The organism is Micromonospora sp. LOL_021 (genome assembly GCF_048060215.1).
Classification (GTDB): domain Bacteria; phylum Actinomycetota; class Actinomycetes; order Mycobacteriales; family Micromonosporaceae; genus Micromonospora_E.
In genome coordinates this window covers 1-51,580 of record NZ_JBHMIN010000047.1, presented here as the reverse complement: position 1 = coordinate 51,580, position 51,580 = coordinate 1, and the positions used below count along the sequence as shown (strand labels likewise).

Below are 51,580 nucleotides of genomic sequence, written 5' to 3'. Positions count from 1 at the left end.
GTCAGATCGTGGTCATCGACTGCGAGGGCGACCCGGACGACATCGACAAGTCCAAGCTCGTGTTCCAGGGCGCCGACCGGCCGGTCGCCGTACCGGACGCGGTTCCCGCCGACCTCGGCGGTGCCACGGCGGCCGGCTCGGACGAGTAAGACCGGCAGTCGACTGTCAGTGCGGCGCCGACGGCGAAAGCCGTCGGCGCCGCACTGCGTCTGCGGCGTCAGCCGTCAGGCCGGAAGCCGTCAGGCCGCAAAGCCGTCAGTGCCCGGTCGGGCCGCGTCAGCCCGGAGGCCGTCAGCCCTGACCGGCCAGCGTGTACCCGGTCGGCGGCGCGCCGTCGCGGGCCACCGGCTCCACCAGGCCGTCCTCAATCAGACTGGCCAGTGCTCGACGGCGCTGCAGATCGTCGCCCCACACCACGTCCAGCCGCTGCTGCGGCACCGGCCCGGTCGCCTCTCGCAGTACCGCCAGCAGCAGGCCACGGACCTGCCGGTCGGTGCCGGCGTACCGCTGCGGTCGTCGGCTCGGCCCGGTCGGTGCCGGCCGGCCGGCTGCCCGCCACAGGCATCGGTCGGCCACCGGACACACCCCGCAGCGCGGTGACCGGGCCACACAGACCACCGCTCCCAGCTCCATGAACGCGGCGCTGGCCCGAGCCGCCCGGGCCGGCTCGGCCGGCAGCAACGCGGCGGTGGCAACCAGATCGGCCGGGCGGGTCGCCGGCCCGGCGTCGGCCGCACCGTCGACCGCCCGCGCCACGAACCGCCGGACGTTGGTGTCCACCACCGGATGCCGCTGGCCGTAGGCGAACGCGGCGACCGCCCGGGCGGTGTAGGTGCCGACTCCCGGCAGCGCCAGCAATTCGTCCAGACCGGTCGGCACCGTGCCGTCGTACCGTTCGGTCAGCACCGTGGCGCACTCGTGCAGCCGCAACGCACGACGCGGGTAGCCGAGCCGGTTCCACATCCGGATCGCTTCGGCCGGTGTGTCGGCGGCCAGCGCCGTCGGGTCCGGCCACCGGTCCAGCCAGGCGCACCACGCCGGCAGTACCCGGACCACCGGGGTCTGCTGCAGCATCACCTCGCTCACCAGGATCGCCCAGGCACCGACCCCCGGCTCCCGCCAGGGCAGATCACGGGCGTTGTGGTCGAACCATTCGATCGCCGTGTCGGCGAAACTCACGTCACGCATGGCGCCGCCGATCCTGCCATGCCACGGCTGCCGGCCCCGCCCCAGGCGGGTCCCCATGCGATCCCCGCACCGGACACGGGTGCCGGGCCGCCCGGTCGGGCCGGCACCCGGTCGGGCAGACTGCTGGCATGAACGAACTCGCGATCACCGTGATCGGGCGCGACCGGCCCGGCATCGTCGCGGACGTCGCGGAGGTGCTGGCCGGTCTCGGTGCCAACCTGACCGACTCGACGATGACCCGGCTGCGCGGCCACTTCGCGATGACCCTGGTCTGCGCCGGTCCGGCCGAGGCCGCGGTGCAACAGGCACTGCGGCCGCTCACCGCCGACGGCCAGCTGTTGGCCACCGTACGGCCGGTTCCGGCGGACGGTCAGCAGCCGGTGGGCGGCGAACCCTACCTACTCAGTGTGCACGGCGCCGACCGGCTCGGCATCGTCGCGGCGGTGACCCGGGTGGTCGCCGAGGCGGGCGGCAACGTCACCGACCTGACCACCCGGCTGACCGGCCCGCTCTACGTGCTGATCGCCGAGGTCGTACTGCCCGCCGGTACGGCGGCCGAGGTCGGCCGGCGGCTGTCCGAGACGGCCCGGTCACTCGACGTCGAGGTGACCCTCCGGTCGGTCGATTCGGACGTGCTGTGAGCACGGTCAGCCGTCCCCTGGCCGACTGGACCGAGACGACGCTCGGCGTACCGGGGCGGGTGGTTCCGGTGGTCGCCGCGCCCGACCAGGTGCTCAGCCGGGCCGGTGAGCCGGTGGATCCGTGCGCTGCCGGGACGGTCCAGGTCGCCGCCGACCTGGTCGCCACGATGCGGGTCTCGCCCGGCTGTGTCGGCCTGGCCGCGCCGCAGATCGGGATCAGCGCGCAGGTCTTCGCGGTCGACGTGACCGGGCACCCGAAGACGGTCACCGGGCACGGCACGTTCGTGCTGTGCAATGCCCGGCTGATCGAGGCCACCCGGTGGCGGCCGGGCCGGGAGGGCTGCATGTCGGTGCCGGATCTCACCGGTGACGTGAAACGGGCCACCCGGGTCGTGGTGGAGGCGCAACTGCCGGGCTCCGGAGAGCCGGTACGCCTGGTCACCGACGGGTTCGAGGCGCGGGCCGCCCAGCACGAGATCGACCACTGTGCCGGTCTGCTGTTTCTGGACCGGGTGGCCGGGGCACACGCCGTCTTCCCGCGTAAGACATATCTCTGACCGGGTGCTCCCGACCTCGGCGCGTCGCGGCCGATCGGTCCGGTCTTGCCGATACGGTGTGCCATCATGCGACTGACGGTTGGCCCGCTGCCACCCGCCATCTACTGGCGGCGGCGTGCCGTCGTGCTCGGGGCACTGCTGCTCCTGCTGTTCATCGTGGCCTACTCCTGCATCGGCTCGGACCAGACCGGGCGGTCGCAGGCCGATCCCACCCCGACCCCGTCCGGTGAGGTGCTCACCCCGACCACCTCCTCCCCGCAGCCGCAGGACGGTGTCGGCACCGACGATGGCGACGACCCCGACACCATCGGCGACGCGGGCGACGCCGGTGGTGGCAGCACCGGCGGCGGTACGGGCGACGACGGCACGACCGGCGGCGGGCAGCCCGGTGCCGGCGACCAGAGCGCCCCCGGCGGCCCGGTCGGTCCGGCCGCCGGCACCTGTACCGACGACGAGATCCTGCTCACCGCGGCAGCCTCGCAGGCCACCGCCCAGAAGGGTGTCACCCTGGCCCTGCAGTTGCGGGTGCAGAACGTCTCCAGCCGTACCTGCGACCGGGATGTAGGCGCCGACCCGCAGGAGCTGTACCTCAAGCGGGGCGCGGAGCTGATCTGGTCGTCGGATACCTGCGGAGCCGCCCGGGGCACCGACGTGCGCACCTTCGGGCCCGGCACCGCCCGCGACTATCAGGTGGCCTGGAACGGTCGGGCGGCGAGCGAATGCGCCAACAACGTCGCGGCCGGTGACCATCCGGCGGCCGGCGAGTACCAGCTATTCGCCCGACTCGGCTCGAAGGTCAGCGAGCCGTTCGTCATCACCATCACCGGCTGACGACCCGGGGTACGTCCCTTGCTTGAGCTATCCCGGTTGCGGCACGACTGCCCCGTAGCGCATCAGACGTAGCGCTCCAGGATCGACGCTTCGGCCAGCCGGGACAGGCCTTCCCGTACGCTACGCGCCCGGGCGTCGCCGACACCGTCGACGGCCTGCAGGTCCTCCACCGTCGCCCCGAGCAGCCGTTGCAGACTGCCGAAGTGGTTGACCAGCCGGTCCACCACCGACACCGGCAGCCGGGGCACCTTCGCCAGCAGCCGGAAACCGCGCGGGCTGACCGCCGCGTCGAGCGCCTCGGTGGAGGCGGCGTACCCGATCGCCTTGGCCACCGCGACCAGGTCGATCAGCTCGGTGGCGGTCAGCAGGTCCAACTCGACCAGGGCCTCGTCCAGGGTCCGCGCCTTGCGTACGGTGGGCAGGTAGTCGCGGATCACCAGGGTCCGGTCGGCGTCCACGCCGGCCATCAGCTCGTCGAGCTGCAGCGCCAGTAGGCGGCCGTCGGTGCCCAGCTCGACGACGTACCCGGCGATCTCGTCGGCGATCCGGCGGACCATCTCCAGCCGCTGCACCACCGCGACCGCGTCGCGGACGGTGACCAGGTCCTCGATCTCCAGGGCGGAGAGCGTGCCGGACACCTCGTCCAGCCGCAGCTTGTACCGCTCCAGGGTGGCCAACGCCTGGTTGGCCCGGGACAGGATGGCGGCCGAGTCGTCCAGCACGTGCCGCTGACCGTTGACGTAGAGGCTGATGATCCGCATCGACTGGCTGACCGAGATCACCGGGTAGCCGGTCTGTCGGGCGACCCGTTCGGCGGTGCGGTGCCGGGTGCCGGACTCCTCGGTCGGAATGGACGGATCCGGCATCAGATGCACGGCGGCCCGGACGATCCGGGTGCCGTCGCTGGACAGCACCACCGCGCCGTCCATCTTGCACAGCTCGCGGACCCGGGTAGAGGAGAACTCGACATCGAGCGGGAAGCCCCCGGTGCACAGCGACTCGACCTGCTTGTCGTAGCCGAGCACGATCAGCGCCCCGGTCCGGCCGCGCAGAATGCGTTCCAGCCCGTCGCGCAGCGCGGTGCCGGGCGCCATCAGCGCCAGGTTGGCCCGCAGCGGATCCCCGGTGGCCGCCGGGCTGGTCAGCGCCGAGGTGCCGGCGCTGATGGTGCGTGCCGGGGTGCCGACGGTGCCGGTGCGTGCCGGCGTACCGACGGCACCGACCCGGCCGGCCGCGCCAGCACCGGCGCCGGCAGTCTTGTTCGCATCGCGGTCGATCGCCACGGGCAACAGTCTACGGACCGCCGTGCGGTGGGTGCTCTCGCGGTTACTGCCACACCGGTTCAGCCGGCCGAGGCGCGCGCGGCGGCCTGCAGCGCCGCCCGTACGTCGTTGACCTCGGTGACCTGCATGTTCGGCGGCAGCGGGTCGGTGCCGGAACTCGCCGCACCGGGTGGTACCAGTGCGTAGCGGAAGCCGAGCCGGGCGGCTTCGGCGAGCCGCCGGGCGACCGCGCCGACCCGGCGTACCTCACCGGTGAGCCCGACCTCGCCGATCGCCACCAGCTGCGGGGAGACCGCCAGGTTGAGCCCGCCGGAGGCGACCGCCAGCGCCACCGCGAGGTCGGCGGCCGGCTCCACCACTCGGATGCCGCCGACCGTCGCCGCGAACACCTCCCGGTCGTGCAGGGTGAGCCGTTCGGTACGCCGTTGCAGCACCGCCAGCACCATCGCCAGCCGGGCACCGTCGAGCCCGGACACGGTGCGCCGGGGCGAGCCGGCGACGGTCGCCCCGATCAGCGCCTGGACCTCGGTGACCAGGGCCCGCCGGCCCTCCATCGCCACTGTGGCGCAGGTGCCGGGCACCGGTTCGGTGTAGCGGGTGAGGAACAGCCCGGACGGGTCGGGCAGGCTGCTGATGCCGCCTTCGTGCATCTCGAAGCAGCCGACCTCGTCGGCCGCGCCGAACCGGTTCTTCATGCCGCGTACCATCCGCAGCGACGAGTGCTTGTCGCCCTCGAAGTGCAGCACCACGTCGACCAGGTGCTCCAGCACCCGGGGGCCGGCGACCTGGCCGTCCTTGGTGACGTGGCCGACCAGCACGGTGGCGATGTTGCGTTCCTTGGCCGCCGCGACCAGCGCGGCGGTGACCGCTCGGACCTGGGTGACGCCGCCGGGGATACCGTCCGAGCCGGGCATCGAGATGGTCTGCACCGAGTCGAGCACCAGTAGACCCGGCCGGACCGCGTCGAGGTGGCCGAGGACCACCCCGAGGTCGCTCTCCGCCGCCAGGTAGAGCCGTTCGTGCAGCGCGCCGATTCGCTCGGCGCGCAGCCGGACCTGGCTGGTCGACTCCTCGCCGCTGACCACCAGCGACGGACTGCCGGCGGTGGCCGCCCACTGCTGGGCGACGTCGAGCAGCAGGGTCGACTTGCCGACACCGGGCTCGCCGGCCAGCAGCACCACCGCGCCGGGCACCAGGCCGCCGCCGAGCACCCGGTCGAGTTCGCCGACGCCGGTCGGCCGGGCCTTGGCGGGCGCGGCGCTGATGGTGGCGATCGGCCGGGCCGGTTCGGTCGGCATCCGGGTGCTGACCACCCGGCCGGAGACCACCGGACCGGTGACCACCGATTCGATCACCGATCCCCATTCGCCGCATTCCGGGCACCGGCCCACCCATTTGGGCGGCTGGTGCCCGCACGCGTCGCACTCGTACGCGGGCCGGGGTTCCCGGGTGGCCGCCCGGCTGCGCGGCGCGGCACCGCCGCGCCCCGCCCCGGTGCCGCCGGCGCCCCGGGGAATCGACCGCGAGCTCAGTGCTCTGCCTCGTCGTGCTCGGCCGGCTCGCGGGGAGCCGGGGTGAGCGGCATGTCGACCGGGGCGGCCACCACCAGCGGCGCGCCGCCGGTGCTGAACTCGAAGGCCAGGTTGACCGAGTACCCGGCGGCGAGCCGGTCGGCCAGCCCGGTGACCCGCAGCGGTTCGGTGTCGTCGGTGCTGAACAGCGCCCACCCGTTGGCCGGCAGCTGGACGATCGCGTCCCGGCCCGGGTCCGGCTGCGGGACCTCGTCGGTGCCCGGCTCCGGCGACGGGGGCGGCCCGGTCTGCTCGGAACCGCCGATCACCACCGTCTCGGCCCCGACCACCGTCGCCCAGTCCTCGTCGGTGACCGGGGCGGCGCTGACCCGTACGGTGACCGGGTCGTTGGTGTTGTTGAACAGCCCGACCTCGACCGGTGCGCTGCCGCCGGCCGGGTAGCCCTCGACCCCGGGGTACGGCACCGAGAGGTCGCGCACCGACACCGCGCCGTCCGGCGACTCGAGGTTGACTCCGTTGATCGCCGTCGCCTTGGTCGCGGTTTCCGCGAGCTGGCCGGTGCCGCAGCCGCTGAGCAGCAGGCCGCTGGCCACGGCAGCGCCGGCGAACAGCACCGCGACTCGGCGGTGTCCCCTGGTCGAGGGCGTCACGTCGGTCCTCCTTGTCACGGCGCGGCGACGAGCCCCGCGCAGGCCGGCTCCAGGGTAGTTGGCGGTGATCCGCGCCCCGCCACGGACCCGATAATCCGTGACCGGCGGCGCTCACCGGACCGGGCCGGCCCGGCGGCGCTCACCCGACGGGGCCGCTGGCCACCAACAGCACCACGTCGATCACCGCGACCACCAGCACCGCCCGGAAGACGCCGTCCGACCGGCCGGCCCGCCGGGCGGCCCGGCGGGCCGCGTACCAGCCGGTCGGCAGAATGACCGCGGTGCCGGCGACCGCGACGAGGCCGGCCCACGACGGCGGCCCGGGCGGGCCGACGACCAGCGTCACGGTGGCGGCGAAGAGCAACCCGGCCGCCGCGACCCCCGAACCGGTGGCCCCGAGCCGGTGCGGCAGACCGCGCACGCCGGTGCGGGCGTCGTCGGCCAGATCCGGCAGTACGTTGGCGAAGTGCGCGCCGGCGCCGAGCAGTCCGGCGGCGGTGACCAGCCAGGCCGGTGGCGCGGGCGCGCCCGGCAGGGCGAGCACGATGAACGCGGGCAGCGCTCCGAAGGAGAACGCGTACGGCAGCACCGACACGGCGGTGGACTTCAACGGCCAGTTGTAGGCCAGCGCGCTGAGCAGCGCGGCGGTGATGCACAACGTCGCCGCCAGCCCGGTCGGCGCGGCCAGCAACGGGGTGACCAGCGCGGCGGCCAGCCCGGCGACGCCCACCGTACGCCGGCTGACCACGCCGGTCGCGACCGGCTTGTCGGCCCGTCCGGCGTGCCGGTCGCGACCGGCGTCCAGCCAGTCGTTGGTCCAGCCGACGGCGAGCTGAGTGGCCGCGACGGTGGCGGCGACCAGCACGATCCCGGCCGGACGGTGACCGACGCCCCAGGCCAGCAGCGCGGTCACCGTGGTGACCGCGACCGCCGGTTCGGGGTGGCTGGCCTTGATCAATGCGGACACGCGGCGCGACATATCCGCCAAGTGTGGCCGTTACCGGCTGGTCATGCCACGCTCAGTCAATGCCGGATCTGCCGCCGAACGACCCCCGCCAGTACGACGTGCTGGCCGACGAGTGGTGGCGGCCGGCCGGCGCGTTCGAGATGCTGCACTGGATCGCCGAGGCACGGGCCCGGCTGGTCCCGCCGGCGGCCCGACCGGGGGCGGTGCTGGTCGACATCGGCTGCGGGGCCGGCCTGCTCGCCCCCCATCTGCACGGCAAGGGCTACCGGCACGTCGGGGTCGACCTGGTCGGGTCGGCGCTGCGGCAGGCGGCCCGGCACGGCGTCGATCCGGTCCGCGGTGACGCGACCCGGCTGCCGTTGGCCGACCGGGTGGCCGACGTGGTTTCCGCCGGGGAGCTGCTGGAGCACGTGCCGGACCTGTCGGCGGCGGTCGCCGAGGCGTGCCGGGTGCTACGGCCGGGCGGGCTGCTGGTGCTGGACACCCTGAACGCCACGTTGGCCTGCCGGCTGATCGCGGTCGAGCTGGGCGAACGCCTGCCGGTCGCGCCGCGCGGCATTCACGACCCCGCGCTGTTCGTCCGTCCGCAGCGGCTGGTCGCCGAGTGTGCCCGGCACGGCGTACGGCTGGCGGTGCGTGGCCTCCGGCCGAGCGTTTTCAGCCTGATCGATTGGCTGGTGCGCGCGCCGTTGCGCCGATCGGCTTCCGACCGGGCACTCTGGAAACCCCGGCGGCGGATGGTGCCGACCTGGTCCACCTCGGTGCTCTACCAAGGCAGGGGGGTCAAGGTGGGCTGAGCGGACGAGCAGGTGGGTAGGTCGACGGCGGAAGGGGCAGCGATGGTTGCGGATGCACTGGCGGCGGCGCGGCGGGTGGTGCCACGGTTGGCGGCGCGGGCGGGTGAACACGACCGGTCCGGCACCTTCCCAGTGGCGGACTTCGCCGATTTGCGGCAGGAACAGCTGTTCGGGTTGATGGTCCCGCAGCGGCTGGGCGGGCGGGGCGCCGGCTTCGCCGACTACGCCGAGGTGGCGTACGAGCTGGCCCGGGGCAACGGCGCCACCGCACTGGTGTTCAACATGCACGCCTCGGTGACCGGCGCGCTGGGCGCGGTCGACGACAACCTCGCCGAGGCGATGGGGCTGCCGGACGAGGCGTTGGCGGCCCGGGACCAACTGCTTGCCGACGCGGCGGCCGGCGCCTGGTACGCGGTGGCGATGAGCGAACGGGGTGCCGGCTCCCGGCTCTCCCAGTTGTCCACCGTCTACCACCCGGTGGACGGTGGATACCAGATCAAGGGGGCCAAGGCGTTCTGTTCCGGGGCCGGTCACGCCTCCGGGTACCTGGTCGCCGCCCGGCACGCCGACGACCAGTCGGTGGTGTCGCAGTTCCTGGTCCCGGCGGACACACCCGGCCTGCGGGTGGAGCAGAGCTGGGATTCGCTCGGGATGCGGGCCACCTGCTCGCACGACCTGCATCTGGACGTGACCGTTGACCAGCGGAGCCTGCTCGGTGGGGTGGAAGGGCTGGCCCTGGTGGTGGCCCAGTTGATGCCGCACTGGATGGTGGCCAGCTACGCGGCGGTCTACGCCGGGGTGGCGCGGGCGGCGGTGGACGCCGCGGTGGAGCATCTCACCGAGCGGGGGTTGACCCACCTGCCGGCGGTCCGGGCCCGGGTCGGCCGAGCGGACGCGGCCGCCGCCGCTGCGCTGCTGACGGTGCGGGAGGCGGCCCGCCGGGTGGACGCCGACCCGGGCGACCCGGCGACCAACCAGTGGGTGTGGCGGGCGAAACTGGTCGCCGGCAACACGGCGGCCGAGGTGGCGTCGTCGATGCTGGAAGCGGCCGGGACATCGGCGACCCGCCGGGGGCATCCGCTGGAACGGCTGTACCGGGACGCCCGCTGCGGTGCGCTGCATCCGCCGACGTCGGACGTCTGCGCCGACTGGCTCGGCGTGGCGACGATCGGCGGGGACCCGGACCGCGACGGATCGGCACCCCGGTGGTGAGCCGGTCGCCGGAGCCGCTGGCGGGCCGGTCGTCGGCTGCGGTGGTCGGGCTCGGGCTGGCGTTGCCGCCGTCGGCCAGCCAGGACGAGCTGTGGCGGGACTTCTTCGCGGCGCGGTACGACGGCGGCACCCGGGCGCTCGCGGAGCGGATCTTCGCCAATTCCGGGGTACGGACCCGGCAGGCGGCGGTGAGCCCGTTGCTGGAGGACGTCGCGGACTGGCCGACCGAGCGCCGGATGCGCCGCTACCAGATCGAGGCGTTGCCGCTGGGCAAGGAGGCGGTGAACCGGGCGTTGACCCAGGCCGGGCTGACCGCCGGGGAAATCGGGCTGTTCGTGGTCTGCTCGTGCACCGGGTACGCCACGCCCGGCCTGGACATCATCCTGGCCCGGGACGTCGGCATGGCCGCCGACACCCAGCGGCTGTTCGTCGGGCACATGGGCTGCTACGCGGCGCTGCCCGGGCTGGGCGCGGCGGCCGACTTCGTCACCGCCCGGGGCCGGCCGGCACTGCTGCTCTGCGCCGAGCTGACCAGCCTGCACATCCAGCCGCCGGCCCGCCGGGTGGACACCCAGCAGATCGTGGCGCACGCGTTGTTCTCCGACGCGGCGGCGGCGGTGGTGCTGACACCGAACGACGGGGTCGGCGGCCCACCGCCCGGCGGCTACGCCGTACGGGAGGTCGTGTCGGCCACCGACGCCTCCACCGCCGACCACATGACCTGGGAGGTGACCGACCTGGGCTTCCGGATGGGTCTGTCGCCCCGGGTGCCGCAGGTGCTGTCGGTGCACGTGCGGGCGCTGGTCGGTGATCTGCTGGCCCGGCACGGACTGACCGTGTCGCAGGTGGACGGTTGGGCGGTGCATCCGGGTGGGCCGCGCATTCTCAACGTGGTGCAGCGGGAGCTGGGGTTGTCCGACGGGGCGATGTCGGCGTCCCGGGCGACATTGGCGGCGTACGGCAACTGCTCGTCGCCGACCGTACTGCTGATCCTGGACCGACTGCGGCGGGCGGGGCCGCCGCCGCGTCAGGTGGTGATGCTGGCGTTCGGTCCGGGCCTGACGCTCTACGCCGCGCTACTCAGCCGCTGACCTGCCGCGCCCGGTGGCGGGCGGGCTCAGGGACCGACCAGCAGGGCCAGGTCGGCGCGGTACGTCTCGACCGAGTCGGCCTGCGGCACCAACCGGATGACCTCGCCGGTCTCGGTGACCAGCAGGGCGGTGGCGGTACCGGCGGTTGCCGGAACGTCGACGAAGTTGCGGATCCCGGCGGCCGGGTCGGCCAGCAGATGGGTGCCGAGGCTGTCGGCGAGCACCGGTGGCAGGGCGCCGGGGCTGGTGGCGCCGCTGGTGACCACGACGACCGAGACCCCGGCCGGGGCGGCGGCGGCCGCTGCGGTGACCTGGTTGGCGCAGTCACAGCCCTCGACGAGCAGGATCGCCGCCGGCAGCAACGACCGGACCGGGACCGAGGCGCCGGAGTCGTCGATCAGGTCGAGCGCGGGCAGCGGCCGGTCGGGCAGGGCGGCGGGGGCCGACGGCGCCGGGCTGGCGGTGGGCTGGGGGCGGTCGGACCAGGCGACGGTGAACATGCTGATCATCGCGGCGAGGACGGCCACCAGCATGATGATCAACGGCAGCCGGAGGGCGGCGATCTCGTGCGGCCGGTGCCCGCTGCCGCCGACCCGGCCGGTGTCGCCGGGGTGGATGCCGAACCGCCGGTGCCAGCGGTCCCGCCGGCGGGTGCGGTGCAGCTCCCGGCGGACCTGCGCCGCTTCTTCGGCGAGCGCCCCGGGATCGTCGGGGATGACGATCGGGCCCCACTCGGGCGGGATCTCGGGCAGGTCGTCGGGCGCCCCGGCGCCGTCCGACCACCCATCACCGTTGTTGCCTGTCCTGCCCACAGCACCCCCAGCCGCTCGCCCACCGGGTCGATCGGGGTCTAGGTATCAGGGTCCCGCAACGAACCTGGTTCCGCCAGTGCCGGGGCGTGGGAAGCGGCCGGACGATATGCTGGAAGTGCCGAAACGCGTCCCATCTGGCACGTCCAACCAGTTAGCTGACTGCTGATCTGGTTGTTACTTAGCGTGTTCAAAACCAACTGGCGGTTGCGTGTCAAGCTCGAGAAAGACCTCTCACAGCCCCTCTGACCTGCGCTTACGGCTCAGACTGTGACGGGACATCGGTGCCTGAGCGTGTTACCCTAGACACAGCGAAAGGGGCTTCGAACCTATGGTTTTCAGTGTCGGCGAGACCGTTGTTTACCCCCACCACGGGGCCGCACTCATCGAGGCAATCGAGACTCGTGTCATCAAGGGCGAGGAGAAGCAGTACCTCGTCCTCAGGGTTGCGCAGGGTGACCTGACGGTGCGAGTTCCCGCCGAGAACGCCGAGATCGTCGGCGTGCGTGAAGTGGTTGGCGAAGAAGGCCTCGGCAAGGTCTTCGATGTCCTCCGCGCCCCGCACACCGAGGAGCCGACCAACTGGTCGCGGCGATACAAGGCCAACCTCGAAAAGCTGGCATCCGGAAACCCACTCAAGGTCGCCGAGGTCGTTCGTGACCTGTGGCGTCGGGAGCGGGAGCGGGGGCTGTCCGCAGGCGAGAAGCGCATGCTCGCCAAGGCCAGGGACATCCTGGTCGGTGAGGTCGCGCTTGCGGAGAAGAGCACCAAGGACGAGGCAGAGACCTTGCTCGACAAGGTGCTCACCGACGCGTAGGCAACTCTCCACCCATAGATAGTCTGTTGCCACCTGCACCGAGGACCGCGACGTGACCGCGCACTTCCAGCAACGCGGTGACGTCGCGGTCCTCGTTCCTGCGGCGGGTGCCGGGGTACGGCTGGGACCCGGCGCGCCAAAAGCCCTCCGGCCACTCGGCGGCGTACCGCTGCTGGTGCACGCGGTGCGTCGACTGGCCGCCGCCTCCTCGGTCGCGGTGATCGTGGTCGCCGCCCCACCCGCCGACGTCGACGACGTCCGCGACCTGCTCACCCCCGCCACGGCCGGGCTGCCGCTGATCGTGGTGCCGGGTGGCGCACACCGCCAGGCCTCCGTGGCCGCCGCGCTCGCCGCCGTCCCCGCCGGCCCGCGGATCGTCCTGGTACACGACGCGGCCCGCGCCCTCACCCCACCCGACCTGGTCGACTCGGTCGCCGCCGCGGTCCGGGCCGGCGCCGACGCCGTTATCCCGGTGCTCCCGGTCGTCGACACCATCAAGTCGGTGGACGCCGACGAGACCGTCCTGGCCACCGTCGACCGGTCGACGCTGCGGGCCGTGCAGACCCCGCAGGGGTTCCGGCGTGACGTGCTGGCCGCCGCGCACGCCGACGCCGTCGATCCGCACACCGACGACGCCGGTCTGGTGGAGAAGATCGGCGTACCGGTACTCTGCGTGCCCGGTTCGGAGCGGGCGCTCAAGATCACCCGTCCGTTCGATCTGGTGATCGCCGAGCACCTGCTCGCCACCGAACCGGCGACCCGTACCCTGCCTTCATGATCGTCCTTCGGACCGAGCCGGCCATGAACGCTCTCCAGGCCGGGCCGGCGCGATGATCGTTCCCCGGGTCGGTGTCGGCACCGACGTGCACGCCTTCGCCGCCGACCGGCCCTGCTGGGTCGCCGGCCTGCACTGGCCGGGCGAGACCGGGCTGGCCGGGCACTCCGACGGCGACGTCGCCGCGCACGCCGCCTGCGACGCGCTGTTCTCCGCCGCCGGCCTCGGCGACCTCGGTGCCAACTTCGGCGTCGCCGAACCCCGCTGGGCCGGGGCCGCCGGGGTCGATCTGCTCGCCGAGGCGGCCCGCCGGGTCGTCGCCGCCGGCTTCGTGATCGGCAACGTCTCGATCCAGGTCATCGGCGTACGGCCGAAGATCGGTCCCCGGCGGGCCGAGGCGCAGCAGCTGCTCAGCGCCGCCTCCGGCGCACCGGTGACCGTCTCCGGCACCACCACGGACGGGCTCGGCCTGACCGGCCGGGGCGAAGGGCTCGCCGGCCTGGCGGTCGCGCTCGTCTATCCGTCCGGGCCGCCTGGATAGGCTCGACAGGTGCCGAGCGAGTCTTCCCCCGAGCCGCCCACCGACGTCGACGGCTACCTGCAGCGCGCCGGGCTGTTGGCCGACCTGGGCCGCTACGACGAGGCGGCCGGTGAGATCGGGTTCGCGGTGGCCCTCGACCCGGACAGCGTGGCAGCCCGGATCATGCTGGCCCGGGTGCATCTCGCCGCCGACCGCCCGGAGCAGGCCCTCGCCGCGATCGACGCGTGGGCGGACGACGTGCCGAACCCGTGGTCGGCCGAGGCAGCGGCGACGACCACACCGGCCGACACCGACACAGCCGGCAGCGGCGCTCGGACCGGCCCGTCGGACCGGGTCGCCCTGCTGGTGGTACGCGGGCTGGCGCTGATCGATCTGCGGCGGTACGCCGACGCCGCCCGGCTCGCCACCGACCTGCTGGCGACGTACCCGGACGACGCGTACGCCCAGCGCAGCGGTGCGGCGATCCTGGCCGGCTCGCGCAACGGCCAGCCGGCGCTCAACGCGGCCTGGCGGGGGGTGGAGCTGGCCCCGCAGGACGCCCAGGCGCATCTGGTGCTGGGGCTGGTCGGGGCCCGGCTGGAGCTGTTCGACCTGGCGCACCGGGCCTACGGGGAGGCGCTGCGGCTGGACCCGCTGATCGGTGAGGCGCAGCATGACGTCGGGGTGATCCACCTGGAACAGCGGCGGTACGCCGCCGAGCTGGCGGTGCTCGCCGAACGGGCCACCGCGATGGCACCGCCGCCACCGCCGCCCGCGCCGGCCCGATCCCCTCGGTGGGCACCGCAGTCGCCCGGGTCGGTGCCGATGGACCCCCGGCTGGAGCGGCCGCCGACGCCCGAGGAGGAGCTGCGCCGGCTGGTGCTGATCGGTGCCGGCTACAGCATGATCGCGGCGGTGACGGTGGCCTGCCTGGCCGGCAGCGCGGCGTCGCGCGGCTGGGCGGTGGTCGCCGCGCTCGGCGGGTTCGTACTGATCTGGATCCTGGCCCGGCGGGTGCCGGGCGGCCGGGTCCTCGAGGTGGTGTCGCAGTTGGCGGACCGCCGGCTGGCGACCGCGGTGTACGCGGCGGCCGCCGCCCCGGTGCTGATCTTCTGCTACGCGGCGATCGCCACCCCGTGGCTGCTGGTGTCGGCGATCGTGGCGGCCGCCGTCGCCCAGTTCATGGTGCTGCGTCAGGCCACCGCCCGACCGCCGGACCAGCGGTAGTCGGCCAGCGGTAGCGTGCCGGATCAGCAGCCGGGCAGGCCCGCGCCGGGTCAGTGGCAGGGCCGGTCAGCGGGCGTTGCCGGCCCAGGTCCAGGCGTACCCGGTGTCCTCGACGGACAGTGCGGCGTCGCAGAGGTCCAGCGGACGGAAGGTGTCGACCATGACGGCGAGCTCGTCGAAGTGCTCGGCACCGAGCGCCTGCTCGACCGCGCCGGGCTGCGGGCCGTGGGTGAACCCGGCCGGGTGCAGCGAGATCGAGCCCTGCTCGATGCCGGAGCCGCGCCGCGCCTCGTAGTTGCCGCCGGTGTAGAACAGCATCTCGTCGGAGTCGACGTTGTGGTGGTTGTACGGCACCGGGACCGCCTGCGGGTGGTAGTCGACCAGGCGCGGCACGAACGAGCAGATCACGAAGTTGGGGCCGGCGAACGTCTGGTGCACCGGCGGCGGCTGGTGCAGCCGACCGGTGATCGGCTCGAAGTCGTAGATGCTGAACGCCCACGGGTAGAGGTGCCCGTCCCAGCCGACCACGTCGAACGGGTGGTGGGCGTACACGTGGCGGGTCCAGCCCTGCCGGTGCCGCACGTAGACCTCGACGTCGGTGCCGTCGACCAGCAGCGGTTTGCCCGGCCCGCGAACATCGCGTTCGCAGTACGGCGAGTGTTCCAGGAACTGGCCGCGCGCCGACAGGTAGCGCTTGGGTGGTCCGATGTGGCCGGTGGCTTCGACGGTGAGCAGCCGCAGCGGCACGTCGTCGACGGGCACGATCCGGTGCACCACCGACGTCGGGATGATCACGTAGTCGCCGGAGGTGACGCCGAGCACCCCGAAGCTGGACTCGACGCGGGCGGCGCCGGACTCGACGTACAGGCACTCGTCGCCGGTGGCGTTGCGGTACAGCGGGGACGGCCGGTCGGCGACGACGTACGAGATGCGTACGTCGTCGTTGGCGAGCAGTGGTTGCCGGCCGAGGACGGCGTCGGTGTGGCCGGTGTCCAGCTTGTGGGTGCGCAGGTGCCGTGGGGTGAGCGGGCGGTTCGGCAGCCGGCGGGTCGGCGGCGGGTCGTACGACTCGGCGGCGACGATGGCGGTCGGCAGGTGCCGGTGGTAGAGCAGGGAGGAGTCGGCGGAGAAGCCCTCCTGGCCCATCAGCTCCTCGGCGTACAGGCTGCCGTCGGGCTGGCGGAACTGGGTGTGGCGCTTGCGGGGGATCTCGCCAACGCTGCGGTAGTAGGGCATCATTACCCTCCGTATCTCCCCGTTGACCGGCCGGTAGCGTCCGATAATCGGACGCTGTTGTCCGTTAATCGTAGAATCCACTAGGTTCGAAGGCGTGTCAATGCAGGTACCCAGGATCTTCACCGGCCTTGTCGACGACGCCGCGGTCTTCCCGCCGGGCAACGCCGACCTGCCCGACGCGATCACCGCGCACCGCGGCCACCGCACCGCCTGGTACACCGACCTGGTCGGCCCGTTCCTGCTGCCCGCGTCCGAGATCGACGCGGCCCGGCGACTGGTCGGGCCTGGCGACGAGCTGGAGATCGGCCTGATCGGCGACACCGGCGTGGCCGCGCTGCCGGCCGCCGTCGAAGCGCTGCCGACCGACCGGATCCGGCCCCGGCAGGTCGAGGTCGCCGTCGCCAAACGCGGCGAGGACCCGCAGCCCGGCCTGCGTGCGCTGCTCACCGCCCTGGCCGGCTGGCCCAAGATCAGCGGGTACGCGGAGGTGCCGCTCACCTGGGGGCTGCTCGCCGCCCTGGACAGCCTCGCCGAGGCGCGGGCCGGCGGCGTCGACGTCGCCGCCAAGTTCCGCACCGGCGGGCTGGCCGCCGAACTGTTCCCCACCCCGGTCGAGCTGGCCGCCGTCATCTGCGCCTGCCGCGACCGGGCGCTGCCGTTCAAACTGACCGCCGGCCTGCACCACGCCATCCGCGACACCGACCCGGAGACCGGCTTCACCCACCACGGCTTCCTCAACGTGCTCGCCGCCACGATCACCGCCGCCGAGGGCGCGGAGGTCGCCGAGGTCGCCGAACTGCTCGCCACCACCGACGCCGCCCGGCTGATCGAGCCGGCCCGTACGCGCGGCGGTGCCGACCGGCCGCTGTGGGTAGGTTTCGGGTCGTGCAGCATCACCGACCCACTGACCGACCTGGTCCGGCTGGGGCTGATCAACGGAGGATTCGCGTGACGACCTGCTGGGTGCCCGGTGCCGACGGCTCACCGTACGGGGTGCAGACCCTGCCGTACGGTGCCTTCCGCCGCGGTGGTGGTGGTGAGCGGCGGCTCGGCGTACGGATCGCCGATTTCGTGCTCGACCTGCGCGGCGCGGAAGATGCCGACCTGATCCTCGCCGGCGGCGCCCTGTGCGAGCCGACCCTCAACGCCTTCCTGGCCCTCGGCCGGGCACAGTGGACGACAGTGCGGCGGCGGATCGTCGAGCTGCTCACCGAGACCGAACACCGGTCCACCGTCGAGCCACTGCTGATCCCGCTGTCCGAGGTGGACCTGGTGCTGCCGTTCGCGGTCGGCGACTACGTCGACTTCTACTCCTCCGAGCAGCACGCCAGCAACGTCGGGCAGATCTTCCGCCCCGGGCAGCCGCTGCTCACCCCCAACTGGCGGCACCTGCCGATCGGCTACCACGGCCGGGCCGGCACCGTCGTCGTCTCCGGTACGCCGATCGTGCGCCCCAGCGGCCAGCGGCGCAGCTCCGACGGCCCGGTCTTCGGCCCGTCCCGCCGGCTCGACATCGAAGCCGAGGTCGGCTTCGTCGTCGGGGTGCCGACCGCGCTCGGCGACCCGGTGCCGACCGACCGGTTCGCCGACCACGTGTTCGGGGTGACCCTGGTCAACGACTGGTCGGCCCGCGACATCCAGGCCTGGGAGTACCAGCCGCTCGGCCCGTTCCTGGGCAAGTCGTTCGCCACCTCGGTCGGCCCGTGGGTGGTGCCGCTGGAAGCACTCGACCACGCCTGGGTGCCGGCCCCGGCGCAGGACCCGCCGGTGCTGGACTATCTGCGCGAGTCGTCACGGCGCGGCCTGGACCTGTCGATCGTCGTCGAGTGGAACGGCACCCGGGTCAGCGAGCCGCCGTTCGCCGGCATGTACTGGACCCCGGCGCAGCAGCTGGCGCACCTGACCGTCAACGGCGCGTCGCTGCGCGCCGGCGACCTCTACGCCTCCGGCACCGTCTCCGGTGAACGGCGTGACCAGGTCGGCTCGTTCCTGGAGTTGACCTGGGGCGGCACCGAGCCAATCAAACTGGACGACGGGTCCGAGCGCACCTTCCTCGAAGACGGCGACACCGTCGTCATCACCGCCACCGCCCCCGGCCCGGCCGGCACGACGATCGGCTTCGGCGAGGTCACCGGCACCGTGGTGTCCACTCTGCCCAACCGGTAGGTTGTAACGGTGTCGCGGATCATCTGGTCGCAGATCATCCGTCGATGGACCCGGTCGGTCGCGCTGCTGGTCGGGCTTCTCGTCGCGGTCACCAGTTTCACGGTGCTCACCGGCACGGCCGAGACGGCACGACTCGACGTCATCGGCACGGTGGAGGCGAACGCCCGCACCGCGTACGACATCCTCGTCCGCCCTGCGGAATCGATTTCCGACCAGGAGACGGCGACCGGGGTCGTTCGCCCCAATTTCCTCACCGAGGCACCCGGCGGCATCAGCCTGGAACAGGTCGACACGATCCGCAGCCTGTCCGGCGTGGAGGTGGCGGCACCGATCGCCCTCATCGGTATGGCCGTCCCGGAGCTTCGTGTCCCGGTGGACCTGGCCGATGTCGTGCCGGACGGAGAACGATCGGCCTTCCGGCTCACCGTCGACTGGCGCATGGACCGTGGCTTGAGCACGATCGGGCCGGACGAAGCCTACGTCTACTTCACTCCGAATCCGGTCGCGCACCGGGACATCGTCAGGGTCACCGACGAGGACCCGTTCGGCAGCTTTCTGGACGAGATCCTTCCGTCCGGCGCGCGGGTCAACATCTGCGGCAAGGCGCTCGACCTCCAGGCCGGATCGTCGTATGAATCGACGGTGAGCGAAAGCGTGCAGTGTTACTCCCTGAACGAGGACAGCCGTGAGTACGCCAACCAGGCGTTCCTGCTCGACTGGCGCATTCCGTACGTCCTGGCCGCCATCGACCCAGCGGCCGAGGCGGAGCTGATCGGTCTGGACGACGCGATGGTCTCCGGGAGTTATCTGCCGGACAGCCGGGCTGCGGTGGCGGGGGAGGACGACGATTGGACCCGGACGATCCCGGTGATCGCGGCCAGCGACAGCTACGTCGACCAGCAGGCGATCGTGGAAGTCGAGCAACTGCCGCGCGATGTCGCGGAACAGTTCGTCGGAACGAGGGAAAGCATCACCGCTGCGGACAGTTTCGCCGCCAGCGCCGCCGGGGTCCCGGTCAAATCGATTGAGGTCGACGGTGGTGCTGCTGACGCGTTCCTGCTTCGCGACCTCGGACATACGTTCGGCAACACGGTGGGAACCTACTGGACGGCTGGACCGGTCGAGTGGGACACCGGGCCCGACGGCACGCTGATCCCTCGGGACCAGGAGGTCGCCAGCGAGGTGTGGCAGGGGCCATTCGGCGGTCGGAGCGGTACCGAGCCGGTCGCGGCCGACGACCGGAGTTTTCGTGAGCTGCAACGGCACGCACGCGCCCTAGGCCGACAGGTGATCGACCCCAAGCTCACGTTGACCGGGCGGTTCGATCCGGAGCTGATCGACACCTTTTCGGCCCTGTCCGAGGTGCCACTGGGCGCCTACCAGTCGCCCGGTCTGGAAGGCGCGGATGAGACCTCGCAGCGGCTGCTGGGCGGAGCGCCGCTGCTGCCGTCCAGTAACCCGGCCGGCTATCTGCAGCAGCCGCCGCTGCTGCTGACCACCCTGGATTCGGCCGAGTCCTTCTACGGCAGCTTCGACCGGTCTTCCGGGCCGGGGCCGGTGGCGGCGGTCCGGGTGCGGGTCGCCGGCGTGACCGGCATCGACGAGGTGTCCCGGGAACGGGTGCGGGTCGTAGCGGAGCGGATCGCGCAGGAGACCGGCCTGCACGTCGACATCACCGTCGGCTCGTCGCCGACCAAGCGGACCGTGGCGCTACCGGCCGGCGAGTTCGGCCGACCCGACCTGTCACTCACCGAATGGTGGTCGAAGAAGGGCGTCGGGGTGGTGATCAGCGAAGCGGTGGAGCGCAAGTCGCTGATCCTGTTCGTCCTGGTCCTCGTGGTCTGTGCGCTGTTCATCGGCAACTCGTCCGCCGCAGCGGTGCGCGCCCGGCGTACCGAACTCGGCGTACTCGCCTGCCTGGGTTGGCCGCGCCGGTCGTTGTTCGCCGTGATTCTGGGCGAGCTGCTGTTCATCGGGCTGGTCGCCGGTGCCCTGGGTGCAGTGGCGGCGTGGCTGGTCGCCGTTCCGGTCGGTGCCGACGTGTCGTGGTCCCGGGCGGTGCTTGCCGTCCCGGCGGCGATCCTGGTGTCCCTTGCCGCCGGCTTGATCCCGGCGGTGCAGGCGTCGCGGGCCGATCCCATGGCAGCGGTCCGGCCACCCGTGGTCACTGGCCGCCGCGCCCGGCTGTTCCTCGGACTCACCGGCCTCGCGGTGGTCAACCTCCGTCGGACACCGGGCCGTACGGCGTTGGGCTGCGCCGCGTTGGCCGTCGCGGTGACCGCGCTGACGCTGCTGGTCGCCATCACCTGGGCGTTCCAGGGTGTCCTGGTCGGCAGCCTGCTCGGTGACGCGATCGCCGTCCAGGTGCGTGGGCCGGATCTGGCCGCCGTGGTGGCGATGCTGGTCCTTGCCACGGTCGCGATCGCCGACGTGGTGTTCCTGAACGTGCGGGAGCGGGCCGCCGAGTTCGCCGCCCTGCAGGCAACCGGCTGGACGCATGCTTCGACAGCCCGGCTGGTTCTCACCGAGGGCGTGCTGCTGGGCCTGCTCGGAGCCGTCCCGGGAGCTGTCCTCGGCCTCGGTCTCGCGGTACTGCTGGCCGGTGGCGCGCCGGAGGCCAGTCTGGCCCGGCTGCTACCGGTGGCCGCCATCGTGGCGGGTGTCGGCGTGCTCGCGGCGGCCGTCGCAACCATCCCACCGATCCAGTCGCTGCGGCGCCACCCGGTGACCCGCCTGCTGGTGGAGGAGTAGACCGATGGCTTCACCCGTCGTTGAACCGGGCAGCTCGAGCCCTGGGAAGAGCCAGCCGATGGTCCGGGTGACCGGCCTGTCGAAGCGCTACCGTACGGAGGCGAGCGAGCCGATCCACGCGTGCCGCGACATCGACTTCGAGATGGACGGCGGGGAGATCGTCGCCGTGATGGGGCCGTCCGGGTCGGGAAAGTCGACGCTGCTGCACCTGATCGGGGCGCTGGACACGCCCGACTCCGGCACGATCGAGGTCGCCGGTGAGCCGGTCACCGGGGTCAAGGGACGCCGGCTGGCGGAGCACCGGCGGCGCATCGGATTCGTGTTTCAGCGGTTCCATCTCCTGCCCACCCTGACCGCCGCGGACAACGTCATCGCGCCGCTGCTGCCGTACAAGGTCGGTTTCGACAAGCGGGCCAAGGCGAAGCAGCTCCTCGGCGCGGTCGGGCTCACCGGCCGGGAGGACTCGTTGCCGTCGAAGTTGTCCGGTGGGCAGCAGCAGCGCGTCGCGATCGCCCGCGCACTGGTCAACGATCCGATGCTGGTGCTGGCCGACGAACCCACCGGCAACCTGGACAGCCAGACCGGAAACGAGATCATCGACCTGCTCTTCGGCCTGCGGGACCGGCTCGGCACCTCGCTGATGATCGCGACCCACGATCCAGGGCTGGCCGCCCGCTGTGGCCGCGTCGTCCAGGTCCGCGACGGGCGGATAACCGAGGACACCGGGGCGTGAGCCAGCGCCGGCGGTGTTCGCCGGGCGTGGCCAGGGCGGTGCTCGGCCAGGATGGCGCGGGTCAGGGCGGTGCGGGTCAGGGCGGGGTGAGGCCGGCGTACTGCAGGACGGCCCGGATCCGTCGGGCGGCGGCCGGGTCGCGTCGGTCCAGCACCGCGAGCGCCTCCAGGAACAGTTCGCAGTACGTGCCTCCGCAGTGCCGGCAGCCGCCGGTCCGGTCCGGCATGTGCCGCTCGGCCATCCGCTTGGCGATCTTGGCGACGAGCGCCAGGTCGCCGTCCGGCGGCGGCTCGTCGTGGGCGTGACCGTGCCCGTCGTCGACCCGGTCGGGCCCGTCGTCGATCCGGTCGTGCCCGCCGTCGCGGGGTGCCGGGGTGACGCCGCGCGCCCCGACCAGGTTGAATCGCGGGTCGGTGTCGATGTCGGTCTCGCCGGGCACCCGGCTCGGCAGCGGCGGGCGGCCCGCTGTGGGCCGTCGGTTGATCTGTTCCGACGGCTGCGGCCGGCGGGTGAACCGGTCGGGCTTGTCATTGCGGTACGCCATGATTCTCCTCGCGTCAGTATTGCCGTCCGAGATAGTCGTCCGAGATTGCTGGTCTGTTGTTTCACCGGCCGCCATGGAAATTGCACGCAGGTCGGCGGTGCTGCGGCGTTGGGGTCTACGTCGGCGGGGGTGGCGGCTGCGGGTAGGTCATCGCTCCGCAGTCCGGACACCAGCGACTCTTCACCTTGAAGCTCAGCAGACCGGCGAGAAATCCGATCATGGCGGAGCTGATCATGGCGATCCCGAAGCCGATCGACGACATCGCTTCACCCTCTCGCGTAAGCGTGGTGAGCTGGGGTTTCTCCGGCGGCGTGGCGGCCGGACGGCTCGGGGGTGCCGTGCCGGCCGCCACGCCTGATTGGGGAGAACGGCGCTGACCGTTCGGATGGTTTGCCGGCCCACCGATCGGTCATGCCGTATTCGTCGACGAAAGGTCAGCGCCGATTTGCGGCGCTTCGATCCCGTTCCCGAACGAAGAAGAGTCTGTCGGCCAATCTGCGCCAACGCAACAGTGTCGGGGCCATGTGGTAGAGATATGGCCAGTCAGTCGAATAGACCTCGGTCGACCGAGAGTTGACCTGCCAGACGTGCATGATCAATCCGCAGGTGATCAATTCCAGGAGGTGGCACCAATGTCCTCGGCTCTGTTGAACTCGTCGGTCCCGCGACGCCAGCTCGGTCGGGAGCTGCGTCGGCTGCGTGAGCGGCTGGCCCGGGTCCCGCAGACCACGGCGGCCCGGGAGCTGGACTGGTCGGCGACCAAGCTGCTGCGGATGGAGCGCGGCGAGGTGCCGATCCGCGCCGAGGACGTGGTGCTGCTCTGCGAGCTGTACGGCGCGGACCTGCAGACCGTCGAGGCGCTGGCCGCGCTGGCCCCGAAGACCAAGGAGAAGGGCTGGTGGCACGACTACGCCAGCATCCCGTCATGGTTCGAGCTGTTCATCGGCCTGGAGGAGGCCGCCTCCCACCTCCGCGAGTACCACGTCGACCTCATCTCCGGCCCATTGCAGACCCGCGAGTACGCGACCGAGGTGTTCACGCGCAACCCGCTGCGCCTGTCGCCCGAGGTCATCGAGCAGCGGGTGGCGGCACGGCTGCAGCGCGCAAAGCTGCTCACCCGAATGGAGCCGCATCTACCCCGGTTCGACATCCTGCTGGACGAGGCAGCAATCCGTCGCCCGGTCGGCTCCGGGGCGGTGATGGCCGCCCAGCTGCGCCGGCTGATCCAGGTCGACGAACTGCCGAACGTCTCGATCCGGCTGATCCCGTTCAGCGCCGGTGTCCACAGCGGATCTCTGACTGGCAGCTTCGTGATGCTCGACTTTCCAGCCGAGCTGGAGCCGACCACCGTCTACGTCGAGGGCCTCACCGGCGCGCTCTATTTGGACCGCCCTAATGAAGCCGATTCTTATACGATGGCCTTCGATGACCTGACGACCGCCGCGCTGGGTCAGGCCGCGACACGTGACCTCCTCGCCCGGACCGCAAAGGAGTACGAGTCATGATCGACCTGTCCACCGCCACCTGGCGGAAGAGCAGCCGCTCCAACGCTCAGGGTCACTGCGTCGAGGTGGCCGACACGACGTGGCGCAAAAGTACCCGTTCCAACGACCAAGGTCACTGCGTCGAGGTGGCCGACGAGTTGGGCGGGGTGGTCGGCGTGCGGGACTCCAAGGACCCGGCCGGGCCGGTGCTGGTGATCTCCCCGACGAGCTGGTCCGCCTTCATCACCGCCACCAGGACCAGCACCTTCAGCGCCTGACCGTGCGGCACTGCGTTGACGTCACGATGTGAGGCTGAGATACCTAACCAGCTCGTTGATAGGTATCTCAGCCTCACATCGTCGACGATGTCGCAGGCGTCAGACGGCCGAGCCGAACCCGGCGACGTCCTTGGGGTCGGGGCCGAAACGGTTCGAGCCGGGCGTGCCGCCCTGCACGTAGAACACCAGCAGGACGATCCAGCCGATGATCGGGATCAGCCCGATCAGGATCCACCAGCCGGACCGGTCGGTGTCGTGCAGCCGGCGTACGGCGACCGCCAACGACGGCAGCAACAGCGCCAGGCTGACGAGCAGGCCGATGACGCCGTTCGTGGAGTCCTCGAAGTTGGTGCCCAGCGCGGTGTCGAGGATCGAGGTCACGATGCCGACGAGGAGAGAGAAGAGGGCGAACCACCAGTACTCGGAGCGGCGGGCCCGTCCGCTGAACCCGACGTACTGGGTAAAAACAGAACGAACTGCGTCGGTAAACGACATGACGCCTCCAGCGTCTCAAGCGGAGCGAACCGTGACACTCAGGGTAGGAGGCTGTCACAAGTGGATCTTGCCCGCCTGAGCGCACGACGCCCGTGAGGCCTGCGCCTCTACGAACGGCGCTTCAACTCACCGAGGACCTCGTCCATCGGAAACGTGTCGCCCGAGGCGAAGTCCTCCCGGGACTGGCGGAGATCCGCGAGGGCTTCGGCGTCGGAGAGCAGTTCCAGCGTTTGTCGCATCGACTCGTACTCGGCCACTGAGATCAGCATGACGTCCGCGTGGCCGTTGTGAATGATCGTGAAGCGGTCGTGCTGCCGGGAGACCCGATCGGCGAGTTCAGTGATCCGAGCCTTGGCCTCAGTGATCGAGATGGTCTCCACGGCAGCCATTCTGGCGACCGGTCAGAGTTTTGACTATCAGCTACAACCCGCCACGGGTCCGTACTATGAGCGCAGCGCATTTTTGATCTTGCTGGCGGCTTTGTCCATGCCCTGCATCACCTTCTGTGCCGTACCGCTGCTGAGCTGCAGGAGCATGCTTGCGCTCAACGCCTTCTCGACCTCGGACAGGCCCTCCTGCGCCGACCCGCTGAGCCGGGTGGCCGCCGCCTGCATCACCTGCTTGGCCTGGCCGTCGCCGGCCTTCTCGGCGCAGTTCGTCAGCGACTGCGCGTTGAGTACGTCGAGTGACAGGGTGGCGAACGCGGCGTTGAGCCCGGCCGTCTCGAAGGTCAGCTCGTCACCGGAGCCGTTCAGCAGGAACGACGCGATGATCTTCTCGTCCATGCCGCCGGTCATCCGGGCGGTCGGGCTGACGTACTTGGGCATGCCGCCCAGCTCGCCGATCAGCGCCTCCCAGGTCTGCACCCGTTCGGTGGCCGAGGTCCTGAGCCGGCCGTACAGTCCCGCCAGGATCGGGTTGGGGGTGCGCCGGGCCAGCATGCCGAACAGGCAGGCCCCCATCAGGTCGTGGGTCATCCATGCGGAGAGCTGGTCGGCCAGGAACGGGCCGTTCAGGCCGCTGCCGGCGGCGAAGGCGGCCAACTGCTCGTCGTCCACCGCCCGCTCCGGCGTGACCGCCACCATCGGGCCCGGCTTGATCATCGCGTCGGTCTCGGTGCGTACGGCACTGCGCGTCATCGCACGACCTCCTCTCGAACCTTCTCGCGGGCGTACTGCTCGGCCGGGTACGGGCCGTCGGTGATATTGCGGTACTCGCGGCCGTTGCGCTGCGCGTTCTCGTCGATGACCTGCTCGCTCGGGGCGCCACCGGCGTTGACCGTCGCCATGTGCTTGATGTAGCGCTCCGGCCACTCGGCGACAAAGCCGGTGCCGAACGTGGTGATGTCCACCTGTTCGGCGATCACCTCGCGGATGAAGTCCTTGTTCGGCTGGAACTTCGTCGGCTGGGGCATCTCGGCGGGGAGGATCTGCTCCGGCTCCCGGCCGTCGTAGCGGCGCAGCAGGTCGGCCGCCACCTTGAGCTGCTCGATCTCCATCGCCAGGTTCAGCTCCCAGACCTGTTTGATCCGGCGGTCGTCCTCGTCCTGGGCGAACGACCAGTACATGTAGCACTCGTTGTACTCGTGGTGGACGAGCTGCTCCAGCCAGCTTTCCGCCGGGTCGAGCATTGATTCGTACTGCGTGACGTGCTCCTCCTCCACCATCGCGATCTCCAGGTAGAGGCCGCGGGCGATCGGCTCGACGAACTCCGGCCCCACGTTCATGTAGTAGTTCATCGTCTGCTGCTCGGCGGCCGTGATCGTGATCGCGTGCATCCGAGACAGCGGGTCGACGGTGTGCTTGTCGTAGTGCTTGCGGATGTTGTCCTCGGGGTGGCGGTGGTGGTGCGCCGTCGGCCGTCCCGGCATGACCTCGGTCAGGTAGTCGACGATCGCCTCCGCCTTCTTGCCCTGGGTCAGCTCGTAGAGGTTGGAGTAGCGGTAGAGGTGGTCGAAGTCCTCCAGCAGCCCGAATTTGTAGTTCTGCCGCAGGTACGGGTCGGGCTCGTTGCGGGCGACCCAGGCGGTGATGTCGGTCGCCACCTGCTCGTACCCGAGCACGACCTCCAGCACCGACTCCTGGCCGGGGATCAGCCAGTTGATGGCCTTCTGCTGCTGTTGCTCGATGTAGCGGAGGTAGGCGAGCTTCTGCCGGAGGTCGAGGTCGTCGACGTGTCGGTTCATCTGGTGGCTGAACATGATCGCCTCCACCTCGATCCCGTTCATCACGATGACCCGGCACCGGGTGTACGGATCGACCCCGTGCGGCTCGTACGGCTCGACGTTGAGTTCGGACCAGCTCCGCAGCTGCCTCTCCAGCGGGATACCGGCTTCTTCGAGCGGGTTGAAACGCATCGCCTCTCCTCGTGAGGACCATCCGACACATCGCCGGCTGCCTACTGAGCCGGCTACGGAACGAAGGCCGCCGACCCACACAAATCACACCATTTCCTGCGAGCTGTCTGCAGCGGAACGGCCGAACGTCAACGGCGGTCGAACGTCAACGGCGGTCGAACATCGACGGCGGCGGACCGTCAGCTGCCCGGGTTCGCGCCGACCCGGCGGGCGGTGGCGGCGGCAGCGGACAGCGACTCGTCGACCGTGCCGGCCCGTTGCCGTACCGCCGCCAGCGTCTCTTTGACAGTGCCGAGCGCACCGAGCAGCTGGGCCGGGTCGCCGCCGGCGAGCACCCGCGCCACCAGCGCCGCCGCCTCGTCGGCCTTCGCGGTGGCCGCGCCGATCCCATCCTGGACGGCGCGCAGCTTGTCGCCGGCCCGACCCAGCGTGGCCAGCACCTCCGCCGGTGACGGCTCCCTCGGCACCGGCACCACCGTGGCCGCCGCCTCGTCGAGCGTGCCGGTGACCCCGGTCAGCCCGGCCTGCAACTCCTTCAGCGTGTTGCGTACCTGGATCATGCCGGCCACGATGCCGCTGAAGCCGCCGGCCGCCGCCTGACCGGCGACCCGCTCGGCCTCCTCCTGCGCCGCCGCGGCGGCCGACCGGGCCCGTTCGACGCCCGCCCGCATCGCCTGCAGATCCTTGCCGACGCTGTCCACCGGTGCTGCCACGATCGCTCTCCTCACCCCGTTCGACCTGCTGTTTCCCATGGTGCGGGGTGGCCGCTGGAAAAGCCGGCAGACTAGCCCTCGGCTGCGGTCGTGTCCGCTGCCTGGCCGTGGTACCAGGCGAGCTTCTCACCGAGGCGGGCCCGCCAGCGGTGCAGCTGTTCGATCTGCTGCTCGACCGCGTCCGCGTGCTCGCGCAGCAGCGCGATCCGCTCCGGGATGGTCTGCGGGTCACGGCACAACTCGCCGTAGCGGCGGAGCCGTTCGATCGGCATCCCGGTGTCCCGCAGGCAGCGCAGGAAGTCGAGCATGCCCAGGTCGTCGTCGCTGTAGACGCGGCGCCCGCTGGAGTTGCGGGCGACCGGCGACAGGATGCCCTCCCGTTCGTAGTAGCGCAGCGTGTCGATCGAGAAGCCGGACCGGGCCGCCGCCTCGGCGGGTGAGTAGGCCGTCATACCGCCGACGGTACCGCTTGACCTGGAGCGCGCTCCAGGTCGCAGGGTGGACCCATGACGTACGAAAACAGCACGCCGGCACCGGCCTCGCCGCTGGTCCTGGGCGCGATGATGTTCGGCACCCGGATCGACGAGGAGACCTCCTTCGCCCTGCTCGACCGGTTCGTCGAGCGGGGCGGCGAGTGGATCGACACCGCCGACTGTTACGCGTTCTGGGCCAGCAAGGACGGCCGGGGCGGCGACAGCGAGCGGATCATCGGGCGGTGGCTCGCCGCCCGCCCCGGCGTACGGCAGCGGGTGCGCATCGCGACCAAGGTCGGTGCCGAGCCGCTGTGGGCCGGATCGTGGCCGCGGGTGCGGGCCGGGCTGAGCCGCCGCGCCGTCGCCGACGCCTTCGCCGGCAGCCTGGACCGGCTTGGCGTGGACAGCGTCGACCTGCTCTGGCTGCACCAGGAGGACCGGGCCACCCCCATCGAGGAGACCGTCGACACGGTCGCCGGGCTGGTCGCGTCCGGTGCCGTACGTCGGGTCGGCGCGTCCAACCACCCGGCCTGGCGCATCGAGCGGGCCCGCGCCCACGCCGCCGCCACCGGCACCCGGCCGATCGACGCCCTGCAACTCAACGCCACCTACCTACGGGCCCGCCCCGGCACGCTGCCCGAGGGGGTGGAGCATCCGTTCGGCCTGCTCAGCGACGAGCAGCGGGACATCGCGCAGGCGTACCGGATGGAGGTGTGGGCGTACACGCCGCTGCTGACCGGTGCCTACGACGACCCGGCCAAGCCGATCCCGCCGGTGTACGACCATCCCGGCAGTACGCGGCGGCTCGCGGCGCTCGACGACGTCGCCCGGGACACCGGCGCGACCCGCGGCCAGGTGGTGCTGGCCTGGCTGGTGGCGCAGGGCATCCGCCCGATCCTCGGCGGCAGCAAGCTGTACCAGTTGGAAGCGGCGCTCGACGGCGTCACTCTCGCCCTCACCGACGAGCACCTTGCCCGCCTGGCCGTCGCCGGCTGACAATGCTGACAGGTTCCTGACGGTTGGCCGGAATTCTGGCTCGCATGAGCAGATATCGACAGATGCGTCCGGTGAGCCGGCTGGCCGAACTGTTGCTGGCCGCGCTCGCCGTGACGGCGATCGGGCTGTCGGCCGGGTGCGGCGGCGGTGACGGGAACACGAGCGCTACCGGTGCCCGAGGGCCGGCTGGTGACACCGGCGACAGTGGTGTCGCCTCGATCGTGGGCAGCGCTGGGCCGGACGGCTCGCCATCGCCGCAGGTCGAGCGTCCGTTGATCCGCCCGGACACGTCCGCTGAGGAACAGGAGCGGCTGATGAACCTCTGGCTGCAGTGCTTCGAGGACAACGGGGTGTCGGAGATGGAGCGGAAGACGAGAGCGGACACTCCGCAGGTACGGCAGGTCGCCGAGGACTGCGCACCGCTGGAACCTGAACGGCTGTGGCAGCGTTCCCTGCGCCTCGACCCCGAGTATCCGGACAAGCTGCTGGCCTGGGCGGAATGTCTGCAGGACCGGGGCATTGACGCGTTCGTCGACGGAGACTTCCTGTCACTCGCCGATGGACTGCCGGCCGGCACCGAGGTCGAGGAGTGCGAAGCGGAGGCGTTCAGCGGGAGCTGACCGGGTCGCAGCGCCGGGCCGGGAGGCGTACGGTGACGTGCGTGCCCCGGCCCGGCTCGCTGGTCACGGTGATGTCACCGCCGTGTGCGCGGGCCAGCTGCCGGGCGATCGGCAGACCCAGCCCGCTGCCGCCGGTGCGCCGGCTGCGCGAGGCGTCGGCCCGCCAGAACCGGTCGAACAACTTCGGCAGGTCGGTGGCGGCGATCCCGATCCCGGTGTCGACCACCTCGATGGCCAGCCAGTCGTCGCGTACCGCGCAGCCGACGGTGACCGAACCCCCGGCCGGGGTGTGCCGGACGGCGTTGCCCACCAGGTTGCCGACGAGTTGCCGCAGCCGTACCGCGTCGAGGACGACCTCCGGATCGCCGTGCACCGCCCCGGTCAGGGTGACCCCGGCGGTGGCAGCGGCCCCGCGGTTGGCCTCGACGACCTGGCTGAGTACGTCGCCGACGAAGGTCGGCTCCGGATGCACCGCGAAGGTGCCGTCGTCAGCCGCAGCCAGGTCCCGCAGGTCGTCGATGACATGCTGCAACAGGGTCGCCTCCTCGGTGAGCAGTTCGAGGGTGTGGGTGTCGGCCGGTGCCAGCCCGTCCTGGGCGGCCTCCAGCCAGGCCCGGATGTTGGTCAGCGGCGACCGCAGCTCGTGGGCGACGTCGCTGACCATCGCCCGGCGTTGCCGCTCCAGCTGGTCCCGCCGGCGTGCCAGGTCGTTGAAGGCGGTGGCGAGACTGCCGATCTCGTCCCGGGTGGTGACCGGCACCGGGCGTTGCCTGTCCACCGGCGCACGGGCCGCTGCGGCCAGTGCCCGCAACGGCCGGACCAGCCGCATTCCGACTCCGACGGTGATCGCCACGGTGAGCAGCAGGACCAGTCCGGCGACACCGGCGATCCGCAGCAGGTTCCCGGTGGACAGGTTGACGGTCGGCGACCCGGCGTCGGTGGCCGTCGCGTCGGTGACGTACAGCAGCACCGGCGGTGCGACGTACGCCCGGAGCTGGCTGCGGAGGCCTGTCTCGGCGCAGGCGCGGGCATCGGCCTCGGACGGCGCGCCTGGGGAGGCCCGCAGGACCCGGACGTCCAGCGTCGGAGTGACGGCCAGGTCGATGTTGGCCGCCTCGGGCCCGAGACATGCCTCGGTGAGGTCGAGCAGCTCGGCCAGGGGTGCGACCTCGCTGCGGGCCGGCTCGCGCAGCAGCGCCGGTTCCGGGCAGGCCAGCGGCCGGCCACGGTCGATACCGGCGTCGAGGATCGTCACCGTCGCCCGGCCGCCCGGCAGCTCGACGACTTCGGCGGCGAGCCCCGCCCCGTCGACCAGGCAGCTTCGGTGGTCCTCGGCCGCCTTGTGGATGCCGGCGCGTTCGTCGTCGCTCAGCCGGTACGGCCCGACGACCCGGCTGTCGATGCTGGACCCGTGACGGCTGGCGGTGAGCGCCGGGTCGAGGTCGAGCGGGTCGACGATCGCCGACGGGCGGGCGTCGCGCAGCGCCGGCCCGGGTGCCGACTCGGCGACCGGGTCGCGGGTCACCGGGTCGAGCAGCACGATCCGCCGGCCGGTACGCGATGCGAGGTCGTCGACGACCGGCGTGACCGCAGACCAGTCGCGGTGGTCGATCGCGTACGTGATCATCTCGTCGTAGACGCTGACGTCGTCGGCGAGGGACCGGCCCTGCTCCTGCTCGATCGCCCGGGTGGTCGACGCCACGGTCAGCCAGGCCGTGGCGACGACCGCGCAGACCGTCACCAGCACCGACGCGCCGAGCAGCCGCAGCATCAGGCTGTGCCGCAGCGGTACCCGCGCGGCCGGGGCCGGGCCTGGGGCCGGAGCCGGGCCGGTGGCCGGACCGCCGGTGGCCGGCTCACCCACCGGCGGGGTCGCGCAGCTTGTAGCCGACGCCGTACACCGTCACCAGGTGCGCTGGCCGGCGTACGTCCGGTTCGATCTTGCGGCGCAGGTTGACCAGATGGGTGTCGATGGCCCGCTCGGTCGAGTCCCGGTCCACGCCCCGGGTGTGCTCCAGCAGCTGGGCCCGGGTGAAGGCGCGTTCCGGCTGCTCGACCATGGCGGCGAGGATCGCGAACTCGCCCGGCGTGCAGTTGACCGGTCGTCCGTCGACGGTGACCTCCCGGCGGACCGGGTCGACGGCGAGTGCACCGACCCGTCGTACCCCGTCGATGGTGCGCGGCACCCGGTCGACCCGGCGCAGCAACGTCCGGACCCGGGCCATCAGCTCCCGCGGCGAGTACGGCTTCGTCAGGTAGTCGTCCGCACCCAGATCGAGCCCGCGCAGCAGGTCGTCCTCGTCGGCGCGGGCGGTGAGCATCAGCACCAGCAGGTCCGATTCGCGACGCAGGATCCGGCACACGTTCAGCCCGTCCAGGCCGGGCATCATCACGTCGAGCACCAGCAGCTGCGGCCGGTGCCGGCGGGCCTGGTCGAGCGCGTCGCGCCCGTCGTGGACCACTGTGGTCCGGTGTCCGTCGGACTCGACGTAGCGGCGCAGCACCTCGGCCTGCCGCCGGTCGTCCTCGGCGATCAGCACATGGGCAACCACGGGGCGAACCATACTGCGTGTCAGCGTCGGCGCGGCGGTGGGAAATCGCACCGTACCGGCCTGACAGGTTCCTCACAATTGCCGGCGACGCTGGCCGGCATGGTGTTCTTCCTGCGAACGTTCGCCGGTCGTCGGTGGCGTCGGCCGCTGGCGTACGGCCTACCGGCCGCGGTCGTGGTGGCCGGGCTGGTGTTGACCGGAACCGTAGCCGGCTGGGGCTGGCCGGGCCGGGGCGCGACGGCCGAGGCGGACGCCGCGACGGCGGATCCGCTCTGGGTGGCGACCACCGAGGTCGTGCGAATGGACATCTCCGACGCCCGGGAGCTGGTCGGCACCCTCGGCTACGGTGCCGCCCGACCGGTGCGGGGCTCCGGCGACGGGGTGCTGACCTGGTTGCCGGAGCAGGGATCCGTCATCGAACGTGGCGAGCAACTGTACCGTGTGGATGATCAGCCGGTACTGCTGTTCTACGGCGGTACGCCGCTGTTCCGGACCCTCGACCGGCCGAACCTGGTCGGCCGCGACGTGCGGGTGGTCGCCGACAACCTGAAGGCGTTGGGCTACCGGATCGGTTGGCAGCCGCCGGTCGGCGCCGTCGTCGCGGTGCCGGCGGCGGCACCGCCGCCGGACCCCGACGAGGCGGCGGGGCCGACGGGGGAGAGCGACGCGGCGGAGTCGTCGGAGCGGGAGGTGGCACCGACACCGACCGGCGGTACGGTCATCGTCCGGTCCGGCGACGCCGTTCTCACCCCGGAGCTGATCTCGGCCATCGAACGCTGGCAGCGGGACCGCGACGCGCCGGCCACCGGGGTCGTCCGGGCCGGGGACGTCGCCGTACTGCGGGGCAAGGTCCGGGTCGGCTCGGTCGCCGCGCTGCCCGGCGACAGTGCCGCGACGGACATCATGTCGGTCACCCCCACCGACAAGGTCATCACGGTACGGGTGGAAGCCGGCGAGGCGACCGGGATGGCGCCCGACGTGTCGGTGACGATCACCCTGCCCGACGGCGCGACCGCCCCCGGCACGGTGACCGCGGTCGGCACCGTCGCCGAGGAGTCAGAAGGTCCGCCGGGGCAGGGTCCGACGGTGGACGTCACCGTCGTGCCCGACGACCCGGCGGTGCTCGGCGGGCTGGAGTCCGCGCCGGTCCGGGTGCAGTTCCGTACCGAGCTGCGGGAGCAGGTCCTCGCGGTGCCGGTCGGTGCGCTGCTCGCGCTCGCCGAGGGCGGGTACGCGGTGCAGCTGACCGACGGTGCTCTGGTCGCCGTCGAGATCGGGCTGTTCACCAGGGGCATGGTCGAGGTCACCGGGGCCGGTCTCGACGCGGGCATGACGGTGGTGACCACCTCGTGAGCGCGCCGGTGCTGTCGGTCGTGCGGGCCGGGATGCGCTACCCCGGCGGTGTCGCCGCGTTGACCGACGTCGACCTCGACATCCACGCCGGTGAGCTGGTCGCCATCGTCGGCCCGTCCGGCTCCGGCAAGTCGACCCTGCTCAACATCATGGGCACTTTGGACCGTCCGACCAGCGGTACGGTCCGGCTCGGCGGGCACGATGTGACCACCCTGTCCGACCGGCAGCTGTCGGCGCTGCGTGGGCGCTGGCTCGGCTTCGTGTTCCAGCAGTTCCACCTTACCGACGGGTTGACCGCGGCGGAGAACGTCGCCACCGGGCTGCTGTACGCGGGCGTACCGCGCCGTCGCCGCCGGCCGCTGGCCGCCGAGGCGCTGGCCCGGGTCGGTCTCGCGCACCGGGTCGGTCACCTGCCCCGGCAGCTGTCCGGCGGGGAACGCCAGCGGGTCGCGATCGCCCGTGCCTTGGTCAACGGGCCGGCGCTGGTGCTGGCCGACGAGCCGACCGGTGCGTTGGACACCGCCACCGGTCGTGCCGTGCTCGATTTGCTCACCACGCTCAACGCCGACGGCACCACCATCGCGGTGATCACCCATGACCGGGACGTCGCGGCGCGGCTGCCGCGCCGGGTGGAGATCCGCGACGGTCGGCTGGTCGGCGACGTCCGCCAGCAGCCGGTGGCCGTGCCGTGAGCCGGGTGGAATCTCCCCAACTGGTCGGAGCTGCCCCGGTGCAGCTGCCGCGCCCGGTGCGGCTGGCCCCGCTGGACCTGCTCCGAATCGGGCTGGTCGGGATCCGGACCCGCCGACTGCGGGCGGCGCTGTCGGCGCTGGGCATCTCGATCGGTATCGCCACGATGATCGTGGTCACCGGCATCCCGGCGGCCAGTGAACGGGCGTTGCTGGCCGAGTTGTCGGCCCTCGGGGTGAACCTGCTGCAGGCGACGGCCCAGCCTGACGAGGACGGCGTCACCCGGCTGCCCGTGGAGGCCCCGGCGATGGTGGCCCGGATCGGGCCGGTGACCGCGACCAGCGCGGTCGCCAACACCAACACGGTGATCCGCCGATCCGACTGGATCGACCCGCGCGACGGTTCCGGGTTGACCGTGCTGGCCAGCGAGCCGGCCCTGCCGGCGACGCTCGACGCGCGGCTGCGGACCGGCCGTTACCTCGACGCCGGCACCGAACGGTTGCCGACGGTGGTACTCGGCGCGGTCGCCGCGACCCGGCTGGGCGTCGTCGACCTGGGCCCGGTGGACTCGCCGACGCAGGTACTCGTCGGCGACGTCTGGTTCACCGTGATCGGCATCCTGGAGCCGCTGCCGTTGGCTCCGGAGATCGACCGGTCGGCCCTGGTGGGGTGGCCGGCGGCCGAGTCAGAGCTGGGCTTCGGTGGGCACCCGACGGTCATCTACCTGCGGGTACACGAGCCGTCGGTCGAGGCGGTGCGGGCGGTGCTGCCGGCGACGATCGACCCGCAGCGGCCCAGCAAGGTGCAGGTGACCCGGCCGTCGGACGCGCTGGCCGCCAAACGCGCCACCGAGAGCAGCTTCGCGTCGCTGTTCCTGGCCCTGGCCGGGGTGGCGCTGCTGGTCGGCGGGATCGGGGTGGCGAACACGATGGTGATCTCGGTGCTGGAACGTCGATCGGAGATTGGGCTGCGCCGGGCGCTCGGCGCGAGCCGGGGTCAGATCCGGGCGCAGTTCCTCACCGAGTCGGTGGCGTTGTCGCTGCTCGGCGGCCTCGCCGGTACGGCGCTCGGCCTGCTCGCCTCCGCTGGCTACGCGATCGTCAACGGCTGGCCGGTGGTGGTGCCGCCGGGCGCGACCCTCGCCGGCCTCGGCGCGGCGCTGCTGGTCGGTGTCGTCGCCGGCAGCTATCCGGCGTTGCAGGCCGCCGGGCTGCCGCCGACCCGGGCCCTGGCCGCCGCCTGACCGCCCGTTCCCGGTCCGGCACTGGTAGTTCTCCTCCGTGAGGTGTTCACCCTTCGAACACGGGTACGCGCTGCAGGTCCATCCGACCCGGATGGAGTCGAAGGGGGTGTCCGGATGCAGGCGCAACACACTACGGAGTCGTCGTCACCCGGCGGGGCCGGTCCGCACCAGTTGCGGGAACAGGCAGGTCAGGTGGGTCACGAAGCGGCGCAGGAGGGTAGCCAGCTGGCCAGCCAGGCGACCGAGCAGGGCAAGAAGGTGGTGACCGAGACAGGACGGCAGGCACGGAACCTCGTCGGCGAGGCCACCTCGCAGCTGCGGGAGCAGGCCAGCACCCAGCAGCATCGAGCCGCCGACGGGCTGCGGACGATCGGCAACGAACTGCAGGAGATGGCGAGCAAGAGCGAATCGGACGGCCTGGCGGGCGAGCTGGCACGCCGTGCCTCCGACGCCGCCCAGCAGGCGGCCGGCTGGCTGGAGAACCGGCAGCCGGGTGAGCTGGTCGACGAGGTCCGGCAGTACGCCCGACGGCACCCGGGGACCTTCCTCGCCGGGGCGGCCTTCGCCGGGCTGCTCGTTGGTCGGCTCACCCGCAGTCTCAGCGGCGGCCAGACCGGCTCGAGCCAGCAGGACTCGGGCGGCGACGGGCACCGGCCGGACCTCGGCGACAGGTTGGGCGCGCCGCCGCCGATCGCACCGATCGGCGGCGAGTACGGGCAACCGCTGACCGCGGAACGCTACCCGAACGTCGGGTACGGCGATGGCCGCTATCCCGACGGCGACGGCTATCCGGGCTCTCCCGGAGGTGGGGTGAACCGATGAAGTCGATGCAGCGGGATCAGGCTGTAGCCGGGGACGGACGCGCGCAGGCCTCCCTCGGTGAGCTGCTGGGCGAGGTTTCCAGCGACCTGTCCACCTTGTTGCGCCAGGAGGTCGAGCTGGCAAAGGCGGAGCTGCGGCAGGACGCGGGCAAGGTCGGCCAGGCCGGGGGGATGTTCGCCGGCGCGGCGATCGCCGGCCTGCTGACCCTGTTCTTCCTCTCGTACGCGCTCTGGTGGGGGCTGTCGAACGTGATGGACCAGAGCTGGGCCGCGCTGATCGTGGCGGCCGTGTGGGCGGTGATCTCGGTGATCCTGCTGACCATGGCGCGGGGCCGGGCCCGGGAGATCCGTGGAATGCCCCGCACCATGCAGACCGCCCGGGAGATACCCGACGCGGTCCGAGGCCACTAGGTCCGGGAACCACCAGCGGGACCGTCGAGCACAACAGGTGAATGGAGTCTGACATGTACGACGAACCAGAGCGGATCCGCCAGCGGATCGAGGCGACCCGTGGCGAACTGAGCGAGGATGTCGACGCGTTGGCGTACCGGGCCCGGCCCGGGCAGATCGCCAGCGACCAGATGGACCGGGTCCGCGGCCGGGTCCGGGGCCGGATCGCCCAGCTGCGGGACCGGGTGATGGGCACTGCGGTCGACGTCCGCGACACCACCACCCACCGGGCGTCCGACCTTGGCCATCAGGTCGCCGGGCAGGCGCAGCACGCCGGCTCGGCGACCAAGGGCATGGCGCAGCACGCCGGTTCGGAGACCAGGAACATGGCGCACCAGGCCGCGGAGGGCCTCTCGCACACCGCCGAGGCGGCGGCAGACCGGGTCCGGCATGTGCCGCAGATGACCCGGGAACGGACCGAAGGCAGTCCGTTGGCGGCCGGGCTGGTGGCGTTCGGGGTCGGGGCGCTAGCTGCCGCGTTGCTGCCCGCCAGCGGCAAGGAACGGCAGCTGGCCCAGCAGGCGAACCAGCAGGCGATGGAGCACTCCGGGCAGGTCAAGCAGAAGTTCGGCGAGATGGCGCATCAGATGGGGGACAATCTGCGGGAACCGGCCCAGCAGGCGGCCGAATCGGTCCGTTCAACGGCTACCCAGGGTGCGTCGTCGGTGCGGGACCAGGGCATGGCCGCCGCGCAGCACGTGCAGGGCCAGGTGCGCCACGGCGGCGACGGTCACCAGTGAGGGGTGGCTGCCGGCAGGTCGGCCAAGGGTGTTGCGCGGGAGGCCGGTGACCGTTGTCCGGTTCGGTAGGGTGCGGGGGGAGGTGCCCGATGGCCGAGCCGGCGAGCAACACCCAGCACCCAGCGGACGCAGCGGACCCGTCGGCGCATCCCGCCGACGGGCAGCCCCATCCCGACGAGACGCAGCCCGGCGGGCGGCGCCCTTGGTGGCGGTCCCGGCCGCGCTGGCAGCTGATCACCGCCGGGGTGCTGGCCGGGGTGGTCGTCCTCACCGCTGTGACGGTCGTCGCCTGGCGGGTGCTGGCCCCGGCCGAGGTGGTCACCCCGGCCGGCTACCAGCCGTCCCCGCCGACCGCCGAACCCGGCCCGGTGGCCGAGCTCCCCGCCGCGCCGCTGCTGGTCGACGGGCGGTTCCGGGTGTACGCCACCACCCGTCAGGTGCGCGCCGACGGCCCGATCGACATGCGTACCCAGGTCACCCCGGCCTGGTCGTTCCGGCGCTGGCCGGAGCAGCTGACCGGCGTCGTCGTCACCGGCACGACCGTGGTGAGCCGCTGGACGGACGGCGAACTCGTGGCGATCGACGCGGGCAGCGGCAAGGTGGCCTGGCGGTCCGCCGGCCCACAGCCGGCCGACCCCGGGTACGCCGGTCGGCGTACCGGGGCGCAGACCGTCTACGCGCCGTCCGGGCTGCACACCGCGGTCAGCGGCACCGACGGCCGGTCGGTGGTGGTGGCGCACGGTGAGTCTCAGCTGGCCGGGTTCGACACCGCGACCGGTCGGGAACTGTGGCGGACCATGCTGCCCGGCCAGGGCGACGCCTGCCGCGACGCCGGCTTCAGCACCACTGGCGGCCGGTTCGCCCTGGTCAACAGCTGCGCGGCCCCGCCGACGGTGGAGTTCTACGACGTCGCGACCGGGCAGCTGACGGCCACCTGGCAGCCGGAGGGCGCCGGCCCGGGACTGGCCGTGGAGCCGATCGGCTGCGCGGCCGCCCGATCGACCTGCGGTGCGCTGCGTACCACCGGGGCGGGACAGTCCCGGGGGTGGCTGGTCGACGGTCCGGAGCCGGTGCCGGCGCCGCCGCTCGACCCGGTCGACGCGATGCTGGTCGACGGGATGGCGATCCGGTTGGACACCACCGGGGACAATCCGGCGGTGGTGGCCGAGGCGGTACGGACCGGTGAGCAGGTGTGGCGGCGGCCGATTCCGTCGGCGGCGGCGCCCGGTCCGGGCGGCACCGGTGACCGGTTGCTCGCGGTGCAGCCGGGTCGGGCGCACCTGCTGACCGCCACCCGGGAGTTGATCACCCTTGACGCGGCGACCGGTGCCGAGTTGTCCAGCTTCGTTTTGATTCTGCTGGGCGAGTTGTCGACCGACTGGGCACCCGGCTACGTCTCCGCGCAGGACGGCTTCGTGGCGGTCGAGCGGCTGCGCCTACCGGTTGACCCGGACGCCGACGACGGCCGCTACTACCGGCTGCAGGAGGCGGTGATCGTCGCCCGTACCTGAGCCGCCGACACCCGCAACGTCAGAGCGCCGCCTCGGCGGCCGCCAGGAACGCGTCGTTCTCGGCCGGCGTACCGATGGTGACCCGGACCCCGTCGCCAGCGAACGGGCGCACGATCACTCCGCGTGACTCGCAGGCCGCGCCGAACGGCACCGCCCGCTCGGCCAACGGCAGCCAGACGAAGTTGGCCTGACTGTCCGGCACGTCCGGCACCAGCTTGCGCACCGCGTCGGTGACCCGGGTCCGCTCGGCGATCACCAGATCGCACCGGCGGCGTACCTCGTCGGCCTGGTCGAGCGCGGCCAGCGCCGCCGCCTGCGCCAGGGCGTTGGTGCCGAACGGGGTGGCCACCTTGCGTACCGCCGATGCCACCTCGGGATGCGCGACCAGGTAGCCGACCCGCAGCCCGGCCAGGCCCCACGCCTTGGACAACGTGCGCAGCACCACCACGTTCGGCCGGTCACCGTAGGCGGCCAGGCCGTCGGGCACCTCGGCGTCGGTGACGAACTCCTTGTACGCCTCGTCCAGCACCACCAGCACGTCGTCCGGCACCGCGTCGAGGAACCGGTCCAGCTCGGCCCGGCGCACGCTGGTGCCGGTCGGGTTGTTCGGGTTGCAGACCAGCACCAGCCGGGTCTGTCCGGTCACCGCCGCCGCCATCGCCGACAAATCGTGGGCGTGCGTCGGGGTGTTCGGCACCCGCCGGCTGCTCGCCGCCGTGGTCGCCGCGATGATCGGGTACGCCTCGAACGAACGCCACGAGTAGACGACCTCGTCACCAGGCAGGCAGGTGGCCCGGACCAGATGCTCGCAGAGCGCCACCGACCCGCAGCCGGTGACGATCCGGTCCGCCGCCACCCCGAGCCGTTCGGCGAGCGCGGCCCGCAGCGCCAGCACCCCCATGTCCGGGTAGCGGTGCGTCGACACCGCCGCCTGCGCCACCGCCTCGACGACGCCGGGCAGCGGCCCGTACGGCACCTCGTTGCTGGCCAGCTTGATCGCCTCCGGCAGGCCAAGCTCCCGGGCCAGGTCCACCGGGCTGCGCCCCGGCACGTAGCTGGGCAGCGCGTCGAGGTCGGCGCGGGTCAGACCGAGCGAGGGGGGCATCGGGGGGCCTCCTGTCATGCGGAGCTTCCGGGGGTGTCGCGGTCCGTGCCCGGACCGCCGGTCCGGCCACCTCCGGGGCCGGCGGTGGCCGCCGGTACGCCGGGCGGCAGCTGCACCACGACGGTCTGCGCCGACTTGTCGTGCAACGCCTGCCGCAGCGGGCGGTCGAACAGCAGGTAGACGCAGTCGATCAGCTGAAGGATGAAGCCGACGCAGCAGATCCACAACAGGGTGGGCAAACCGAGGGTGTTCCACCGGCGGAACGACCGGGCGAAACCGAGCTGCCCGCCCGGCTCGACCGGCACCACCTTGAGCCGGGCCAGCCGCTTGCCGAGAGTCTGGCCGGTGTTCGCGACCGCCGGAACCTCGTACGCCCACCAGATTGCCGCCGCCAGCAGGATGATCACCATCTGCAGTCCGGAGGCCCGCTCGGTGACCTGCGGCAGCCCTTCGGTGGACCGGTCACCGGCCAGCGACCGTCGCCAGATCTCGCTGAACGTCGGCCAGGTCTCCACCACGTACTGCCAGACGAACCAGCCGTTGATGAGGATGTTGAGCAACAGCACCGCGCCGATGTCGATCAGCCGGGCGGCCAGCCGGGCACCGAGCGGCGCCAACGCCATCCCCTGCGGCCGTGGCTCCGGCGGCGGCAGCTGGTAGCCCGCCCAACCGGGCGGCGGCGCTGCCGGGTAGCCGGGCGGCGGAGGTGGGTAGCTCTGCGCCGGGTGGCCCGGCGGTGGTGGATGGCCCGGCGGTTGCGCCTCCGGCTCGGCCGGTGCCGCCGACGACGTCGGTTCGCCAGCGGTGGGCGGTTGCCCGGCCGGCGGCGGCCCGTCCGGCGGGGTGGCGTCGGCCGGCAACGGCGCACCGATCCACCCGCCGCCGTCCCAGTAACGCTGGGTAGTCGGATCTGCGGGGTCCTTGTACCAGCCGGGCGAGATCGACGTCACCGGGCGGACCCCGCGGTGCGGCCGGCCGGCCGGGGCGGACTGTGCATGCTCACCCTGGCACCTTAACGACCGGCCCGGTCGGCACCGCAGCCTGTCGACCGTTCACCGGCCGCCCATCCGGGTTCCTGGGTCGCCGGCTCGGTTCAGAGGTTGCCCCGGCTCTCCTGCTCCCGTTCGATCGCCTCGAACAACGCCTTGAAGTTGCCCTTGCCGAAGCCGAGCGACCCGTGCCGTTCGATGAGTTCGAAGAAGACCGTCGGCCGGTCCTGCACCGGCTTGGTGAAGATCTGCAGCAGGTAGCCGTCCTCGTCCCGGTCGACCAGGATCCGACGGGCCTTCAGCTGCTCGATCGGGGCGCGAACCTCCCCGATGCGGGCCCGCAGCGCCGGGTCGTCGTAGTACGAGTCCGGGGTGTCCAGGAACTCCACCCCGGCGGCCCGCATCGCGTCCACCGACGCCAGGATGTCGTTGGTGGCCAGGGCGATGTGCTGCACCCCGGGCCCGCCGTAGAACTCCAGGTACTCGTCGATCTGCGAGCGACGACGGGCAACCGCCGGCTCGTTGAGCGGGAACTTCACCTTGCGGCTGCCGTTGGCGACGACCTTGCTCATCAACGCCGAGTAGTCGGTGGCGATGTCGTCGCCGATGAACTCGGCCATGTTGGTGAAGCCCATCACCCGGTGGTAGAATGCCACCCACTCGTCCATCCGGCCCAGCTCGACGTTGCCGACCACATGGTCGACCGCCTGGAAGAACCGCTTCGGCTGCAGGCCGGCGTCGACCAACGGGGTCCGGTCGACGATCGCCGGCCGGGCCACGAAGCCGGGCAGGAACGGGCCGTCGTACCCGGACCGGTCGACCAGGGTGTGCCGGGTGTCGCCGTACGCGGCGATGCTGGCCATCCGTACGGTGCCGGCGCCGTCGGTGAGGTCGGCCGGGGCGGCCAGCCCGGTCGCGCCCTGCGCCAGGGCGTGCGCGTACGCGGCGTCCACGTCCGGTACGGCGAGCGCGATGTCGGCCACCCCGTCGCTGTGTCGGGCGACGTGTGCGGCGGCTGACGCGTCGGCGTGCACCGCCCCGCGCAGCACGAACCGGGCGGCGCCGCTGGTCAGTACGTACTCGGCGTGGTCACGGAAACCCTGCTCCGGGCCCCGGTACGCGACGCAGGTCATGCCGAACGCGGTGGAGTAGAAGTGCGCCGCCTGCTTGGCGTTGCCGACCAGGAAGGTCAGGTGGTCGACGCCATGCACTGGAAACGGGTCGCGGCTCTCAGGGGCAACGGTGGCGGCGGTGTCACCGGTCGTGGCGGTGTCACCGGTCGCGGCGGAGGTGGCGTCGCGGGAACCGGTCAGGTAGGTCATGATCGTCCTCCCTTGGAGCCGGCCGATCGGGTCGCCACGGCCGGTAACGGCAGGATGGGCGATTCATCCCCACTGGGCAACCGCCTCGTCGACGGCTGGGCAGGCTGACCACTCGGTAGGGTCGATGCCCATGGACACTGAACAGAATGTCCAGCTCGATCAGTTGGACGCTGAGCTGATCGCCCTACTGACCACCGAGCCGCGGATCGGGGTGCTGGAATGCTCCCGGCGGCTGCGGGTGGCCCGCGGCACCGTGCAGGCCCGGCTCGACAAGCTGATCGACCGAGGGGTGATCAACGGCTTCGCCCCGCAGGTGTCACCGGCCGCGATCGGTTTCGTGGTGACGTCGTTCGTCACCCTGGAGATCGGCCAGCGGCACGGGCACGACCCGGTCGCCGAGCACCTGCGCGCCATCCCGGAGGTGCTGGAGGCGCACACCATCAGCGGCTCCGGTGATCTGATGTGCCGGATCGTGGCCAGGTCCAACGCCGACCTGCAGCGGGTGCTGGACCAGATCCTGGCGTACGACGGGATCCGCCGGGCGTCGACGATCATCGCCCTGGCCGAGCAGATCCCGTACCGCGTCCTGCCGTTGGTGCAGGCGGCGGCCGACGTCACGGCTCGGCGCTGAGCGCATCACCGAGCGTGTCGCTGAGCGCATCACCGAGCGCGGACCGCTCGTAGCGGACCTCGCGGCCGATGCGGGCCCGGTGGACCAGGCCGGCGTCGCGGAGCACCGCGAGCTGCCCGCCGACGGTGCCCACCGCCGCGTCGAGCTGCACGGCCAGCTGGCTGGTGGTGGCCGGCACGGCGAGCGCCCGCAGCACGGCGGCGCGGCCCGGCCCGATCAGCCGATCCAGCCCGTCGGCGGCCCGGTCGGCGTCCGGCGGGCCGAACAGGCCGGCGACGCCGCGTGCCCGGTAGCCGATCGCGTACGGCCACGGGGGATCGAGGTGCAGGCTCAGCGCACCGAAGACGGTCGGGACGAGCAGCAGGCCGCGCCCGCCGAGCCGGTGCCGCTGGGCGGCGAAGCCGGCGACGGTGATGGTGCCCGGTTCCGGATCCCAGCGCAGCCGGGCGTCCAGGTCGGCCAGGGCCGAGGACCAGCCGTACGTGGTCAGCCGGCCGGCCCGGTAGACCACGTCGCGTTCCAGGATGGCCCGCAGCCGGGGCCAGTCCGGGGCGATCAGCGCCCGCCAGGCGGCGTCGATCGCCTCGGCCAGCCGGTCCACCACGTCGTCAGCGGCCAGCAGCCGACCGGCCGGCCCGGTCGGCGGTGGCCGGCCGACCAGGCTGCGGGCGATCTCGTCGCGGGCCCGGTCGAGCGGGGTACGCCGGACCACGGCGAGCTGGTCGGCGAAGGTCAGCCCGACCCCGTCCGGCGGTGGCTGGACGAAATCCGCGCTGTACCCGCGCGGCCGGTACAGCGCCCGGATCGCCGTGATGCCCGGTTGGGCGCGGCGCAGCGCCGCGTACCGCTCGCGGTTGCGGTGCACCCAGGGCAGTAGCGGCCCGGCCGGATGGGCACCGGCGAACAGCCGCAGCGCGGCCATCGTCTCGCCCAGCGGGGAGATCGCGAACCGGCTGGCCGCGACGTCGCCCGGGCTCACCTCGATCCGCATCCGGCCCCTGTCCAGCTCCCACGACTTTTCGCCCTGTGCCGAAAGGTTACCGCCGCTCGGCGTACCGGCGGCATGCTTCGCCGGTGACCACCACCAGCAGCGCGCCGCCGGCCGACCGGGCCACCTTCCGGGACCTGTTCGCGGTCGGTGAGTTCCGGGCACTCTTCGCCAGCTACGGCATCTTCATGATCGGCGAGACGGTGAAGATGCTCGCCCTGTCCGTGCTGGTCTACCAGCGGACGAACTCGCCGCTGCTGGCCGCGTTGGCCTACGTCGCCGGCTTCCTGCCCAGCGTGGTCGGCGGGATGTTCCTGCTGGCGTACGCCGACCGCTGGCGGCCCCGGGCGGTGATGGTCGGCTACGACCTGATCCGGGTGGTCACGGTGGTGGTGCTGGCGATCGGGGTGCTGCCGCCGGTGGGCGCGTTGGCGCTGGTGTTCACCGTCGGGCTGGTGTCGCCGGTGGCGGCGGCGGCCCGTACCGCGCTGCTGCCGGATCTGCTGGCCGGCGACCGGTACGTGCTGGGTCGGGCGTTGTTCACCATCACCGCCGGGGCCACCCAGGTCCTCGGGTTCGCCGTCGGTGGCGCGCTGATCGGCCTGCTCGGGCCGTACGGTGCGTTGTGGATCACCGCGGTGACCTGCCTGACCTCGGCGGCGCTGATCCGGTTCGGGTTGTCCGACCGGCCAGCCCGGGTGGTCGGGGCCGCCGCGACCGGTGGCGCGGTTCGCGAGACCTGGCGGGTGAACCGGCGGCTGCTCGCCGACCCGCCGGTACGCGGTCTGCTGCTGGCCACCTGGCTGCCCGGGGCGCTGCTGGTCGGCGCGGAGGGGGTGGTGGTGCCGTACGCCGGTGGCGAGGCTGCCGCCGGGGTGCTGTTCATGGCCGGGGCCGGTGGGATGCTGCTCGGGGACCTGGTGGTCGGTCGCTGGGTGGCACCGGCCCGGCGGGAGGCGTTGACGCCCTGGCTGGCGCTGCTGCTCGGGGTGCCGATGCTGGCCTTCGTGGCCGATCTCGGGCTGCTGGTGGCGGCGGTGCTGTTCGGGGCGGCGACGTTCGGGTTCTCGTACCATCTGGGGTTGGCCCGGCGGTTCCTGGACGCGGTGCCGGCGGACCGGCGCGGCCAGGCGTTCGGGTTGTCCCACATGGGGATGATGACCGGGCAGGGGCTGGCCGCCGGGGCGGCCGGGCTGGTCGCCGAGTGGGTCACGCCGGGGCTGGTGATGGCCGGTTTCGGGGCGCTGTCGCTGGTCGCCACGCTGCTGCTGTGGCGACAACTCCGGGTACCACGCATGAATGTCCCCCGACACGCCTAAAAGCCGCATTTCGGTCGGTCGGCTGTTCTGTTGGTCAGGCCCGGCTACGGTGGCCCGATGGCGAAGGGGAGCGCGCCGTGCGTGAAGTGCTACCTGGCCTTCGCGCTCGTCGTGGTCATCGTGCTCGCCGCCACCGGCGTCTGGAACCCGTTCCCCGGCCTGTGGGACTGGGTCAACCGCAGCCAGCCCCTGGCCGACCCGGACGTCACCTGGCAACAGCGGGTCGGCGGAACGCCGCGCGGCGTCACCATCACCGAACGCGCCGTCATCGTCGAGCACCGGCTCAAGGTCGAAGGACGCAGCATCACCTCAGGCAACCAGGTCTGGGAGCACAAGGCCGACTGGGCGGCGGTCGCCGGTGACGGCTCCGACCAGGTGGTAGCCACCGGTGAACTGCTCACCGACGGATACCAGGTGCTCAACCCGGCGACCGGCGCCGTGCTGCGCGCCGACGACGCCGCCATCGCCGTCTGGACCTACCGCGATGCGCTGCTCGACGTCCGCTGCGCCGGCCCACGCGACTGCACGCTGACCGCCTGGGACCCGCGCGGCAAGACTCCACGGTGGAGCGCCCAGCTGCCCGGGATGGGCTTCGTGCTGTTCGCCGACAACCCGAAACTGGTCACCAGCCGGCCGTTGACCGCCGACGACGTCGCCGACGACGCCGGCGGGCCGCAGACCATGCCGACCGTGCTCGGCTTTCCGATCGACGGCAGGATCCACGTCGTCGAGACCCGCACCGGGCAGGTCCTGCAGGAGCTGGAAGAGGACCGGCACGAACGGATCGTGGTCTTCGCCGGCCGGGTGTTCAGCCTGGTCGCCACCCCCCGCGATGGTGCCTGCTACTACACGGCGAAGGGCGTCGACCCGGTGACCGACCTGCCCGTGTGGCAGCGGACCGGGATCAACCTGCGCACCGCCGACCGGATCGGCTGCGCCCAGCGGGACAACCCGACCGGCGGCGCCAACGTCCTCGCCGGCATCGCCCCCGACATGCGGGAAACCGTGATCGACGCCTACGACGGGCGGGTGCTGTGGACCGGCGCCGCCGGGCAGGAGCTGCGCGCCGTCGACGACCGGTACGCCCTGACCCGCTCTGCCGACGGCGAGACCCTCCAGGCGTACGTGCTGCCCACCCCGACCCCCCGGTGGACCCGCCCGATGCACCCGGACGCCCAGCTGGCCCTCACCCGGCACGCGGCCCTGGTCGTCGACCGCAAGCCGGACCGGGTCGTCGCCCTCGACCCGGCCACCGGCACCGAGCTGGTCAACCTGCGTACCTCGGCGGAGGTGCTGGCCGTCGGACCCCGCGGCATGGTCATCGGCGACGGCCGGGAGATCGGCTACGTCTGGTTCGTCGGCGCCGCCGCGACCCCACCGGCCGGCGGCCCGGACGACCCCGCCGATCCCGGCGGACCCGACCCCGGCCCCACCTGTGGCGGCGCCAAGCAGGAGCAGTGCCCGGCGAAGGGCTGACCCACCCGGGGGTTGGGAGCTCGGGCCACCTCTGGCCTAGGCTTGCCGGTCATGAGCAGTGCCGCCCCGTTCTCCCACACCCCGCTGCTACCGACCGGCGACGACCTGACGGAATACCGCCTGATCAGCGACGAAGGCGTCGACGTCGTGCACGGGCCGGGCGGGCGACGGTTCCTCACCATCGAGCCGGCGGTGCTGACCGCGCTGACCGCCGAGGCGATGCATGACATTGCTCACTACCTGCGCCCGGCGCACCTGGCCCAGCTGCGGGCGATCCTCGACGACCCGGCCGCGTCACCCAACGACCGGTTCGTCGCCCTCGACCTGCTGCGCAACGCCAACATCGCGGCCGGCGGGGTGCTGCCGATGTGCCAGGACACCGGCACCGCGATCGTGATGGGCAAACGCGGCCGGCACGTGCTCACCGACGGCACCGACGAGCAGGCCATCGCCCAGGGTGTGTACGAGGCGTACACCAAACTGAACCTGCGGTACTCGCAGCTCGCGCCGATCACCATGTGGGAGGAACGCAACACCGGGACCAACCTGCCGGCCCAGACCGAGCTGTACGCCGAGGACCCCGGCGGACAGCCCGACGCGTACAAGTTCCTGTTCATGGCCAAGGGCGGCGGCTCGGCCAACAAGTCGTACCTCTACCAGGAGACCAAGGCGCTGCTGAACCCGACCCGGATGATGCAGTTCCTGGAGGAGAAGCTGCGGCTGATCGGCACGTCCGCCTGCCCGCCGTACCACCTGGCGATCGTCGTCGGCGGCACGTCGGCTGAGTTCGCGCTCAAGACCGCCAAGTACGCCAGCGCCAAGTACCTGGACAACCTGCCGACCAGTGGCAGCATCGCCGCCCACGGCTTCCGCGACGTCGAGCTGGAGGCACAGGTGCTCGAACTGACCCGCCAGTTCGGCATCGGGGCGCAGTTCGGCGGGCGCTACTTCTGCCACGACGTACGGGTGGTCCGGCTGCCCCGGCACGGCGCCTCCTGCCCGGTGGCGATCGCCGTCTCCTGCTCCGCCGACCGGCAGGCGGTCGCCAAGATCACCCCGTCCGGGGTCTGGCTGGAGAAGCTGGAGACCGACCCGGCCCGCTTCCTGCCCGACGTCACCGACGAGACCCTCGCCGCCGATCAGTCCGTCGACGCCGACGTGGTCCGCGTCGACCTGAACCGGCCGATGGCCGAGATCCGCGCCGAGCTGTCGAAGTACCCGGTGAAGACCCGGCTGTCGCTGACCGGCCCGCTGGTCGTCGCCCGCGACATCGCGCACGCCAAGATTGCCGAGCGGTTGGACGCCGGTGAGCCGATGCCGCAGTACCTGCGCGACCACGCCGTCTACTACGCCGGCCCGGCGAAGACCCCCGAGGGGTACGCGTCCGGCTCGTTCGGCCCGACGACTGCGGGGCGGATGGACGCGTACGTCGAGAAGTTCCAGGCCGCCGGTGGCTCGCACGTCATGCTGGCCAAGGGCAACCGGTCCGCGCAGGTCACCCGCTCCTGCGGTACGCACGGCGGCTTCTACCTCGGCTCGATCGGCGGTCCGGCGGCCCGGCTGGCGCAGGACTGCATTCGGCACGTGGAGGTCCTCGAATACCCGGAGCTGGGTATGGAGGCCATCTGGAAGATCGAGGTGGAGGACTTCCCGGCGTTCATCGTCGTCGACGACAAGGGCAACGATTTCTACGCCGAGGTCACCAAGCCGGTCCTCACCGTCGGCCGCCGCCCCTGACAATCCAGTTCGCCACGTAGACGTCTTGACATCGCTGGATGTTTCGACCGACGTACCCGATCCGTACCCCGCGGCTCAGCTTGCGCCCGGTCACTCTGGATGATCTCGACGACGTGTACTCATGGCAACGTCGACCGGACGTCTTCCGCTGGATGCTCGGCGAGCCGCGTGTCGCGAGGAGTCGCGGTCGTCGGTGACCGCCATGGCGGGTGAGTACGCCTCGTCATATACATGAGTCGGCCTAGCGTCCGACCTGCTGAAATGGCCAAGTGGCGGACCTGGAGGCGGCAGTACGAAAGTTGCGCACGGCGCAAGCTGCGGTGCCTCGTGCCGAAGAACGGGCCGCCCGCCTCGTGGCCGAGGCCCGGGAGAAGGTGGACCGAGCACGTGCCGACCTGGCCGAAGCGATCAGGGCCGCCGATCGGGACGGCGTGCGCCAGGTGGACATCGTGGCGGCCACCGGCTACAGCCGGGAGCGGGTCCGGCAAATCATCCGCGACGGCGAAACCTGACGTCTCGACGCAAGACGTCAGCTCCGCCGGGCGTCGAGCCGAGCGGAGCTGACATCAGACGTCGGTGGCCGAATGTTGGACAGCGGTCGTGTGCGGGTGGGACCGGCCGATCCGGTCCACCCGTACGGTCGACCGCGGTCAGCCCAGGTACTTCTCCCAGGGGCCGGTGATGGCCAGGGTGAGGCCGGGGTCCTGCATGTTGACGAAGAGCACCTTGCCGTCGTCGGTGAAGGTCGGCCCGCAGAACTCCGAGTCGTTGAGCTGGTTGCGGGCGATCGCGTAGGTCGGGCCGCCCGGGACCGAGCTGAGCACGTGGGACGCGCCTGAGCCGTCCTCAGCCAGCACCAGGCTGCCCCACGGGGTGACGGTCACGTTGTCCGGCCCGTCGAAGGTCAGATCGCTGTACTTCGCTGGCGTACCCTCCTCCGACGAGGTCTGGTGCGGGAAGTACGTGACGAGCTGGATGGTCTCGGCACGGTAGTCGTAGAACCAGACCATGCCGTCGTGCGGGGCGGCGTCCGCCGGCAGGTCACCGTCCTCCCAGGCGTACGAGTTGACCACGTACACGCCCTGGTCGGTGCCCCACACGCCCTCGAACTTGCGGCCTCGGGTGACCTGGTCGTCGGCGAACTGCTCACGCAGGGGCATGGCACGTGCGTCGCGTTCCGGCACCTCGATCCACCGTACGGGGAACGGCCGGCCCAGCTGGGCGGAGGTCAGGTAGGCGACGTCCGGCAGCACCGAGCCGTCGTCCATGATGATCTGCATCGCGGCGAGCACACCGGCGTCCGGGGCGAGCCGGGTCAGCACGCCGGGGCCGAGCTTGACGCGGCGCGGCGCCGTCCATCGGTAGAACAGGCCGTTCGGCTCGTCGGCGTCCTCGGACAGGTAGATCTTCGTACGGTCCTTGTCGACCGCCAGCGCCTCGTGCGCGTACCGGCCCAGGCATTTGATCGGCGTCGGGTCGGCGCGTCCGTCGGCCCGGACCTCGAAGACGTAGCCGTGGTCCTTCTGGTACGTGCCGGTGCGGCCGTCCTCGTCCCACTCGTCGCCGGCCCGGTCATCGGTCTCCTCGCAGGTCAGCCAGGTCCCCCACGGGGTCGGCCCGCCCGCGCAGTTGTCGACGGTGCCGGAGATGGCGACGAACTCGCCGAGGTTGCGCCCCGCCCGGTCGGTCCTGATCACCGTGCAGCCGCCGGCGTCGACCGCGCCCGGGTCGTAGACGGTGCCCGCGACGTGCGGTACGCCGAACTCGGCCCCTGGGCCGAGCTCGTGGTTCTGGATCAAGGTGTACCGACCGCGTCCGGCGTCGAAGACGGCCATCCCGTCGTGCTCGGCCGGGGTCAGGCCCTGGCCCCGGTCGAGCCGGGTGACGCCGGTCCGGGTCACCACGGTGTAGCGGAAACCCTCGGGCAGGGCGAGGATGCCGGCGGGGTCGTCCACCAGCGGCGGGAACGGAACACGGCCGCCGCCCCTCGGCGGGTGGCTCCGGCCGGGGTGGGCCTGGGCCAGCGACGGAAGGCCACCGGCGACGGCGAGGCCGACGCCGGCCGCGCCGGCGGCGCCACCGGCGAGGAAGGTACGACGGGAGGAAGGCACGTCGATCGGGCTCCTGTTCAGCTCGAAGGTGTTGACGTGACGCAACTCCTGCGGACCGACGGCCACCCGTCCGTACGGTGATGATTCGGCGACATCGATGTTAAGAATCGAGGTCGCCGCTGTCGGTGAACTCGGTGCAGGGCTCGGCCAGGGTCGGTACCGACGGCGGACTTCGTACATGTCACTGTGCAGCGGTCGGCCCGGCGGATCCTGGGGTCGGGCATTGGGTGGCGGTACCGGCCGGGTGCCCACGGGCTGCGCGCCTGCCCGTGTCCGGCCTGCCGGGAGTACGGCGGGTACAGGGCGACCAAGCTGCGCCGTCGCTGGCGGGACTTGCTTCAAAGTCTTCGAAGACTCTGGAATCTTCGAAGGGCCGTGCCGTGCTCTTGGTTGATTGAGTGAGGCCGGAATACCCGCACTTCGGTACATAGCTGTGCCCCGGGCCGCATGCAGAGCAGAGGCGGACACCGAGGCTTACGTCGTCCAGTGTAGCGCTGCCGGGCGTAAAGGAGTAGTCGTGTCGGAGTCCTGGCAAGATGAGGTGCTCTGGCGATGTCTGTCGAAGGCTCGGTCGGCGCCGTATCTAGCTGCGGCTAGTGGCGACAGTGCCCGCGCTCTTCGTCTCTACGCGTGGAACATGGAGGTCTCAAGCGCATTCCTTGGGCCACTCCACGTGCTGGAGGTGTGTCTACGCAACGGCGTCGATGACCGTCTGACCGTACTGGCTGGTCGGCCTGACTGGGGTTGACCCGGTTTGACGGACAGGGTCGGTAAGTTGATCTCACGCTACCTTGCTGGCT

Annotated in this window: 52 protein-coding genes; 31 read left to right on the top strand and 21 right to left on the bottom strand. The window is 72.0% G+C overall.

The window, feature by feature from the left end; all coding sequences use genetic code 11:
* Positions 1–291 precede the first annotated feature (291 nt).
* Positions 292–1,188 (bottom strand): A/G-specific adenine glycosylase, encoded by an 897-nt coding sequence (locus ACFHWT_RS24740; protein WP_416597088.1) that lies wholly within the window; start codon positions 1,186–1,188, stop codon positions 292–294.
* A gap of 128 nt (positions 1,189–1,316) precedes the next feature.
* On the opposite strand from ACFHWT_RS24740, the gene ACFHWT_RS24735 reads away from it, so the two are divergent.
* The 3 genes from ACFHWT_RS24735 to ACFHWT_RS24725 all read left to right on the top strand — a co-directional run bounded on the left by ACFHWT_RS24735 (position 1,317) and on the right by ACFHWT_RS24725 (position 3,217).
* Entirely contained in the window at positions 1,317–1,829 is a 513-nt protein-coding gene (locus ACFHWT_RS24735) for a glycine cleavage system protein R (RefSeq protein ID WP_416597087.1), read from the top strand.
* On the top strand, positions 1,826–2,386 hold the full coding sequence (locus tag ACFHWT_RS24730) for a peptide deformylase (protein WP_416597086.1): 561 nt from the start codon (positions 1,826–1,828) through the stop codon (positions 2,384–2,386). Before ACFHWT_RS24735 ends, ACFHWT_RS24730 begins: the two co-directional genes overlap by 4 nt.
* A gap of 66 nt (positions 2,387–2,452) precedes the next feature.
* On the top strand, positions 2,453–3,217 hold the full coding sequence (locus ACFHWT_RS24725) for a hypothetical protein (RefSeq protein WP_416597085.1): 765 nt from the start codon (positions 2,453–2,455) through the stop codon (positions 3,215–3,217).
* A 62-nt stretch (positions 3,218–3,279) separates the two neighbouring features.
* On the opposite strand, the gene disA is transcribed toward ACFHWT_RS24725, so the two are convergent.
* The 4 genes from disA to ACFHWT_RS24705 all read right to left on the bottom strand — a co-directional run bounded on the left by disA (position 3,280) and on the right by ACFHWT_RS24705 (position 7,661).
* Entirely contained in the window at positions 3,280–4,500 is a 1,221-nt protein-coding gene (gene disA / locus ACFHWT_RS24720) for a DNA integrity scanning diadenylate cyclase DisA (protein ID WP_416597084.1), read from the bottom strand.
* A 59-nt stretch (positions 4,501–4,559) separates the two neighbouring features.
* Positions 4,560–6,017, bottom strand: a complete 1,458-nt coding sequence (radA, locus tag ACFHWT_RS24715) for a DNA repair protein RadA (protein WP_416597089.1) — start codon at positions 6,015–6,017, stop codon at positions 4,560–4,562.
* Positions 6,018–6,028: 11 nt separating this feature from the next.
* Positions 6,029–6,682, bottom strand: a complete 654-nt coding sequence (locus ACFHWT_RS24710) for a hypothetical protein (RefSeq protein WP_416597083.1) — start codon at positions 6,680–6,682, stop codon at positions 6,029–6,031.
* Between the two features lie 139 nt (positions 6,683–6,821).
* Positions 6,822–7,661 (bottom strand): UbiA family prenyltransferase, encoded by an 840-nt coding sequence (locus ACFHWT_RS24705; protein WP_416597082.1) that lies wholly within the window; start codon positions 7,659–7,661, stop codon positions 6,822–6,824.
* 47 nt (positions 7,662–7,708) lie between these two features.
* Here ACFHWT_RS24705 and ACFHWT_RS24700 point away from each other — a divergent pair, with 47 nt between their 5' ends.
* Genes ACFHWT_RS24700 through ACFHWT_RS24690 form a run of 3 tightly spaced genes read left to right on the top strand, consistent with a single transcriptional unit; the run spans position 7,709 to position 10,749 of the window.
* Positions 7,709–8,446, top strand: coding sequence for a methyltransferase domain-containing protein (locus ACFHWT_RS24700; RefSeq protein WP_416597081.1), 738 nt, complete (start codon positions 7,709–7,711; stop codon positions 8,444–8,446).
* A 42-nt stretch (positions 8,447–8,488) separates the two neighbouring features.
* Positions 8,489–9,658, top strand: coding sequence for an acyl-CoA dehydrogenase family protein (locus tag ACFHWT_RS24695; RefSeq protein ID WP_416597080.1), 1,170 nt, complete (start codon positions 8,489–8,491; stop codon positions 9,656–9,658).
* Positions 9,652–10,749, top strand: coding sequence for a type III polyketide synthase (locus tag ACFHWT_RS24690; RefSeq protein ID WP_416597079.1), 1,098 nt, complete (start codon positions 9,652–9,654; stop codon positions 10,747–10,749). Before ACFHWT_RS24695 ends, ACFHWT_RS24690 begins: the two co-directional genes overlap by 7 nt.
* A gap of 26 nt (positions 10,750–10,775) precedes the next feature.
* Here ACFHWT_RS24690 and ACFHWT_RS24685 read toward each other — a convergent pair whose 3' ends face one another.
* A complete protein-coding gene (locus ACFHWT_RS24685) occupies positions 10,776–11,561 on the bottom strand; it encodes a hypothetical protein (protein WP_416597078.1) in 786 nt (261 codons plus the stop codon).
* A 328-nt stretch (positions 11,562–11,889) separates the two neighbouring features.
* Between ACFHWT_RS24685 and ACFHWT_RS24680 the strand changes: the two genes are divergently transcribed.
* Genes ACFHWT_RS24680 through ACFHWT_RS24665 form a run of 4 tightly spaced genes read left to right on the top strand, consistent with a single transcriptional unit; the run spans position 11,890 to position 14,897 of the window.
* On the top strand, positions 11,890–12,375 hold the full coding sequence (locus ACFHWT_RS24680; protein ID WP_123603804.1) for a CarD family transcriptional regulator: 486 nt from the start codon (positions 11,890–11,892) through the stop codon (positions 12,373–12,375).
* A 52-nt stretch (positions 12,376–12,427) separates the two neighbouring features.
* Positions 12,428–13,153: a 2-C-methyl-D-erythritol 4-phosphate cytidylyltransferase gene (gene ispD, locus ACFHWT_RS24675; protein WP_416597077.1), complete on the top strand. Its 726-nt coding sequence runs from the start codon at positions 12,428–12,430 to the stop codon at positions 13,151–13,153.
* A gap of 52 nt (positions 13,154–13,205) precedes the next feature.
* Positions 13,206–13,691, top strand: coding sequence for a 2-C-methyl-D-erythritol 2,4-cyclodiphosphate synthase (ispF, locus tag ACFHWT_RS24670; protein ID WP_416597076.1), 486 nt, complete (start codon positions 13,206–13,208; stop codon positions 13,689–13,691).
* A 9-nt stretch (positions 13,692–13,700) separates the two neighbouring features.
* Positions 13,701–14,897, top strand: a complete 1,197-nt coding sequence (locus ACFHWT_RS24665) for a tetratricopeptide repeat protein (protein WP_416597074.1) — start codon at positions 13,701–13,703, stop codon at positions 14,895–14,897.
* Between the two features lie 66 nt (positions 14,898–14,963).
* Here ACFHWT_RS24665 and ACFHWT_RS24660 read toward each other — a convergent pair whose 3' ends face one another.
* Positions 14,964–16,133 (bottom strand): homogentisate 1,2-dioxygenase, encoded by a 1,170-nt coding sequence (locus ACFHWT_RS24660; protein ID WP_416597073.1) that lies wholly within the window; start codon positions 16,131–16,133, stop codon positions 14,964–14,966.
* 94 nt (positions 16,134–16,227) lie between these two features.
* Between ACFHWT_RS24660 and ACFHWT_RS24655 the strand changes: the two genes are divergently transcribed.
* From ACFHWT_RS24655 to ACFHWT_RS24640, 4 genes are read left to right on the top strand one after another with little or no spacing between them, the layout of a single operon-like run.
* Positions 16,228–17,085: a hypothetical protein gene (locus ACFHWT_RS24655; RefSeq protein WP_416597072.1), complete on the top strand. Its 858-nt coding sequence runs from the start codon at positions 16,228–16,230 to the stop codon at positions 17,083–17,085.
* Positions 17,082–18,299 (top strand): fumarylacetoacetase, encoded by a 1,218-nt coding sequence (fahA, locus tag ACFHWT_RS24650; protein WP_416597071.1) that lies wholly within the window; start codon positions 17,082–17,084, stop codon positions 18,297–18,299. Before ACFHWT_RS24655 ends, fahA begins: the two co-directional genes overlap by 4 nt.
* A gap of 9 nt (positions 18,300–18,308) precedes the next feature.
* On the top strand, positions 18,309–21,050 hold the full coding sequence (locus tag ACFHWT_RS24645; RefSeq protein ID WP_416597070.1) for an FtsX-like permease family protein: 2,742 nt from the start codon (positions 18,309–18,311) through the stop codon (positions 21,048–21,050).
* A gap of 4 nt (positions 21,051–21,054) precedes the next feature.
* Positions 21,055–21,783: an ABC transporter ATP-binding protein gene (locus ACFHWT_RS24640; RefSeq protein ID WP_416597069.1), complete on the top strand. Its 729-nt coding sequence runs from the start codon at positions 21,055–21,057 to the stop codon at positions 21,781–21,783.
* A gap of 76 nt (positions 21,784–21,859) precedes the next feature.
* On the opposite strand, the gene ACFHWT_RS24635 is transcribed toward ACFHWT_RS24640, so the two are convergent.
* Positions 21,860–22,327 (bottom strand): hypothetical protein, encoded by a 468-nt coding sequence (locus ACFHWT_RS24635; protein WP_416597067.1) that lies wholly within the window; start codon positions 22,325–22,327, stop codon positions 21,860–21,862.
* A 218-nt stretch (positions 22,328–22,545) separates the two neighbouring features.
* Here ACFHWT_RS24635 and ACFHWT_RS24630 point away from each other — a divergent pair, with 218 nt between their 5' ends.
* The 3 genes from ACFHWT_RS24630 to ACFHWT_RS24620 all read left to right on the top strand — a co-directional run bounded on the left by ACFHWT_RS24630 (position 22,546) and on the right by ACFHWT_RS24620 (position 24,089).
* Entirely contained in the window at positions 22,546–22,704 is a 159-nt protein-coding gene (locus ACFHWT_RS24630; protein WP_416597066.1) for a hypothetical protein, read from the top strand.
* A gap of 255 nt (positions 22,705–22,959) precedes the next feature.
* Complete coding sequence (locus ACFHWT_RS24625) at positions 22,960–23,832, top strand: helix-turn-helix domain-containing protein (RefSeq protein ID WP_416597064.1); 873 nt, start codon at positions 22,960–22,962, stop codon at positions 23,830–23,832.
* Positions 23,829–24,089 (top strand): DUF397 domain-containing protein, encoded by a 261-nt coding sequence (locus ACFHWT_RS24620; protein ID WP_416597062.1) that lies wholly within the window; start codon positions 23,829–23,831, stop codon positions 24,087–24,089. The genes ACFHWT_RS24625 and ACFHWT_RS24620 overlap by 4 nt, the downstream gene beginning before the upstream one ends.
* Before the next feature lie 99 nt (positions 24,090–24,188).
* On the opposite strand, the gene ACFHWT_RS24615 is transcribed toward ACFHWT_RS24620, so the two are convergent.
* The 6 genes from ACFHWT_RS24615 to ACFHWT_RS24590 all read right to left on the bottom strand — a co-directional run bounded on the left by ACFHWT_RS24615 (position 24,189) and on the right by ACFHWT_RS24590 (position 28,105).
* Complete coding sequence (locus tag ACFHWT_RS24615; RefSeq protein ID WP_416597061.1) at positions 24,189–24,584, bottom strand: DUF805 domain-containing protein; 396 nt, start codon at positions 24,582–24,584, stop codon at positions 24,189–24,191.
* Positions 24,585–24,691: 107 nt separating this feature from the next.
* Positions 24,692–24,964 carry a type II toxin-antitoxin system Phd/YefM family antitoxin gene (locus ACFHWT_RS24610; RefSeq protein ID WP_416597060.1) on the bottom strand — a complete coding sequence of 91 codons (273 nt, stop codon included), beginning with the start codon at positions 24,962–24,964 and terminating at the stop codon, positions 24,692–24,694.
* 63 nt (positions 24,965–25,027) lie between these two features.
* Positions 25,028–25,723 carry a hypothetical protein gene (locus tag ACFHWT_RS24605; RefSeq protein WP_416597059.1) on the bottom strand — a complete coding sequence of 232 codons (696 nt, stop codon included), beginning with the start codon at positions 25,721–25,723 and terminating at the stop codon, positions 25,028–25,030.
* On the bottom strand, positions 25,720–26,940 hold the full coding sequence (locus tag ACFHWT_RS24600) for a hypothetical protein (RefSeq protein WP_416597058.1): 1,221 nt from the start codon (positions 26,938–26,940) through the stop codon (positions 25,720–25,722). The genes ACFHWT_RS24605 and ACFHWT_RS24600 overlap by 4 nt, the downstream gene beginning before the upstream one ends.
* 179 nt (positions 26,941–27,119) lie before the next feature.
* Complete coding sequence (locus ACFHWT_RS24595; RefSeq protein WP_416597057.1) at positions 27,120–27,653, bottom strand: DUF6244 family protein; 534 nt, start codon at positions 27,651–27,653, stop codon at positions 27,120–27,122.
* A gap of 71 nt (positions 27,654–27,724) precedes the next feature.
* Positions 27,725–28,105, bottom strand: coding sequence for a MerR family transcriptional regulator (locus tag ACFHWT_RS24590; RefSeq protein WP_289212004.1), 381 nt, complete (start codon positions 28,103–28,105; stop codon positions 27,725–27,727).
* 54 nt (positions 28,106–28,159) lie between these two features.
* Between ACFHWT_RS24590 and ACFHWT_RS24585 the strand changes: the two genes are divergently transcribed.
* Positions 28,160–29,122 carry an aldo/keto reductase gene (locus ACFHWT_RS24585; RefSeq protein ID WP_416597056.1) on the top strand — a complete coding sequence of 321 codons (963 nt, stop codon included), beginning with the start codon at positions 28,160–28,162 and terminating at the stop codon, positions 29,120–29,122.
* A gap of 44 nt (positions 29,123–29,166) precedes the next feature.
* Positions 29,167–29,742, top strand: a complete 576-nt coding sequence (locus ACFHWT_RS24580; RefSeq protein WP_416597055.1) for a hypothetical protein — start codon at positions 29,167–29,169, stop codon at positions 29,740–29,742.
* On the opposite strand, the gene ACFHWT_RS24575 is transcribed toward ACFHWT_RS24580, so the two are convergent.
* Together ACFHWT_RS24575 and ACFHWT_RS24570 are read right to left on the bottom strand one after the other, a co-directional pair.
* Positions 29,729–31,606: a sensor histidine kinase gene (locus tag ACFHWT_RS24575; RefSeq protein WP_416597054.1), complete on the bottom strand. Its 1,878-nt coding sequence runs from the start codon at positions 31,604–31,606 to the stop codon at positions 29,729–29,731. The two genes, ACFHWT_RS24580 and ACFHWT_RS24575, sit on opposite strands and share 14 nt — an antisense overlap.
* Complete coding sequence (locus ACFHWT_RS24570) at positions 31,599–32,294, bottom strand: response regulator transcription factor (RefSeq protein ID WP_416597053.1); 696 nt, start codon at positions 32,292–32,294, stop codon at positions 31,599–31,601. Before ACFHWT_RS24570 ends, ACFHWT_RS24575 begins: the two co-directional genes overlap by 8 nt.
* Positions 32,295–32,372: 78 nt before the next feature.
* Here ACFHWT_RS24570 and ACFHWT_RS24565 point away from each other — a divergent pair, with 78 nt between their 5' ends.
* The 7 genes from ACFHWT_RS24565 to ACFHWT_RS24535 all read left to right on the top strand — a co-directional run bounded on the left by ACFHWT_RS24565 (position 32,373) and on the right by ACFHWT_RS24535 (position 39,102).
* Positions 32,373–33,647, top strand: a complete 1,275-nt coding sequence (locus tag ACFHWT_RS24565) for a hypothetical protein (protein ID WP_416597052.1) — start codon at positions 32,373–32,375, stop codon at positions 33,645–33,647.
* A 32-nt stretch (positions 33,648–33,679) separates the two neighbouring features.
* Complete coding sequence (locus ACFHWT_RS24560; protein WP_281555812.1) at positions 33,680–34,339, top strand: ABC transporter ATP-binding protein; 660 nt, start codon at positions 33,680–33,682, stop codon at positions 34,337–34,339.
* 5 nt (positions 34,340–34,344) lie between these two features.
* Positions 34,345–35,580, top strand: a complete 1,236-nt coding sequence (locus ACFHWT_RS24555; RefSeq protein WP_416597051.1) for an ABC transporter permease — start codon at positions 34,345–34,347, stop codon at positions 35,578–35,580.
* A gap of 114 nt (positions 35,581–35,694) precedes the next feature.
* On the top strand, positions 35,695–36,402 hold the full coding sequence (locus ACFHWT_RS24550; protein WP_416597050.1) for a hypothetical protein: 708 nt from the start codon (positions 35,695–35,697) through the stop codon (positions 36,400–36,402).
* The gene (locus ACFHWT_RS24545) at positions 36,399–36,812 is read left to right on the top strand and encodes a phage holin family protein (RefSeq protein ID WP_416597049.1); all 414 of its coding nucleotides are present in this window, start codon (positions 36,399–36,401) and stop codon (positions 36,810–36,812) included. Before ACFHWT_RS24550 ends, ACFHWT_RS24545 begins: the two co-directional genes overlap by 4 nt.
* A 53-nt stretch (positions 36,813–36,865) precedes the next feature.
* Positions 36,866–37,591, top strand: coding sequence for a DUF3618 domain-containing protein (locus tag ACFHWT_RS24540; RefSeq protein WP_416597048.1), 726 nt, complete (start codon positions 36,866–36,868; stop codon positions 37,589–37,591).
* A gap of 89 nt (positions 37,592–37,680) precedes the next feature.
* Complete coding sequence (locus ACFHWT_RS24535) at positions 37,681–39,102, top strand: PQQ-binding-like beta-propeller repeat protein (RefSeq protein WP_416597047.1); 1,422 nt, start codon at positions 37,681–37,683, stop codon at positions 39,100–39,102.
* Positions 39,103–39,121: 19 nt separating this feature from the next.
* Here ACFHWT_RS24535 and hisC read toward each other — a convergent pair whose 3' ends face one another.
* From hisC to hppD, 3 genes are all read right to left on the bottom strand, one after another.
* Positions 39,122–40,207, bottom strand: a complete 1,086-nt coding sequence (hisC, locus tag ACFHWT_RS24530) for a histidinol-phosphate transaminase (RefSeq protein WP_416597046.1) — start codon at positions 40,205–40,207, stop codon at positions 39,122–39,124.
* 14 nt (positions 40,208–40,221) lie between these two features.
* The gene (locus ACFHWT_RS24525; protein WP_416597045.1) at positions 40,222–41,157 is read right to left on the bottom strand and encodes an RDD family protein; all 936 of its coding nucleotides are present in this window, start codon (positions 41,155–41,157) and stop codon (positions 40,222–40,224) included.
* A gap of 143 nt (positions 41,158–41,300) precedes the next feature.
* Entirely contained in the window at positions 41,301–42,518 is a 1,218-nt protein-coding gene (hppD, locus tag ACFHWT_RS24520) for a 4-hydroxyphenylpyruvate dioxygenase (RefSeq protein ID WP_416597044.1), read from the bottom strand.
* 130 nt (positions 42,519–42,648) lie between these two features.
* On the opposite strand from hppD, the gene ACFHWT_RS24515 reads away from it, so the two are divergent.
* Positions 42,649–43,149, top strand: a complete 501-nt coding sequence (locus tag ACFHWT_RS24515) for an Lrp/AsnC family transcriptional regulator (RefSeq protein WP_416597043.1) — start codon at positions 42,649–42,651, stop codon at positions 43,147–43,149.
* On the opposite strand, the gene ACFHWT_RS24510 is transcribed toward ACFHWT_RS24515, so the two are convergent.
* Positions 43,133–44,140 carry a DUF5937 family protein gene (locus tag ACFHWT_RS24510; RefSeq protein WP_416597042.1) on the bottom strand — a complete coding sequence of 336 codons (1,008 nt, stop codon included), beginning with the start codon at positions 44,138–44,140 and terminating at the stop codon, positions 43,133–43,135. The two genes, ACFHWT_RS24515 and ACFHWT_RS24510, sit on opposite strands and share 17 nt — an antisense overlap.
* Before the next feature lie 83 nt (positions 44,141–44,223).
* Here ACFHWT_RS24510 and ACFHWT_RS24505 point away from each other — a divergent pair, with 83 nt between their 5' ends.
* From ACFHWT_RS24505 to ACFHWT_RS24490, 4 genes are all read left to right on the top strand, one after another.
* Positions 44,224–45,456, top strand: coding sequence for an MFS transporter (locus tag ACFHWT_RS24505; protein WP_416597041.1), 1,233 nt, complete (start codon positions 44,224–44,226; stop codon positions 45,454–45,456).
* 57 nt (positions 45,457–45,513) lie between these two features.
* The gene (locus ACFHWT_RS24500; RefSeq protein ID WP_416597040.1) at positions 45,514–46,932 is read left to right on the top strand and encodes a hypothetical protein; all 1,419 of its coding nucleotides are present in this window, start codon (positions 45,514–45,516) and stop codon (positions 46,930–46,932) included.
* A 51-nt stretch (positions 46,933–46,983) separates the two neighbouring features.
* Positions 46,984–48,669 (top strand): fumarate hydratase, encoded by a 1,686-nt coding sequence (locus ACFHWT_RS24495; protein ID WP_416597039.1) that lies wholly within the window; start codon positions 46,984–46,986, stop codon positions 48,667–48,669.
* Positions 48,670–48,938: 269 nt separating this feature from the next.
* A complete protein-coding gene (locus ACFHWT_RS24490) occupies positions 48,939–49,181 on the top strand; it encodes a hypothetical protein (RefSeq protein ID WP_416597038.1) in 243 nt (80 codons plus the stop codon).
* 138 nt (positions 49,182–49,319) lie between these two features.
* Here the strand turns inward: ACFHWT_RS24490 and ACFHWT_RS24485 are convergent, their stop codons facing one another.
* Positions 49,320–50,846 (bottom strand): alkaline phosphatase PhoX, encoded by a 1,527-nt coding sequence (locus ACFHWT_RS24485; RefSeq protein ID WP_416597037.1) that lies wholly within the window; start codon positions 50,844–50,846, stop codon positions 49,320–49,322.
* Positions 50,847–51,580 lie beyond the last annotated feature (734 nt).

What these genes read in the sequence shown, in the direction of transcription:
- ACFHWT_RS24740 (WP_416597088.1), bottom strand. Translation starts at nt 1,188, where the DNA reads ATGCGTGACGTGAGTTTCGCCGACACGGCGATCGAATGGTTCGACCAC.
- ACFHWT_RS24735 (WP_416597087.1), top strand. Translation starts at nt 1,317, where the DNA reads ATGAACGAACTCGCGATCACCGTGATCGGGCGCGACCGGCCCGGCATC.
- ACFHWT_RS24725 (WP_416597085.1), top strand. Translation starts at nt 2,453, where the DNA reads ATGCGACTGACGGTTGGCCCGCTGCCACCCGCCATCTACTGGCGGCGG.
- ACFHWT_RS24705 (WP_416597082.1), bottom strand. Translation starts at nt 7,661, where the DNA reads ATGTCGCGCCGCGTGTCCGCATTGATCAAGGCCAGCCACCCCGAACCG.
- ACFHWT_RS24700 (WP_416597081.1), top strand. Translation starts at nt 7,709, where the DNA reads ATGCCGGATCTGCCGCCGAACGACCCCCGCCAGTACGACGTGCTGGCC.
- ACFHWT_RS24695 (WP_416597080.1), top strand. Translation starts at nt 8,489, where the DNA reads ATGGTTGCGGATGCACTGGCGGCGGCGCGGCGGGTGGTGCCACGGTTG.
- ACFHWT_RS24680 (WP_123603804.1), top strand. Translation starts at nt 11,890, where the DNA reads ATGGTTTTCAGTGTCGGCGAGACCGTTGTTTACCCCCACCACGGGGCC.
- ispF (WP_416597076.1), top strand. Translation starts at nt 13,206, where the DNA reads ATGATCGTTCCCCGGGTCGGTGTCGGCACCGACGTGCACGCCTTCGCC.
- ACFHWT_RS24660 (WP_416597073.1), bottom strand. Translation starts at nt 16,133, where the DNA reads ATGCCCTACTACCGCAGCGTTGGCGAGATCCCCCGCAAGCGCCACACC.
- ACFHWT_RS24640 (WP_416597069.1), top strand. Translation starts at nt 21,055, where the DNA reads ATGGCTTCACCCGTCGTTGAACCGGGCAGCTCGAGCCCTGGGAAGAGC.
- ACFHWT_RS24635 (WP_416597067.1), bottom strand. Translation starts at nt 22,327, where the DNA reads ATGGCGTACCGCAATGACAAGCCCGACCGGTTCACCCGCCGGCCGCAG.
- ACFHWT_RS24630 (WP_416597066.1), top strand. Translation starts at nt 22,546, where the DNA reads ATGGCGGAGCTGATCATGGCGATCCCGAAGCCGATCGACGACATCGCT.
- ACFHWT_RS24625 (WP_416597064.1), top strand. Translation starts at nt 22,960, where the DNA reads ATGTCCTCGGCTCTGTTGAACTCGTCGGTCCCGCGACGCCAGCTCGGT.
- ACFHWT_RS24620 (WP_416597062.1), top strand. Translation starts at nt 23,829, where the DNA reads ATGATCGACCTGTCCACCGCCACCTGGCGGAAGAGCAGCCGCTCCAAC.
- ACFHWT_RS24615 (WP_416597061.1), bottom strand. Translation starts at nt 24,584, where the DNA reads ATGTCGTTTACCGACGCAGTTCGTTCTGTTTTTACCCAGTACGTCGGG.
- ACFHWT_RS24605 (WP_416597059.1), bottom strand. Translation starts at nt 25,723, where the DNA reads ATGACGCGCAGTGCCGTACGCACCGAGACCGACGCGATGATCAAGCCG.
- ACFHWT_RS24600 (WP_416597058.1), bottom strand. Translation starts at nt 26,940, where the DNA reads ATGCGTTTCAACCCGCTCGAAGAAGCCGGTATCCCGCTGGAGAGGCAG.
- ACFHWT_RS24590 (WP_289212004.1), bottom strand. Translation starts at nt 28,105, where the DNA reads ATGACGGCCTACTCACCCGCCGAGGCGGCGGCCCGGTCCGGCTTCTCG.
- ACFHWT_RS24585 (WP_416597056.1), top strand. Translation starts at nt 28,160, where the DNA reads ATGACGTACGAAAACAGCACGCCGGCACCGGCCTCGCCGCTGGTCCTG.
- ACFHWT_RS24580 (WP_416597055.1), top strand. Translation starts at nt 29,167, where the DNA reads ATGAGCAGATATCGACAGATGCGTCCGGTGAGCCGGCTGGCCGAACTG.
- ACFHWT_RS24560 (WP_281555812.1), top strand. Translation starts at nt 33,680, where the DNA reads ATGCGCTACCCCGGCGGTGTCGCCGCGTTGACCGACGTCGACCTCGAC.
- ACFHWT_RS24550 (WP_416597050.1), top strand. Translation starts at nt 35,695, where the DNA reads ATGCAGGCGCAACACACTACGGAGTCGTCGTCACCCGGCGGGGCCGGT.
- ACFHWT_RS24545 (WP_416597049.1), top strand. Translation starts at nt 36,399, where the DNA reads ATGAAGTCGATGCAGCGGGATCAGGCTGTAGCCGGGGACGGACGCGCG.
- ACFHWT_RS24540 (WP_416597048.1), top strand. Translation starts at nt 36,866, where the DNA reads ATGTACGACGAACCAGAGCGGATCCGCCAGCGGATCGAGGCGACCCGT.
- ACFHWT_RS24535 (WP_416597047.1), top strand. Translation starts at nt 37,681, where the DNA reads ATGGCCGAGCCGGCGAGCAACACCCAGCACCCAGCGGACGCAGCGGAC.
- hisC (WP_416597046.1), bottom strand. Translation starts at nt 40,207, where the DNA reads ATGCCCCCCTCGCTCGGTCTGACCCGCGCCGACCTCGACGCGCTGCCC.
- hppD (WP_416597044.1), bottom strand. Translation starts at nt 42,518, where the DNA reads ATGACCTACCTGACCGGTTCCCGCGACGCCACCTCCGCCGCGACCGGT.
- ACFHWT_RS24515 (WP_416597043.1), top strand. Translation starts at nt 42,649, where the DNA reads ATGGACACTGAACAGAATGTCCAGCTCGATCAGTTGGACGCTGAGCTG.
- ACFHWT_RS24510 (WP_416597042.1), bottom strand. Translation starts at nt 44,140, where the DNA reads ATGCGGATCGAGGTGAGCCCGGGCGACGTCGCGGCCAGCCGGTTCGCG.
- ACFHWT_RS24500 (WP_416597040.1), top strand. Translation starts at nt 45,514, where the DNA reads ATGGCGAAGGGGAGCGCGCCGTGCGTGAAGTGCTACCTGGCCTTCGCG.
- ACFHWT_RS24495 (WP_416597039.1), top strand. Translation starts at nt 46,984, where the DNA reads ATGAGCAGTGCCGCCCCGTTCTCCCACACCCCGCTGCTACCGACCGGC.